The organism is Inquilinus sp. NPDC058860, assembly GCF_042743185.1.
In the GTDB taxonomy this organism is placed as follows: Bacteria; Pseudomonadota; Alphaproteobacteria; order DSM-16000; family Inquilinaceae; genus Inquilinus.
The window spans coordinates 1-42,877 of the sequence record NZ_JBHYMS010000062.1 but is presented as its reverse complement, the minus strand read 5'-3'; the positions used below and the strand labels follow the sequence as shown (position 1 = coordinate 42,877).

Annotated in this window: 34 protein-coding genes; 18 read left to right on the top strand and 16 right to left on the bottom strand. The window is 70.1% G+C overall.

The features are described from left to right. Nucleotides 1-70 precede the first annotated feature (70 nt). The 5 genes from ACFW16_RS30190 (at nucleotide 71) to ACFW16_RS30170 (ending at nucleotide 6,676) form a co-directional block, all read left to right on the top strand. Nucleotides 71-1,594: an ABC transporter substrate-binding protein gene (locus tag ACFW16_RS30190; protein WP_380312223.1), complete on the top strand. Its 1,524-nt coding sequence runs from the start codon at nucleotides 71-73 to the stop codon at nucleotides 1,592-1,594. 4 nt (nucleotides 1,595-1,598) lie between these two features. Continuing rightward, nucleotides 1,599-2,537 carry an ABC transporter permease gene (locus tag ACFW16_RS30185; protein WP_380312221.1) on the top strand — a complete coding sequence of 313 codons (939 nt, stop codon included), beginning with the start codon at nucleotides 1,599-1,601 and terminating at the stop codon, nucleotides 2,535-2,537. Continuing rightward, nucleotides 2,534-3,346: an ABC transporter permease gene (locus ACFW16_RS30180; protein WP_380312219.1), complete on the top strand. Its 813-nt coding sequence runs from the start codon at nucleotides 2,534-2,536 to the stop codon at nucleotides 3,344-3,346. The genes ACFW16_RS30185 and ACFW16_RS30180 overlap by 4 nt, the downstream gene beginning before the upstream one ends. After that, nucleotides 3,343-4,761, top strand: a complete 1,419-nt coding sequence (locus ACFW16_RS30175; protein ID WP_380312217.1) for an ABC transporter ATP-binding protein — start codon at nucleotides 3,343-3,345, stop codon at nucleotides 4,759-4,761. The genes ACFW16_RS30180 and ACFW16_RS30175 overlap by 4 nt, the downstream gene beginning before the upstream one ends. Before the next feature lie 166 nt (nucleotides 4,762-4,927). Continuing rightward, nucleotides 4,928-6,676: an autotransporter domain-containing protein gene (locus tag ACFW16_RS30170; protein ID WP_380312215.1), complete on the top strand. Its 1,749-nt coding sequence runs from the start codon at nucleotides 4,928-4,930 to the stop codon at nucleotides 6,674-6,676. A gap of 5 nt (nucleotides 6,677-6,681) precedes the next feature. Here the strand turns inward: ACFW16_RS30170 and ACFW16_RS30165 are convergent, their stop codons facing one another. Genes ACFW16_RS30165 through ACFW16_RS30155 form a run of 3 tightly spaced genes read right to left on the bottom strand, consistent with a single transcriptional unit; the run spans nucleotide 6,682 to nucleotide 11,151 of the window. Next, nucleotides 6,682-7,770, bottom strand: a complete 1,089-nt coding sequence (locus tag ACFW16_RS30165; RefSeq protein WP_380312213.1) for a DUF2218 domain-containing protein — start codon at nucleotides 7,768-7,770, stop codon at nucleotides 6,682-6,684. Nucleotides 7,771-7,798: 28 nt separating this feature from the next. Beyond that, nucleotides 7,799-8,932 (bottom strand): ABC transporter substrate-binding protein, encoded by a 1,134-nt coding sequence (locus ACFW16_RS30160; protein ID WP_380312211.1) that lies wholly within the window; start codon nucleotides 8,930-8,932, stop codon nucleotides 7,799-7,801. Beyond that, nucleotides 8,926-11,151, bottom strand: a complete 2,226-nt coding sequence (locus tag ACFW16_RS30155; protein WP_380312209.1) for a TonB-dependent siderophore receptor — start codon at nucleotides 11,149-11,151, stop codon at nucleotides 8,926-8,928. The genes ACFW16_RS30160 and ACFW16_RS30155 overlap by 7 nt, the downstream gene beginning before the upstream one ends. 192 nt (nucleotides 11,152-11,343) lie before the next feature. Between ACFW16_RS30155 and ACFW16_RS30150 the strand changes: the two genes are divergently transcribed. After that, complete coding sequence (locus ACFW16_RS30150; protein ID WP_380312207.1) at nucleotides 11,344-12,363, top strand: helix-turn-helix transcriptional regulator; 1,020 nt, start codon at nucleotides 11,344-11,346, stop codon at nucleotides 12,361-12,363. Between the two features lie 17 nt (nucleotides 12,364-12,380). On the opposite strand, the gene ACFW16_RS30145 is transcribed toward ACFW16_RS30150, so the two are convergent. The 7 genes from ACFW16_RS30145 to ACFW16_RS30115 all read right to left on the bottom strand — a co-directional run bounded on the left by ACFW16_RS30145 (nucleotide 12,381) and on the right by ACFW16_RS30115 (nucleotide 20,692). After that, nucleotides 12,381-13,013 (bottom strand): SGNH/GDSL hydrolase family protein, encoded by a 633-nt coding sequence (locus tag ACFW16_RS30145; RefSeq protein WP_380312205.1) that lies wholly within the window; start codon nucleotides 13,011-13,013, stop codon nucleotides 12,381-12,383. A gap of 81 nt (nucleotides 13,014-13,094) precedes the next feature. Continuing rightward, entirely contained in the window at nucleotides 13,095-14,750 is a 1,656-nt protein-coding gene (locus tag ACFW16_RS30140; protein ID WP_380312203.1) for a serine hydrolase domain-containing protein, read from the bottom strand. Between the two features lie 14 nt (nucleotides 14,751-14,764). After that, the gene (locus ACFW16_RS30135) at nucleotides 14,765-15,637 is read right to left on the bottom strand and encodes an ABC transporter permease (protein WP_380312201.1); all 873 of its coding nucleotides are present in this window, start codon (nucleotides 15,635-15,637) and stop codon (nucleotides 14,765-14,767) included. Next, the gene (locus tag ACFW16_RS30130) at nucleotides 15,634-16,671 is read right to left on the bottom strand and encodes an ABC transporter permease (RefSeq protein ID WP_380312199.1); all 1,038 of its coding nucleotides are present in this window, start codon (nucleotides 16,669-16,671) and stop codon (nucleotides 15,634-15,636) included. Before ACFW16_RS30130 ends, ACFW16_RS30135 begins: the two co-directional genes overlap by 4 nt. Before the next feature lie 84 nt (nucleotides 16,672-16,755). Beyond that, on the bottom strand, nucleotides 16,756-18,684 hold the full coding sequence (locus tag ACFW16_RS30125) for an ABC transporter substrate-binding protein (RefSeq protein ID WP_380312197.1): 1,929 nt from the start codon (nucleotides 18,682-18,684) through the stop codon (nucleotides 16,756-16,758). A 173-nt stretch (nucleotides 18,685-18,857) separates the two neighbouring features. Beyond that, complete coding sequence (locus tag ACFW16_RS30120) at nucleotides 18,858-19,778, bottom strand: ABC transporter ATP-binding protein (RefSeq protein WP_380312195.1); 921 nt, start codon at nucleotides 19,776-19,778, stop codon at nucleotides 18,858-18,860. Then, nucleotides 19,775-20,692, bottom strand: a complete 918-nt coding sequence (locus ACFW16_RS30115; RefSeq protein ID WP_380312192.1) for an ABC transporter ATP-binding protein — start codon at nucleotides 20,690-20,692, stop codon at nucleotides 19,775-19,777. Before ACFW16_RS30115 ends, ACFW16_RS30120 begins: the two co-directional genes overlap by 4 nt. A 106-nt stretch (nucleotides 20,693-20,798) precedes the next feature. Between ACFW16_RS30115 and ACFW16_RS30110 the strand changes: the two genes are divergently transcribed. Next, a complete protein-coding gene (locus ACFW16_RS30110; RefSeq protein WP_380312190.1) occupies nucleotides 20,799-21,626 on the top strand; it encodes a M55 family metallopeptidase in 828 nt (275 codons plus the stop codon). Nucleotides 21,627-21,846: 220 nt separating this feature from the next. Here ACFW16_RS30110 and ACFW16_RS30105 read toward each other — a convergent pair whose 3' ends face one another. After that, nucleotides 21,847-22,455 carry a helix-turn-helix domain-containing protein gene (locus tag ACFW16_RS30105; protein ID WP_380312188.1) on the bottom strand — a complete coding sequence of 203 codons (609 nt, stop codon included), beginning with the start codon at nucleotides 22,453-22,455 and terminating at the stop codon, nucleotides 21,847-21,849. 157 nt (nucleotides 22,456-22,612) lie between these two features. Here ACFW16_RS30105 and ACFW16_RS30100 point away from each other — a divergent pair, with 157 nt between their 5' ends. Genes ACFW16_RS30100 through ACFW16_RS30090 form a run of 3 tightly spaced genes read left to right on the top strand, consistent with a single transcriptional unit; the run spans nucleotide 22,613 to nucleotide 26,863 of the window. Further along, a complete protein-coding gene (locus ACFW16_RS30100; protein ID WP_380312186.1) occupies nucleotides 22,613-23,761 on the top strand; it encodes an NAD(P)/FAD-dependent oxidoreductase in 1,149 nt (382 codons plus the stop codon). Next, a complete protein-coding gene (locus ACFW16_RS30095) occupies nucleotides 23,758-25,221 on the top strand; it encodes a M81 family metallopeptidase (RefSeq protein WP_380312184.1) in 1,464 nt (487 codons plus the stop codon). Before ACFW16_RS30100 ends, ACFW16_RS30095 begins: the two co-directional genes overlap by 4 nt. Before the next feature lie 16 nt (nucleotides 25,222-25,237). Beyond that, on the top strand, nucleotides 25,238-26,863 hold the full coding sequence (locus tag ACFW16_RS30090) for a serine hydrolase domain-containing protein (protein WP_380312182.1): 1,626 nt from the start codon (nucleotides 25,238-25,240) through the stop codon (nucleotides 26,861-26,863). Nucleotides 26,864-26,870: 7 nt separating this feature from the next. Here the strand turns inward: ACFW16_RS30090 and ACFW16_RS30085 are convergent, their stop codons facing one another. Then, nucleotides 26,871-28,190 carry a mandelate racemase/muconate lactonizing enzyme family protein gene (locus tag ACFW16_RS30085; protein ID WP_380312180.1) on the bottom strand — a complete coding sequence of 440 codons (1,320 nt, stop codon included), beginning with the start codon at nucleotides 28,188-28,190 and terminating at the stop codon, nucleotides 26,871-26,873. 148 nt (nucleotides 28,191-28,338) lie between these two features. On the opposite strand from ACFW16_RS30085, the gene ACFW16_RS30080 reads away from it, so the two are divergent. From ACFW16_RS30080 to ACFW16_RS30045, 8 genes are all read left to right on the top strand, one after another. Beyond that, on the top strand, nucleotides 28,339-29,367 hold the full coding sequence (locus ACFW16_RS30080) for a LacI family DNA-binding transcriptional regulator (RefSeq protein WP_380312178.1): 1,029 nt from the start codon (nucleotides 28,339-28,341) through the stop codon (nucleotides 29,365-29,367). Nucleotides 29,368-29,550: 183 nt separating this feature from the next. Further along, nucleotides 29,551-30,747, top strand: a complete 1,197-nt coding sequence (locus ACFW16_RS30075) for a mandelate racemase/muconate lactonizing enzyme family protein (protein ID WP_380312175.1) — start codon at nucleotides 29,551-29,553, stop codon at nucleotides 30,745-30,747. Nucleotides 30,748-30,890: 143 nt separating this feature from the next. After that, nucleotides 30,891-32,396 carry an extracellular solute-binding protein gene (locus tag ACFW16_RS30070; protein WP_380312173.1) on the top strand — a complete coding sequence of 502 codons (1,506 nt, stop codon included), beginning with the start codon at nucleotides 30,891-30,893 and terminating at the stop codon, nucleotides 32,394-32,396. Between the two features lie 76 nt (nucleotides 32,397-32,472). After that, on the top strand, nucleotides 32,473-33,423 hold the full coding sequence (locus tag ACFW16_RS30065) for a carbohydrate ABC transporter permease (protein ID WP_380312226.1): 951 nt from the start codon (nucleotides 32,473-32,475) through the stop codon (nucleotides 33,421-33,423). Further along, complete coding sequence (locus ACFW16_RS30060; protein WP_380312171.1) at nucleotides 33,420-34,310, top strand: carbohydrate ABC transporter permease; 891 nt, start codon at nucleotides 33,420-33,422, stop codon at nucleotides 34,308-34,310. The genes ACFW16_RS30065 and ACFW16_RS30060 overlap by 4 nt, the downstream gene beginning before the upstream one ends. Before the next feature lie 15 nt (nucleotides 34,311-34,325). Beyond that, entirely contained in the window at nucleotides 34,326-35,417 is a 1,092-nt protein-coding gene (locus ACFW16_RS30055; RefSeq protein WP_380312169.1) for an ABC transporter ATP-binding protein, read from the top strand. A 47-nt stretch (nucleotides 35,418-35,464) separates the two neighbouring features. After that, nucleotides 35,465-36,637 (top strand): mandelate racemase/muconate lactonizing enzyme family protein, encoded by a 1,173-nt coding sequence (locus ACFW16_RS30050; RefSeq protein WP_380312167.1) that lies wholly within the window; start codon nucleotides 35,465-35,467, stop codon nucleotides 36,635-36,637. 152 nt (nucleotides 36,638-36,789) lie between these two features. After that, on the top strand, nucleotides 36,790-37,533 hold the full coding sequence (locus ACFW16_RS30045; protein ID WP_380312165.1) for a ribonuclease activity regulator RraA: 744 nt from the start codon (nucleotides 36,790-36,792) through the stop codon (nucleotides 37,531-37,533). Nucleotides 37,534-37,542: 9 nt separating this feature from the next. On the opposite strand, the gene ACFW16_RS30040 is transcribed toward ACFW16_RS30045, so the two are convergent. From ACFW16_RS30040 to ACFW16_RS30025, 4 genes are read right to left on the bottom strand one after another with little or no spacing between them, the layout of a single operon-like run. Then, nucleotides 37,543-38,700 carry an iron-containing alcohol dehydrogenase gene (locus ACFW16_RS30040; protein ID WP_380312163.1) on the bottom strand — a complete coding sequence of 386 codons (1,158 nt, stop codon included), beginning with the start codon at nucleotides 38,698-38,700 and terminating at the stop codon, nucleotides 37,543-37,545. Nucleotides 38,701-38,743: 43 nt separating this feature from the next. Next, nucleotides 38,744-40,249: an FGGY-family carbohydrate kinase gene (locus tag ACFW16_RS30035; RefSeq protein WP_380312161.1), complete on the bottom strand. Its 1,506-nt coding sequence runs from the start codon at nucleotides 40,247-40,249 to the stop codon at nucleotides 38,744-38,746. After that, nucleotides 40,246-41,094: a class I fructose-bisphosphate aldolase gene (locus ACFW16_RS30030; protein ID WP_380312158.1), complete on the bottom strand. Its 849-nt coding sequence runs from the start codon at nucleotides 41,092-41,094 to the stop codon at nucleotides 40,246-40,248. The genes ACFW16_RS30035 and ACFW16_RS30030 overlap by 4 nt, the downstream gene beginning before the upstream one ends. 10 nt (nucleotides 41,095-41,104) lie before the next feature. After that, nucleotides 41,105-42,790, bottom strand: a complete 1,686-nt coding sequence (locus tag ACFW16_RS30025) for an FAD-dependent oxidoreductase (RefSeq protein WP_380312156.1) — start codon at nucleotides 42,788-42,790, stop codon at nucleotides 41,105-41,107. Nucleotides 42,791-42,877: the final 87 nt, after the last annotated feature.

The window sequence follows — 42,877 nt, the reverse complement described above, 5'->3', positions numbered from 1 at the left end:
GCGCCATCCGGCTGTTGACCTTTTCATCCGCCCGATCCAAAACGTATGATATAACATTACGGAGATCGGGATGCAGGTCGCACATCTTGTCGCCGCGGCCGGGCTGGCGCTTGCCCTCCTGGCCGGCACCGCTTCGGCGCAGGACCGGCCGCTCAAGGTGGTCGGCCCCTGGGAGATCGCCGGGATCGACCCGGCGCAGTCGGGCTACATCTTCAGCCGCATGCAGGTGGCCGAGACGCTGGTCACGGCCGATTCCACGGGCGCTCTCGCGCCGGCCCTGGCCGAATCCTGGTCCGCCGGCGACGACGGGCTGACCTGGCGCTTCCGGATCCGCGGCGGCGCCGTCTTCCATGACGGCACCCCCGTCACCGCCGAGGCGGCGGCGGCGAGCCTGCGGCAGGCCCGGGCCGGCGCCGGCATCCTGTCCCAGGTGCCGATCGCCGATATCGGCCATGACGGCGGCGACGTCGTGATCCGGCTGGAGCGGCCCTTCGCCGCCCTGCCCGCCTTCCTGGTGAATTACGGCGCGATCATTCTCGCCCCGACCTCCTACGACGAGTCCGGCCGGGTCGCGCGGATCATCGGCTCGGGGCCCTACCGGGTGAAGGCGCTGACGCCGCCCCTGAAGCTGGAGCTCGAGGAGGCCGGCGGCTGGTGGGGTGGCCAGCCGGGAATCCGGGAGGTGAAGTATCTCGCCGTCGGCCAGGGCGAGACCCGGGCGCTGATGGCCGAAAGCGGCGAGGCCGACCTCGCCTTCTCGATGCTGCCGGTCTCGGTGGCGCGGCTGAAGCGCGATCCCGATCTCGACGTGCGCGCCGTGACCATTCCCCGGACCCGCATCTTGAAGCTGAACGCGGCTTCGCCCTTCTTCGACGACGTCCGGGAGCGCCGGGCGGTCAGCAACGCCATCGACCGGGCCGGCATCGCCAAGGCGATCCTGCGCAACCCCGACCTGGCCGCGACCCAGCTGTTCCCGCCCACCCTCGCCGGCTGGCACGGCCCCGAGCTGCCGCCGCTGCGGCGCGACCTGGAGGAGGCGCGGCGGCTGCTGGCCGAGTCCGGATGGACGCCGGGCGACGACGGCATCCTGCAGCAGGACGGCCGGCGCTTCGCCCCGACCCTCGTCACCTATGCCAGCTGGCCCGAGCTGCCGCCGATCGCCACCGCCCTGCAGGCGCAGCTCCGGGAGGTCGGCATCGAGCTGAAGGTGTCGGTCGGCAACACGTCGGAGGTGGTCAGCCGGCACCAGGACGGCACGCTGGAGATGGGCCTGGTCTCGCGCCTCTACTCCGTGGTCCCCGACCCGGTCGGCGCCCTGATGCAGGATTACGGCCCGAAGGGCGGCGACTGGGGCGCGATGGGCTGGTCCGACCCGGAGCTGCTGGGCATCGTCGACCAGCTGATGGCGACCGGCGACCCGGACCGGCAGCCGCCGCTGCGCCGCCGCGCCGCCGAGATCCTGCAGGAGCAGTTGCCCGGCATCCCGGTCACCTGGTCCGAGCTCGCGATCGTCGCCAACAAGCGCATCACCGGCGTGGAGGTCGATCCGTTCGAGGTGAACTACCGCCTCGCCTCGATCCGCTGGGCAGACTAGGCGGATGAGACGACTTCTCCTCCCCCGGCTGGCCCAGGCCGGCCTGGTGGCTCTCGTCGTCGGCGCGCTGTGCTTCGTGCTGATGCGGGTCCTGCCCGGCGACCCGGCGATGCGGATCGCGGCCGGCCGCTACGGCCCCGACGCGATGACCGCGGCCTCCGCCGAGAAGGTGCGGGCCGAGCTCGGCCTCGACCGGCCCTGGCCGGCCCAGCTCGCCGACTGGATCGCCGACCTGGCCCGGCTCGACCTCGGCCGCTCCCTGGTGACCGGGGCGCCGGTCGTCGAGGAGCTGGCGGTCCAGCTCGGCTATTCGCTCTGGCTCGCGGCCGCGGCGCTGGGGCTGTCGCTGCTGGTCGGGCCTGCGGTCGGCGTCGCCGCCGGCCTGCGGCCGCAGGGCTGGGCCGACCGGCTGGGGCTGGCCGGCTCGGTGGCGCTGCGCGCCCTGCCACCCTTCGTGCTGGGTCTGGTGCTGATGCTGGTCTTCGCCATCCGGCTCGGCTGGCTGCCGCCCGCCGGCTTCGGCACTTGGCGCGAGATCGCGCTGCCGGCGCTCACCCTCGGCCTCGGCCTTGCCGCGGTGTCGAGCCGGGTGACGCGGGACGCGGTCGCCGGCGTCGTGACGTCGCCCTGGTTCGCCTTCGCCCGCCACAAGGGGCTGTCGGAAGCGGTGGCGGTGCGCCGCCACGGCCTGCGCAACGCGGCGATCCCCGTCGTCTCCTATCTCGGCCTGCAGGCGATCTACCTGGTGGAGGGTGTCGTCGTGGTCGAATCCATCTTCGCCTATCCGGGCATCGGCCACGCCCTGGTCCACGCCATCATCGAGCGCGACGTCCCGATGGTCCAGGGCACCGCCCTGGCCATGGGCCTGATCTTCGTCGCCATCACCGCCGGGGTCGACGCCGCCACCGCCTGGCTCGATCCGCGCCCGAGGACCGCGCGATGACTCCGGCCCTCGCCTCCCCTTCCCCGCGCCTCGCCACTCCGCGCGCCCTGGGCGGCGTGCTGCTGCTGGCGCTGGCGGCCTTCGCCGTGCTCGGGCCCTGGCTGATCGAGGCCGATCCGGCCGGGCAGGATCTGGGCGCCAGCCTGGCGCCGGCCGGCGGCGACTACCTGCTCGGCGCCGACCATTACGGGCGCAGCCTGCTGGCCCGGCTGGCCCATGGCGCGCGCCTGTCCTTCGGCATGGCGTTCGTGACCATGGCGACGGCGGCCGTGCCCGGCGTCCTGCTCGGCCTTGCCGCCGCCTGGCGCGGCGGCTGGGTGGAGCGGCTGGCCGACCTCGCCTCGACCATCGTCCTGGCGCTGCCCGGGCTGATGCTGGTCCTGCTGCTGCTGGCCTTCGCGCCCGGCAATTTCGGGCCGCTCTATCTCGGGCTGGCACTGACGCTGTGGGTCGAGTTCTACCACGTCACCCGCGCCGCCGCGGCGACGGTCCTGAAGCAGCCGCATGTCGAGGCCGCAACCCTGCTCGGCTTCGGTCCGGGCTATGTGCTGCGCCGCCACGTCCTGCCCGTGATCGCCCCGCTGATCGGCACGCTCGCGGCCTTCGCCATGGCGACCGCGATCATCGCCATCTCGACCCTGAGCGCGATCAGCGTCGGCCTGCAGCCGCCGACGCCGGAGCTCGGCAGCATGATCGTCGAGCTCCTGCCCTACTACGCCGAGGCGCCGGTGCACGTGCTGCTGCCCGCCGCCCTGATCGTGCTGCTCGTCCTCGGCCTGCAGCTCGTCGCCCAGAGGAGTTCCCGATGACCGGTCTTTCCGTCTCCGGCCTCGGCGTCGCCTCGGCCGCCGGCCCCGTCGTCACGGATGTCTCCCTGTCGCTGCAGCCCGGCCGGCCGTTGACCCTGCTGGGCGAAAGCGGCTCCGGCAAGTCCCTGGTCGCCCAGGCGATCATGGGCACGCTGCCGCCGGAGCTGCGGGCGTCCGGCACGATCCGCCTCGACGGCACCAACCTGCTGGCCTTGCCGGCGGCGGAGCGGCGGAGGCTCTGGGGCCGGGCGATCTCGCTCTTGCCGCAGGAGCCCTGGCTCGCCCTCGACCCGACCATGCGCGTCGGCGCCCAGGTGGCGGAGGTGCACCGCTTCGTCCATCGCCGCCCCCGGGCGGAGAGCGAGGCGCGCGGCCGCGAGCATCTGGCGGAGGTCGGGCTCGGCGGTGCCGGCGCGCTCTACCCGTTCCAGATCTCGGGCGGCATGGGCCAGCGCGTGGCGATCGCCATCGCCCATGCCGGCGACAGCCGGTTGCTGATCGCCGACGAGCCGACCAAGGGCCTCGACGCCCAGCTGCGCGACGGCGTCGTGGCGCGGCTGAAGCGGGAGGCCGAGGCCGGCCGCCTGCTGCTCACCATCACCCATGACGTCGCGGTCGCCGAGGCGCTCGGCGGCACCGTCGGCGTCATGCTGGACGGCCGGATCGTCGAACACGGCGCGGCCGAGACCGTGCTGCGGGCCCCGGAGCACGCCTACAGCCGGGCGCTGCTCACCGCCGATCCGCGGCGCTGGCCGCAGCGGGCGCTCCAGCCCTCGGGCGGCCCGGTCCTGGTCGGCCGCGGCCTGGCCAAGGCCTTCGGCCCTCGCCGGCTGTTCACCGGCGTCGACATCGAGGTGCGGGCCGGCGAGATCGTCGCAGTCGCCGGCCCCAGCGGCTGCGGCAAGACCACGATCGGCAACATCCTGCTCGGCCTCGCCGCCCCCGATGCCGGCACGGTCGAGCGGCCCGGCGGCCAGCCGCGGCTCAGGTTCCAGAAGCTGTACCAGGACCCGCCGGCCGCCTTCGTGCCGCACCAGCCGATCCGCCGGGGCCTGCGCGACCTGGCCCGGCTGCACCGGCAGCCCTGGGACCGGGTGGCCGGGCTGATGGCCCGGCTGCGCCTTGCGGACGGCCTGCTCGACCGCCTGCCGGGCCAGGTCTCGGGCGGCGAGCTGCAGCGCTTCGCCCTGCTGCGGGCCCTGCTGCTCGACCCGATCGTCCTGTTCGCGGACGAGGCGACCTCGCGCCTCGACCCGGTGAGCCAGCAGGAGGTGGTGGAGGTCCTGCTCGGGGTCGTGTCCGAGACCGGGCTGGGGGTGCTTCTGGTCACCCACGATCTTGCCCTGGCGGGGAAGCTCGCGACGACGGTGGTCCGGCTGCCGGGCCCTCTGAAATCGACAGTTTCAGATAAATAAGATATCTATTTTATAGTATTTCTCTCAATACAACTTGACTCTCACACCGATTTTTCGTGGGCATTTCAGAAACGAATCAATTATCAGAAGAAATCGTCGATACGTCGGGTGGGGGGGGCCTGCGACAATGCTGGGTGGCGTGGGGAAACGGCGTGCCGGATGGCACGTGGTCGCGGTTCTTTCGGGCGTGCTGGGGATCGGATGCGCCGCCCCGGCCCTGGCGCAGATGCTGCCGCTCCCGCCCGGCGACGTGCTGTCCGGCCTGGTCTACCGCCGGGATGGGACCTGGCTGCCCTCGGTCAGGACCGGAGCCGACGCCAACACCTACATCTTCAGCACTCCGCCGACCGAATCCTTCGTGAGCTCGGCCCCGGCGGCGGTGGTGCGGACCACGGCCGAGACCCAGTATGTCCGCGTCTACACCGAAGGCACCACCCGGCCGGTCGGCGGCTTCATCGCCGGTTCCGACACGGTGCGCGGGATGACGGCCGCGGAGATCAAGGACAGGCTCGCCCTGCCCTATCTGCCGGATTCCCTGACCATCGTCCGCGTGCCGGCGGGAACCTGCATCCTGACCGGGACCGGCGCCCCGATCCTGGGCAACTTCCCCGCCAATCCCCCGTCGATCCCGGTCGGCGGCCCGTGGGGCGGCGGCGGCACGGCGCAATCCCTGCTGATCGGGACGTCAGACGACCCGAACTGCGCCAACCCGCAATTCCTGCCGTCCGATGCCTACGCCAACCGGCAGCTGATCGGGGACAAGGCCCTGGCCTATGCGCCGCGGGCCGGCGGCGGCAACGCCGGCGCGATCGCCGAGGCGCTCGACCGCGCCACGCCGCCGCAGCTGTTCGGCGACATGGACCATGTCTACAACAGCCTCGACCTGCTGAACTACGGCGACGACGATCCGCTGCGCTCGGCCCTGCAGCAGCTGAGCGGCGAGATCTATGCCGACCTGCCGTCGGTCGAGATCGCCGGCGCCGAGACCTTCCTGAACACTCTGCAGCAGCAGATGCGCCGGTCTCGGACCGGCGGCACCGCGGCTGCCGGCGGGCCGGCCATTGGAGGCCCGGGCGAGCCCGGCTCCACCAGCGCCTGGATCGCCGGGCTGGGCAGCTTCGGCCGGCTGTCGGGCGATGGCGACACGCATGATGTCGATTTCGACATCCTCGGCGTCGCCATCGGCTTCGACCATCGCCTGGACGACGCCCTCGCCGTCGGCGGCGCGCTGTCCCTGTCGACCAGCAGCTTCGACACCCGGACGCTCTCGGGGGACGGCAACCTCACCACATTCTCCCTCGGCCTCTACGCCAGCTATTCGCCCGCCGCCTGGTATGTCGACGGCGCGCTGGGCTACGCCCATGGCTGGGGCACGGTGAGCCGGGCGATCTCCTTCCCCGGCATCGACCGCTTCGCCGCCGCCGACACGGATTCGAACCTGTTCCTGTCCGGCATCGAGACGGGCTATCGCCTGGCGCTGGGCGACAGCACCGACCTCACCCCCTTCGCGGGCTTCCAGGCCATCGTCGTCGGGCAGGACGAGATCAGGGAGGGCGGGGCCGGCGCCGTCAATCTCGAGATCGGCGGCCGCACCGTCACCTCGGCCCAGGGCATGCTGGGCGCGGAGCTGGCCCATCGCCTCGACATCGGTCTCGCCGCACCGCTCGGCCTGTCGCTGCGGGCGGCATGGAGCCACGATGTCGGCGACACGGACCGGTCCTTCGACGGGCGGTTCGAGGGCTCGGACGCGGAGTTCACCGTGGAGGGCGCCCGCGCCCCGCGTGACCTGGCCAGGATCGGCGTCGGCGTCACCCTCGCGGCGCAGGCGGTGAACCTGTTCCTGCGCTACGACGGCAGCTTCGCCGACGATTATCGCAGCCAGGCCGCCACCGGAGGGCTGCGCGTCAGCTTCTGAAGGCCTTACGCTTCGGCGCCGACCTCGTCCCCGCCCCTGCCCAGGCGCCAGTAGGCGACCACCAGGTGCTCCTCCTTGCCCAGCCCGCGCTCCTGGCGCAGATGGCTGCGAATGGCCCGGAAGGCCTCGAATTCGCAACCGGCCCAGGCGAAGATCTTCGATCCGTCCTCGGGAAAGGGCGTGTCCCGGATCGCGTCGGCGAGCAGCCGGGTCGTCCCGGCCGCCGCGCCGTCGCGGCAGAGCCAGTCCAGCACGATGCCGGCCTTGCAGTCGATGGGCTGGATCTCGCCGGCATCCGCGACCTCGATCAGCGCCCGCCCGCGGGCGCCTTCGGGAAGCTGCTCGAGCATGCGCGCGATCGCCGGCAGCGCCGTCTCGTCGCCCGCGAAGAGATACCAGTCGGCCTCGACCAGCCCGCCGCCGCCCGGACCGACGACGCCGATCCGATCGCCCGGCCGTGCGGTCTCGGCGAAGGCCGATCCCGGCCCGGCATCGTCATGCAGCACGAAGTCGATATCGAGCGTGCCGGCCGCGAGGTCGAGCGAGCGCACCGTGTATTTGCGGAAGAACGGCCGGCGCTGCGGGTCCGGCCAGCGGATCAGGCCGTTCGCCCCGACCGTCGGCCATTGCGGCTCCGGCAGATCCGGATGCTGGACCAGGATGTTGAGATGCAGCGCGCTCAGCGTCGCGAAGCGGGCGATATCCTCGCCCGACAGAGTGATCCGGCGCATCCGGGGCGTCACGTCGCGGATGCCGGCGACCTGGAGAATCCGGAAGTTGGGCGGCCGCTGCAGGTCGCCGCCGTCCCCGGACCACTCGATGGCCGGGTTCTGCCCCCCGGCGAATTCGAGGATGTGGGACGCGACCATCATCCGCAGATAGTAGAGCTCCTCCAGGCTCGCGGCGCGGGCGTCGACGGTGGTGGAGCCGCCCTCCTGGACGAAACGGACATGTGCCCCGCCGTGCCGCACGACATGCACGCCGCCGTGCTCCTCCACCTCCGCACCGTGCTCCACCATGTGCTCGCAGAGCGGCCCGATCACGGCCTTCGGGTCGGCAAGGGCGATGTGCGCCCGCGCCACGAATTCCTTCATCAACCGGCTTTCCTCGTCGAATGCGGGGTCATTGCGGCGCGCCGCCGTCCAGGCCGATCCAGAACGTCCCCTCGATCGGAACGGCCATGAAGCGCCGGTTGATCTCGGCCAGCGTGTCGGCCGGATCGAGGTCGGCGAACAGGTCGGGATGGGTCCATCTGGCGAAGCACTCGAACACCAGGATGCTGAGCGCCGAGATCGAGAGCTGGTGCGAGACGCCGAAGGCCCGGCCCTCGCGCACCGGCGACAGGTCGCCCAGATGGTTGCGCCCGACCACCCGGCGCAGGGAGGCGCGGGCGGCCTCGGCGCCGATCCCGCCGCCGAGCGCCAGGCCGCCCTGAGCGGCCAGATGCGGAGAGCCGGTGCCGATATAGATCTCGGGGCCGGCGTCGAGCACGAATTCGGGGCTCAGCTGGCCGTCATAGCCGGGCACGATGCCGGAGGCGATGCTGTGCCCGCCGGCGAGCTCCAGATACTGCGTGATGCGATTGGCCGATCCCGGCGTGTAGCAGCACAGCGTTCCCGCATGGACGTCGACCAGCACCCTCGGCCGCCCGGCCGCTCCCGCCAGCCGTTCGGCCACCATCCGGTAGCGCCCGCGGAGGAAATCGACGAAGGCGCCGGCCTGCGCCTCCCGCCCGGTCGCCTTGCCCAGCAGCTCGATGGAGAACGCCGTGGCCTCTTCCGGTCCGCGCCCGGGATCGTTCAGCCTGTCGAGGAAGATGACCGGCGTTCCGGCGGCCTCGATCTGCCGGGCCACGCCGTCCCAGTCGGGTTCCCAGAGGCTGACCACGAACAGGTCGGGCCGCGCGCCGAGGATCGCCTCAGTGGACGCCTTGGCCGGCACCACCCCGCCGACGACCGGGATGCCGTCGATCGCCGGGAAGCGGGCACGGAAGGCGGCGTACACGCCGCGGTCGAGACGCTGCGGCGCGGCCCATCCTGCGATCCGGGCCACCGGCTGCGGATCGATCAGGGCGAGGGACAGCAGCACCAGGCTTTCATTGGTGACGATGCGCGTCGCCGGCCCGGCCAGCCGCACCTCGCGCCCGACGGCGTCGGTCAGCACGATCTCGGCCCGCGCCGGCACCGCGAGCCCGAACGCCGCGAGGCAGAGCAGCAGCAGGCCGAGCCGCCGCCGCACCGGTGGGCGCCTCACCATGCGTAGCTCAGGGTCGCGGTGACGCTGCGCCCCGCGCCGTAGTTGCAGCTGCCGCCGGTCAGGTTGAGGCAGTGCGAGACATACTCCTCATCGAACAGGTTGCTCACATTGACCCTGAGCCGGGCGCCTTCGAAGCTCTTGTCCAGCGCGCCGAAATCATACTCCGCGCCGAGATCGACCAGCGCCCGCGCCGGGATGCGCAGCTCCTTCAGATAGGTGCTGTCCGACTGGTAGGCGGACATGGCGCGCAGCCCGGCCCGCAGCGACAGTCCGGGCACGGCGGCGGGCCGGTAGTTCCCCCAGACGCTGCCCTGATGCTCCGGCAGGCGCAGCATCTCGCGGCCCTCCGCCTCCGGGTTGTTCGAGCGCAGGACCTCGGAGTCGGAATAGGCGTAGGAGGCCAGCAGGTCGATCTCGGACGTCAGCTCGACCTTGCCCTCGATCTCGATTCCACGGACCCGCTCCCGGCCGCCCTGGACGTAGGCGGTCGGCCGTGTGGGCCGGGGGTCGTTCGGATCGGGCGTCAGCGAATTCTCGGTCGTCACCTGGAACAGCGACATCGTCACCAGGCCCCAGCCGCCCGGCGGCTCGTATTTGACGCCGAGCTCGAACTGCTCGGCCGTCTGGGCCTCGAACGGCTGGCCGGACTTGTCGGTGCCGAGCAGCGGCAGGAACGAGGTCGAATAGCTGGCATAGGGCGCAAGGCCGTTGTCGAACAGATAGGTCAGGCCGACGCGCGCGGTCAGCTTCTCGTCCCGGGTGGAGACGGTCGGCGTTCCGGCGGCCATCCGGTTGGTGCTGTCGATCTCGGAGACGTCGTAGCGCAGCCCGAAGGTTCCGACCCAGCGGTCGTAGCGGACCTGGTCCTGCAGGTAGAAGCCGAACTGGGTCTGTTCCTGCCGGACCGAGCTCTGATAGGCCGGCACGGCGACGGAAAACCCGTATTTCGGATCGCGGAAGTCGAGCGGCGGCGGCACCGGATCGCCGAAGGCCGAGTTGCCGAAATTGGTATCCGAGATCGCGTTCAGATAATCGATGCCGAGCAGCACGGTATGGTCCAGCGCGCCGGTCCGCAGCTCCAGCTGGGCCTGGGTGTCGACCGCGAAGCTCGAGGTCCAGTCGTTCGAGACGGCGGCGACGCGGCTCAGCTCGTTCGAAGGCTCCCCGGCGAAGGCGAAGGCCGGATTGACCAGGGCGAGGTGCATGTCCTGGTCCGAGCGGCCGTAGCGCAGGTTCTGCCGCACGGTCAGCGCGTCGTTGAACCGATGCGAGAACTCGTAGCCCGCGGCGTAATAGTCGCGGTTGAACTCGTCCGCGTCGGGGTCGGCGAGGAACAGGTCGCGCGGGATCTGCCCGGCCGGGTTCGGCAGCAGCGTCCCGGCCGCCGGGTAGAAGCGCGGGCTGAAGGTGTCGCGGTCGCGCTGATAGTACCCGTAGACTGTCAGGGACGTGGCGGCGGACGGGGTCCAGGTGACGCTCGGCGCCAGCATGATCCTGCTGTCGCGCTCCCGGTCGATCTGGGTGCCCATGTCCCGGGCCAGCCCGGTGAAGCGGTACAGCCACTCGCCATCCGCCGTCAGCGGGCCGGTCGCGTCGAAGGCGCCCTGGATGCCGCCGAAGCCGCTGGTCTGGACCGAGACCTCGCGGTGCGGCGTCGCCTGCGGCCGCTTGCTCACGAGATTGACGAGCCCGCCAGGCACCGCGCGGCCGTACAGCACCGAGGCCGGCCCCTTGATCACCTCGATGCGCTCCAGCGCATAGGCGTCGATGCTCGGCGTGGCGTAGTTGTTCGGGTCGCCGGCGATGACCAGCCCGTCGAGCCAGGTCGTGCCGTAGGTGTTGAACCCCCGGATCCAGAGCCAGTCGTACCGCACGTCGTAGCCGTTCGCCTCGGCCTGGACTCCGGGCGTGTAGCGCAGCGCCTCCGAGACGGAGTTGGCGCCCTGGTCGTCCATCTGCGCCCGCGTGACGACGTTGATCTGCTGCGGCGTCTCCAGGATCGACGTGTCGATCTTGGTGGCGCCGGCGCTCCGGGTGGCGACGATGCCGTCGGCGGATCCGCCGGCACCCTGTACGGTGATGGGGTCGAGAACGACCGCGCCCCCGGTCGCGGCGTCGGCCGGCGCGCCGGCCTGCTGCGCCAGGACCGGCAGTGCGAACGCGCCGACGATGCCGCTCAGCGCCGTGGAGGCGAGCAGCAGCCGGCCGCGGGAGACCATTCGGCCGCGGGCGGGCGAAGAGGCGGGACGCGCCCTTCCCCGGCTAACCCTCCGCACGCTGTGCCAGTCATCCACGATCATCCCCCGCCGAAGCCGCCGCACCGTACTCGCGATTGACTTTGATAATCACTCGCATTCAATAGACGGGATCATGGCACAACGGCAGGGCCCGAGCCTTTGGGGAGCAACAAGATGCCTTTGCAGACCAGCAAATCCCGCGCCGGCGCCTCCGACACGGGCCCGGGCAAGCGTGTGCGGGTCTGCGACTTCTTGCGGCGCAAGGGGATCACCCTCGACAGCCCGGACGACAGCATCTCCCCCGAGGACACGCTGATCGCGGGCGACCTCCTGAACCAGGAGCTGCGCCACGGCCTGTTCCTGCACGGCGGCAACGTGGTCGAGGAACACGCCTTCACCGCGACGTCCCATCTGCCCGAGGGGCTGTCCTGCATCTTCTTTCTCGACGGCGAGGTCGCGGTCCGGATCGGCGGCCGCCGCTTCGAGTTCCGGGGCGACCGGCGCGGCACGATCGCGGCCGCGGCCGTCATGAGCGTGACGCCCGAGAGCTTCCTGCGGATGTCGACCGGGCGGCAGCATGTCCATCATCTGGTCGTGTCGGCCACGCCGGAGTGGCTCAATGTCGACGGCCTCGAGGAGGTGCGCGGCGACCGCCTCGCCACAAGGCTGTTCAGGGACCATCTCGCGGACCATCGCTGGACCCCGACGCCGCGCGTGTCCGAGCTGGTGCGGGGCATCTTCGCCCCGTCCGGCTTCGGGCCCGAGCTGAACGCCCTCTATCTGGAGGGCCGCGCGGTCGCGATCGTCGCGGAGACCATCGCCGCGGTGATGCATGCCGACCGCGGGGCGGAGCCCGGCGGCCTTCTCATGGCCAGGGAGCGGATCCGCCTCCAGCGGGCCAAGGACCTGATCGCCGCCGACCCGAGCCGGCCGCTGCGGGTGGAGACGATCGCGCGCGAAGCCGGCGTGAGCGCCAGCGGGCTGCAGCGGCTGTTCCGCCTGTCGGAGGGCTGCAGCGTCTTCGAGTTTGTCCGCCTCGCCCGCCTCGGGCGCGCCCGCGCCGCATTGCAGTCCGGCGAGGCCAGCGTCCAGGACGCGAGCGCCATTGCCGGCTATTCCAGCCCGGCGAACTTCGCCACCGCGTTCAAGCGCCGCTACGGCGTCACGCCGCGCGAGGCGTCACGGCAGCCCTGAAGGGTCCCTCGCCGGCGTCACGCCAGCAATGGCCGGACGAGCGGAATCAATGCGAGCCCGATCGCCCGGGTGTTCCCGGCGTCGAGATGCACGCCGTCGACCGGCGATGCGGCCGCCACGCCCGCCGCGTCGAAGAAGGCGCAGCCGCCATGCTCCGCCGCCTCGCGGTAGCGCGGCGCCAGCTTCTCCGATTCGGCGATGTTGCGCTGCCAGTCCCCGCCCGCGGCCTCCCCGAGCAGCGGCGGCGCGACGATCAGCACCTTCGGGGCGGCCACATCCTGGCCATAGGGGTAGGTCCTGGCGATCTCGACCAGACGCTCGATCCCGGCCCCCGCGCCGGCGGCGCTGCCGCAGAGATGCGGCTTCAGGTCGTTGGTGCCGAGCATGATGACCAGCAGGTCGAGGGGACAGTGGCTGCCCAGCAGCGTCGGCAGGATGCGCGCGCCGTTCCGGTCGGCCGCCCCCCCGTGATCGTCGAAGATGGTGGTCCGCCCGCCGAGGCCTTCGGCGATCACCCGGGCCGATCCGTCCAGCCCGGCCTCGAGCACGCTGGGCCAGCGGTCCTCGAAGCGATGGCGGCCGCCGCCCACGGGATCGGCGCCCCAGGTCAGGCTGTCGCCGAAGGCGAGGATGGTCTTCTTCCCTGTCACAACCGTCCCTCTGTTTGCGCCCGATCGATGGCCGGGCAGACTATGCTGGTCGCGGGGGCCATCGCAATCCGATTGGCGGCGCTACGCCCCCCTCTCCGCATGCCGCGCCAGGAACATCGGGCCGACGCGGATGCCGGTGCGGCCCTCCTCGTCCCGGGCGGCCAGCTCCAGCGCCTCGCCTTCGTACAGGATCCCGTGCATGCGCCAGCTGCCGTCCGGCAGCTTCTCGCAGTCATGGGTGCAGAAGTACTCGATCAGGCATTTCAGACGGCCATCGGCATAGAACAGGTAAGTCGGGTTGAAGTCCGGCCCGTAGACGCCGAGATGCGGCGCCAGCTCGGCCGGGGCGTCGGCGTCCACGGTGTTGCGCCGGGTCCAGGCCTTGCCCTTCCAGCCCAGCGCGCCGTCGGCGCCGAAGGTCAGGTCGAGATGCGGATAATCCGCCTCTTCCCCATAGATCCGGCCGTCGATGGTGAAGGCATCGCCGCCACGCCATTTCAGCTCCAGCGGCACGCCCTCGCCCATCAGGTACAGCCGGCCATCCTGGGCCCGCAGCTCCACGCTCTCGCTGCCGTCCGCGGCCTGGTAGAGGCCCGGCATCGCCGTCAGATGGGCCGAGGTCAGCGGCGGGTGCTTCGCCGGCGGGGCCGGGACCCGGCCCATCTTTTGGGAGGCCAGGGCCAGCCGCAGCGCCCGCCGCGCCAGCCGGGTGCCGATCTGGTTGGTGAAATCGAGGGTGTTGAAAATCAGCGCCGCCAGGCCGGCCTGGGGCAGCGCCACGAACTGGGTGGCATAGCCGTAGACCGCGCCGCCATGGCCGACCGAGGTCCAGCCGTCGAGGTCGGCGATGCCGAAGCCCAGACCATAGCCCCTGCTGCTGCTGTGGCCGGCCGGCGGCCGGCCCACCACCGTCCACATCTGCTTCAGCCCGGCGGGCGATACGACGGACTGCCCGTCCGGGGCGAAGCCGCCGCGCAGCATGCAGGACGCGAACTTCGCCATGTCGGGCGCGGTCGAGACGATGGCGCCGGCCGGCGACCCGCCGAGGTCGAACACCGGCGCCGGGAAGTCGCGGTCGACATCCCACATCCAGGCCGGGGCCAGCCGGTCCATCAGCCCGGGCGTCAGCGCCGCGCTGCTCTCGGCCATGCCCAGCGGCTCGAAGATGTGGCGGGCGACGTAGTCGGCATAGCCCATGCCGCTGACCCGCTCCAGCACCGCGCCCACCACGGCGATGGCGGCGTTGGAGTAGTGCACGATCCCGGCGCTGGGATCCTCCTTCAGCACCGAATTCTTCAGCCCCTCGACCGTCACCGCGAGCCCCGGCCGCCGGTCGTCCAGGTAGTGGCCGTCCTTCGGCTCGCGCACCAGGCCGGAGGTGTGGCTCATCAGCTTGCGCAGCGACACCTGGGCGCCGTAAGGGCCGCTCTCGCGCCCGGCAAACGGGTTCACGGGGCGGAAGTCCGGGATGTAGTCGGACACGTCGGCGTCGATGTCCACGAGCCCCTTCTCGGCCAGCTGCATGATGCCGATCGCCGTGAACATCTTGGTCAGCGACCCGATCCGGAACAGCGAATGCCCGTCCAGCCGGTGGCCAAGATCGGGCCGCACCACATGGCCGGTGGCCAGGAGGCCGTCGCGGTCGACCAAGGCGTAGGAGATCGACGGAAGGGCCTTGTCCCCGACCTCATGCGCGATGGCGTCCTCCAGGCCGGCGGCCAGGGCACGGGTGTCCATTTCGGTGTCTCCTCTCAGGTCCGGAGGCGGGGGTCCAGGATGTCGCGCAGGGCGTCGCCCAGCAGGCTCCAGGACAGCACGAACAGGAAGATCGCGGCGCCAGGGAAGGCCAGCGTGTACCAGTAGCGGAACGGGCTGTCGCCGCGGCCGACGATCCAGTTGCGGGAATAGCTGATCAGCTGGCCCCAGTCGGCGTAGCCCGGCTCGACCCCGACGCCGAGGAAGCTGAGGGCCGAGGCGGTCAGCACCATCGACCCCGTCATCATCGTGGCCAGCACCAGCACCGGGAAGAAGGCGTTCGGCAGGATGTGGCGCAGCAGCAGCCGGGCGTCGCGCGTGCCGTAGGACCGCGCCGCCTTGACGTAGTCCAGCTCCTTCACCCGCAGGATCTCGCTGCGGATGACCCGGGCGTAGTTCATCCAGCCGAACGTGGTCAGCGCGATCGTCATCGGCCCGATGCCCTTGCCCAGGAGCGTGGTCAGCACCATCGCCGCGATCAGGAGCGGCATGGCCAGGAAGACGTCGACGATGCGCATCAGCACCTCGTCGACCATGCCGCCGTAGAAGGCGGACACCGCCCCCACGATGACGCCGATCAGGGTCGAGATCAGGACCACGCCGAGGCCGATCTTGAAGGCCGTGCGGGTGCCCCAGACCAGGCCGTAATAGATGTCGAACTGCCCCTCGGTGGTGCCCAGCAGCGCGCGGGCCGAAGGCGGCTGCGGGGTGGCGCGGAAGCCGCTGCGCGGGATCTCGTAGGGCGAGGTCTGGTACGGCTCCGGCGGCGCGATCGCCGGGGCCAGCGCGGCGACGGCGACGAAGCCGGCCAGCACCAGGATGCCCAGCAGCGACAGCGGGTTGCGCAGCAGATATCCGACGATCCTCATGCCAGCCTCACCCGCGGGTCGAACAGGGGGTACAGCAGGTCCACCACTAGGTTGAGGACCACCAGCACCAGCGCGAAATAGAGGGCGAAGCCCAGCACGGCCGGGAAATCCAGGTTCGAGGCCGCATTCGCCGCGAACTGGCCGATGCCGTGATAGTCGAAGATGGTCTCGGTGATGACGACGCCGCCCAGCATCGTCGCCACCTCCATCCCCGCCAGCGTGACGACCGGCAGCAGGGCATTGCGCCGGGCATGCCGGTTCTGCACCACCCGCTCGCTCATGCCCTTGGCCCGGGCGGTGCGGACATAGTCCTGGCGCAGCGCCTCCAGCATCGAAGTGCGCATGATCCGGGTCATCGACGCCAGGTTGACATAGGTCAACGACACCACCGGCAGCACCAGGTGGCGCAGGGAATCCAGGAAGATCGCGAGATTGCCGTTCAGGAGCGCGTCGACCGTGTTCAGCCCGGTCCAGCGCCGGAAGCCGTCGCCCCCGACCTCGACCAGCGCCCATTGGCTCAGCCGCCCCGGCGGGAACCAGCCGAGCGAGCCGTAGAACACCATCAGCACCAGCAGGCCGAAGACGAAGACCGGGAACGACCAGCCGAGCACGGTGAACAGGCGGATGCCGTGGTCGATCGGCTTGTTCAGGTGCACGCCGGCCCGGCTGCCCAGCCAGATCGCGCCCAGGATGCCGGGCACGAAGGCGAAGATCACCAGCTCCAGCGTCGCCGGGAACAGCGAGACCAGCGCCTCGGCCACCGGCATCCGCGCGGTCTCGGACCAGCCGAGATTGCCCTGCAGGATGTTGCCGATCCAGCGGCCGTACTGCAGGTAGAACGGGTCGTTCAGGCCGTATTTCTCGATCAGCGCCGCGACCTGTGCCGCGCCGCCCTTCAGCGCGTCCGGGCCGGGCACATAGGTCAGCATGCGCTGGGTGGGCGTCAGCATCATCTGCATCGCGAAGATCATCAGCGTCAGCGCGAAGAAGACGATCGGAATGAAGGACAGGCGTCGGATCGTGTAGGCGAGCATGGAGCATCCCGGACCGGGAAAGGGGAGGATCGGCCGGCGCCGGGCCAGGGACGCCGGCGCGGCGCCCCTGCCCGGCCGCCGCGCCTATTTCTCGGTCTTGGTGATGGGATAGAAGTCCCAGGCACCATACTCGATCATGTTGTGGACATAGCCGTCGACCCAGTCGCGGGTGACGATGAAGCCGTACTCCTCCCACAGGAACTGGGTGGTGGCGTATTCGTGGCTCATGTCCTGCAGCTTGGCGTAGATCTTCTCACGCTCCGCCGGGTCCACGGTGGTCCAGGCCTGCTTCAGGAGGGGGTCGAACTTCTCCCGCATCAGCTCCTGGTATCCCTTGCCGGTCATCCCCGCCACCAGGCCGGTGCTGGCCAGGTAGTAGGTGGCGGCGCCCAGCGGCCCGCCCGGATCGGAATAGTCCGGCCCCCAGCCCATGATCGCCATCGGCGCGCTGGGATCGGCCCCGCCATAGACCTTGTCGGCGAAGGTGGCGGCCTGCAGCTGCTGGATCTTCAGCCTGAACTTCGGATTGATGCGGGCGAGGTTCTGCTGCAGGACCGACAGCGCCGAATGATACGCGGTGTTGCCTTCGCTCATATAAGCGGTCAGTTCGAAGCCGTTTTCCCACACCTGGCCGCCCCAGGCCTTCTTGAAGTGCTCCGCCGCCTTCTCGGGGTCGTATGAATAGACCGGGCTGTCCGGCCGGTAGCCCATGATGCCGCGCACGGTGGGGCCGCGCAGCTGCACGGTCTTGCCCAGCAGGACGTCGTCCAGCAGCAGCTGGTAGTCCTGGGCGTAGTTGAAGCCCTGGCGCACGTCGATATCGGAGAAGAAGTCGGGCGGGATGCCCTTGCCGTCCAGCTTGCCGCTGCCGATCGCCGGGTTGTCCACCGCGCTGACCGGCCAGACGTAGAAAATCGACCGGCCGAACACCTGGGGCAGGCCCTCGGTCACCTTGATGCCGGGCTTCGCCCCCACCTCGTCCAGGAACTCCACCGGCGTCGTCACCACATCGGCGTCGCCGGCCTCGAGCTGCAGCAGGCGCGTGGTCCATTCCGGCACCGAGCGCAGCACCACGCGCTCCAGCTGGGCCGGGCCCTGCCAGTAACCGTTGAACCGCTTCATGGTGATCTTCTTCTGCGACCGGTCCCAATCCTCGACCATGAAGGGGCCGCTGCCGTTCTCGACCGCGAACAGCTTGTCCTCGCCAAGCTCGGGCTTGTGGAACTGCTTCCAGGTGCCGGCGGTGCCGTCCCAGTCGCCCTGGTCGCGGGTCCATTCCTCATCAAGGATCGAAGTGGCGAAAGGCAGCGCCATGATGCCCAGGGTGGCCGGGAACGGCGCGTCCAGCACGATCGTCACCCGGTCGCCGTCGACCTTGATCTTCTCCGACAGCGCGTCGTGCACCTTGGCCAGGCCGGCGGCATCGACCTCGTCGAAGGTCTTCACCCCGGCCAGGTCCATGGCCCAGGCCTCGATGTTCGGGTATTTGCCGGCGGTGATCATCTCGGTCACCGCATTGGCCATCCAGCTGTCGCCCTGCAGGATGGCGCGCATCAGCGAATACTTGACGTCCTGGGCCGTCAGCTCGCCATAGCCGGGGACGATCGCCGCCTTCTCCTGGTCGGTCAGCTCATCGTAGAGCTTCCAGGCGATGGTGCCGTCCGCGCCCTTCACCCCGACCTTGTGGGTGTGGACGCCCTTGCGGATCGGAAAGGTGTAGCTGATCGACCCGTTCTCGCCCGGCTTGATCAGCCCGTTCTCCAGCGACGGCACCTCGGTCGACAGGGCCGGCATGAACTCCGAGATCTCACTGCCCTTGTAGTTCAAGAGCCGCATATGGGTGTTGATCGAGACAAAGGTGTTGGGGGTGTCGGCCATATAGGCCGGGTCCAGCGTGCGGATGTCGCTGGTCCACAGATACACGAGCGTGTTGGGGTTCTTCAGCTCGGCCTGCGCCGCGCCGGACAGGGCCAGCAAGGCGATGCCAAGGCTGGGGCCGATCCAACTCTTCATCGAGAAGCCTCCTGTTTTGGACGGGCGTTTCGCCCTTATGGAGTCGCCCGGAAACGGCGATCTGTCCGGCAGTGTGTCTTACGCCTGACGATAAAACCATACCGAATACGCCCAATTTTCCGTCTTTCGGAAAACCTTTAGCGTATTGGAATATGACCCCAGCTCATGGCCGCTCAGGCTTCCGCGCGCACGAAATGGCGGTCGGACACCCGCTGCATCGGCAGGAACACCGGCTCGAAATCGGGCGGACGCACCGCGCTCGGGATCTCGTCCGCCATCAGCAGGCGGTTCTCCGGCCGCTCCCGCGGATCGGCGACGGGGACGGAGGACAGGAGCTTGCGGGTGTAGCTGTGCCGCGGGTTGCCGAAGACCTCGCGCCGGCTGCCGATCTCGACGATCTGGCCGAGATACATCACCGCCACGCGATGGGCCATCCGCTCCACCACCGCCATGTCGTGCGAGATGAACAGGACGGAGATCCCGGTCTCCGCCTGCAGGTCCATCAGCAGGTTGATGACCTGGGCCTGGATGGTGACGTCGAGCGACGCCACCGCCTCGTCCGCGATCACCAGCTTCGGCCGGGTGCTCAGCGCCCGGGCGATGCAGATGCGCTGGCGCTGGCCGCCGGAGAAGGCGTGCGGATGGCGCCGCGCATGCTCGGGCGACAGCCCCACCCGCTGCAGCAGCCCGGCGACGCGCGCCTGGACCTCGGCCCGCGACAGGCCGCCATGGACCAGCATCGGGTCGGCGATCGCCTGCCCCACGGTCATGCGCGGGTTCAGCGAGCTGAAGGGGTCCTGGAACACCATCTGCACCCGGCGGCGCAGCGCCTGGATCTCGCGCGCCGGCTGCCCCAGCGTCTCGCGGCCCTCGAACCGGATCGAGCCGGACACCGGCCGGTCCAGCTGCAGGATGCTGCGGCCGATGGTGGACTTGCCGCAGCCGCTTTCCCCGACCAGGGCCAGGGTCTCGCCCGGGAAGATCTCGAACGACACGTTCTCGACCGCATGGACGCGGCCCGTCACCTTGCCGAAGACGCCGGACCGCAGGTCGAAGCGGGTCGTCAGCTTCTCGACCGCCAGCAGCGGGGTCATGCCGGCACCCCCTCGACGCCCCGGGCGGCGCGCGTTTCGGCCACAGCATCGCCCGTCTCGACGAGCGGGAATCGCTCCGGCTCGTCCTTGTCGGCCATGCTGCCCAGGCGCGGCACCGCGGCCAGCAGCGCGCGGGTGTAGGCGTTCAGCGGCGTCTCGAACACCTCGTAGACCGTTCCGGTCTCCACGATCTCCCCCTTCAGCATGACGCAGATGCGGTCCGCCATCTCGGCCACCACGCCCATGTCGTGGGTGATGAACAACACCGACATTCCGATCTCGCGCTGCAGCGCCCGCACCAGGTCCAGGATCTGGGCCTGGATGGTGACGTCCAGCGCCGTGGTCGGCTCGTCCAGGATCATCAGCGACGGGCGGCAGCACAGCGCCATGGCGATCATCACCCGCTGGCGCATGCCGCCGGACAGGTGGTGCGGATACTGGTCCAGCCGCTTCTCCGCCTCCGGCACCCGCACCAGCTTCAGCGCGTTCAGCGCGATCGCGCGCGCCTCCGCCGCGCTCTTGCCCTGGTGCCGCATGATCGCCTCGCCGATCTGGAACCCGATGCTGAACACCGGGTTCAGGCTGGCCATCGGGTCCTGGAACACCATCGAGATGTCGGATCCCCGCACATTCTGCATCCGCTTCTGCGGCAGCCGGGCCAGGTCGACCACCTCGCCCCCCGCAAGGCGCATGCGGATCGACCCGCCCACCAGCCTGGCGCCGTCATATTCGGCCAGCCGCATGATGGTCATCGCGGTGACCGACTTGCCGCTGCCCGATTCCCCGACCAGGGCCAGCGTCTCGCCCCGCTTGATGTGGAACGAGACGCCCTTCACCGCGCGCAGGGTCTCGCCCTGGCCGAGAGAGAACGACACCTGGAGATTCTCGACCTCGAGCACGCGATCGTCGTTCATGGCGGCTCCGATGCTGGGCAAGAAGAAATTTCCTATACGCTAAAAAGTACCGTATGCAACAATCGGCTTTCGTCGCAAGCCCCAATGAACGAGCCGGGAGGAAGCCATGCGTCTCTACATCTCCGCCGACATCGAAGGCATCGTCGGCGTCGTCAGCCGCGACCATACGAGTCCCGAGGGCTTCGAATACGAGCGGGCGCGCGACTGGATGACCGACACGGTGGTCGCCGCCTGCGAGGCCGCGCAGGAGGCCGGGGCGACCGAGATCGTGGTCAGCGATTCCCACGGCAACGGCGAGAGCATCAAGATCGAGAAGCTGCCGGAGAGCGTGCAGCTGGTGCGCAGCTGGCCGCGGCCGCTGTGCATGATGCAGGGGATCGAGGTCGGAGATTTCGCCGGCGCCCTGCTGATCGGCTACCACTCCGGCGCCAGCAATCCCGCCGGCGTGCTGGCGCACACGCTGAGCGGCAGCGCCTTCCAGGAGGTGCGCGTCAACGGCCAGGTGCTGAACGAGGCCGGGCTGAACGCCGCCATCGCCGGCCATTACGGCGTGCCGGTGATCTACGCCTCGGGCGACGACGTGGCCACCGCCGAGATCCGCGACATCCTCGGCGACATCGAGACGACGACGGTGAAATGGGCGCACAGCACGCGCTCCGCCCGCACCCTGACGCCGGCGGCGGCCCACAAGGCGGTGCGCGAAGGCGTGAAGCGCGCGATCGCCCGCATCGGCGAGGCCAGGCCGTTCCGGCTGAAGCCGCCCTTCGCCCTGGAGGTCCGGTTCCGCCACCGCCTGCCGGTCGAGCACCTGGCCTATCTGCGCTTCGTCACCCAGGTCGACACCTACACCATCCGCTACGAGGCGGAGGATGCGGTCGACATGTCGAAGTTCCTGATGTTCCTGTTCGGCTACAGCGTCACCGCGACGATGTAGACTTGGCCTGCCGTCCCGGCCCGCGGCCTGAGCCCGGTTAGGCGACGCCCGAGAATTAATGGTCCAGAGAAGAGGACGCCCTTCTTTTATTGTCATTGCCGGGCTTGACCCGGCAATCCAGAAGATGTCGACATTCTCTGGATGCCCGGGTCAAGCCCGGGCATGACAGTTTGGATGGAAGTCCGATCATCAGCCGGTTCGCTTATTCTCGGGCGAGACCTCAGACCGTAAACAGCGAGCGCAGCGTCCCCTCGAGGTCGGGGTCGGGGCTGGAGCAGACGGCCAGCACCGTGGCGTCGCCTTCGCCCACCGAGATGTAGGCATGGCCCATGGTGCTGTCGATGTAGATGCTGCCGCCCTTCTCCAGCCGCACCGGGGCGTAGTGGTCGGTGTGCACCTCGATCGCCCCTTCCAGGACGTAGATGAACTCCTCCCCCGAATGGCGGATCAGCGGGCCGAACTCCTCGATGGTGCGGGTCTTCACCCGGCCGACCTCCGGCACCATCCGCTTCCGCTGCAGCTCGGTGCAGAGATACAGGTAGTCGTAGTTCTGGGTGACCTGCAGCAGCCCCTCCCCCGGCCGGCTGATCGACCGCCGGGCCAGCGCCGCCCCCGATCCCGTCGGCGGCGCCAGCAGCTCGGCCAGGTTGATGCCCAGCCCTTCGCTGATCTGCAGCAGCTTGTCGTAGGTCAGCGACATCTGGTCGTTCTCGACCTTCGACAGGGTCGAAACCGCCACCCCGGTCCGCCGGTTGACGTCCTGCAGCGTCCAGCCGTGCCGGCGCCGCAGCGCCTTCAGGCATTCCCCGAGCTTGGGCTGATTGGACATGCGCGGACCCGGCCGATGGTTGGTCGAAACAATGGTTGGTCGGTCACCCTATGTCGAGTGCAGGCCTTATCGCAAGAACCACGAATTTTCCGATACGATAAACTATTTGACATAACCGCTATCGCTTCGCAGTCTTCGGCCAAAGGAGAGCTGCCGGATGGATGTCGTCGACATCGCCGTGATCGGGGGAGGCATCGCCGGCGCGTCGCTGGCCCGGGCCGCCGCGGATAACTGCCGGGTGCTGCTGCTGGAGCGCGAGAGCCAGCCCGGCACCCACGCCAGCGGCCGGTCCGCCGCCCTGTTCTCCGAGACCTACGGCAACGCCGTGGTCCGCGCCCTGTCGACCGGCAGCCGCGACGTCCTGCAGGCCCCGCCGGAGGATTTCGCCGGCTTCGTCCTGACCCGTCCGCGCGGCGCCATGCATGTTGGCCGGCCGGGCCAGGAGGATGCGATCCGCAGCCGGGCGGAGGCGCTGGCGGCCCTGGTGCCCAGCGTGCGCGAACTCGGCGCCGCCGAGACCACGGCCCGGTTCCCGGTGCTGCACCGCGTCGCCGGCGCGGTGTTCGAGCCGGAGGCGCTGGACCTCGACACCAACGGGATGCTGCAAGGGTCGCTGCGCGGCCTGCGCCGGCGCGGCGGCGAGGTCCGCACCGAGGCCGAGGTCACGGCGCTGGCGCGGCTGCCCGGCGGCGGCTGGCGGATCGAGACCGCTTCCGGCCCGGTCGAGGCCGGCATCGTGGTCAACGCCGCCGGGGCCTGGGCCGACGCGATCGCCGCGCTGGCCGGGGTCGCGCCGGTCGGGCTGGTGCCGAAGCGGCGCACCGCCTTCCTGTTCGACGCGCCGGGCCATGCCGTCGACGGCTGGCCGATGGTGGTCGACCTGGACGAGACCTTCTACATCAAGCCGGACGCCGGCAAGCTGCTGGGCTCCCCCGCCGACGAGACGCCGAGCCCGCCCTGCGACGCCCAGCCGGAGGAGATCGACATCGCCGTCGCGGTCGACCGGATCGAGCGCGCGACCACGCTGCGGATCCGGCGCCTGACCCATCGCTGGGCCGGGCTGCGCAGCTTCGTCGCCGACAAGACGCCGGTGCTGGGCTTCGACCCGGAGGCGCCGGGCTTCTTCTGGTGCGCCGGCCAGGGCGGCTATGGTTTCCAGACGGCGCCGGCCATGGCCCGGCTGGGGGCGGCGCTGCTGCGCGGCGGCCCGGTCCCCAAGGATCTCGCCCGGCTGGGCATCACCGCCGCCGCCCTCTCTCCCGGCCGGTTCCGCGCCGGCCCTGCATCGACGGAGCCGCATCCGTGAAGATCTTCATCGCCGCCCTGGTCACCGAGACCAACACCTTCTCGCCGCTGCCGACCGGCGCCGCCAGCTTCTATGCGCCGGAGACCTACCGGCGGCGCGACGCCAGCCTGGACGGCACGGCGGCCGAGACGATCTGCCAGAAGACCTGGCGCCGGCTGGCGGAGCGCGACGGGCATGAGGTGGTCGAGAGCGTCACCGCCATCGCCCAGCCGGCCGGGCGCACCATCCGGTCTCTCTACGAGAGCCTGCGCGACGACATCCTCGAGGATCTGCGGCGGGCCGGGCCGGTCGACATCGTGCTGCTGCTGATGCATGGCGCGATGGTGGCGGACGGCACTGACGACTGCGAGGGCGACACGGCCGAACGGGTGCGCGCGATCGTCGGCCCGAATGTGCCGGTCGGGATGGAGCTGGACCTGCACTGCCACCTGACCGACCGGATGGTCGAGGCCTGCACCGCGATCATCGGCTTCAAGGAATACCCGCACACCGACATGGCGCCGCGGGCCGTCGAGCTGTACGAGCTGTGCCTGCGCGCCCGCCGCGGCGAGATCCGGCCGGTGATGGCGCTGCACGACTGCCGCATGATCGGCATGTGGCGCACGCCCATAGAGCCGATGCGCGGTTTCGTCGACCGCATGCAGGCGCTGGAGGGCCGCGACGGCATCCTGTCCGTCACCTTCGGCCACGGCTTCCCCTGGGGCGATGTCGAGGATGTCGGCGCCCGGATGCTGGTGGTGGCCGACGGCGACCGCGACCGGGCCCGCCGCGTGGCCGAGGATCTGGGCCGGGAGATCTGGGACCTGCGCCATGCCACCGCGACGCCGCACGACACGGTGGACGAGGCGCTGGACCATGCCTTGGCGGCGCCGCGCGGCCCGGTGGTGCTGGCCGACGTGGCCGACAACGCCGGCGGCGGCGCGCCCGGCGACAGCACCTTCATCCTGCGCCGGATCATCGACCGCGGCATCGGCAGCGTGGTCAGCGGCTGCTACTGGGACCCGCAGGCGGTGGCGCTGTGCGAGGAGGCCGGCGAAGGGGCGAGCTTCGACCTGCGCATCGGCGGCAAATGCGGCCCGGCCTCGGGCGACCCGGTCGATCTGCGCATCACGGTCAAGCGGGTGCTGCCGGAGCTGCACCAGACCGGGCTGAGCGAGGATTGGGCGCCGCTGGGCCGCGGCGTCTGGGTGCAGGCGGCCAACGACGTCGACCTGGTGCTGGTGACGCTGCGCAGCCAGACCTTCGCCCCCGACGCATTCACCGCCTTCGGCATCGACCCGTCGCGCAAGGCGGTCGTGGTGGTAAAGTCGACCCAGCACTTCCACGCCGGCTTCGCCCCGATCGCGGCCGAGATCCGCTACGTCACCACGCCGGGGGCGATCCCGCCCGACTATGCCGGCATCGGCTACACCAAGCGCCGCCTGCCGTTCTGGCCGCGCGTGGAGAACCCCTTCGCCTGATACCCGGGAGGACACCATGAGCCAAGACAGCCCCCTGCCCCCGGACCTGAATGCCCGCATCGACGCGCTGTTCGCGCGCTGGGCCCGGCCGGATTCGCCCGGCGCCGCGGTCAGCATCACCCGGCACGGGCGCGAGATCCATCGCGGCTGCTACGGCATGGCCGACCTGGCCCAGGCCGTGCCGATCGACGGGCGCACGGTGATCCGCATCGGGTCGCAGACCAAGCAGTTCACCGTGCTGCTGGCGCTGATGCTGGAGGCCGAGGGCAGGCTGTCGCTGGAGGACGACGTCCGCCGCCACCTGCCCTGGCTGCCGGAATATCCGCAGACGGTGACGCTGCGCCACCTGGCCGCCAATGTCGGGGGCCTGCGCGATTTCCTGGAGATCATGATGCTGGGCGGGCTGGACATCGGCGCGCCGTCCACCCGGGCCGGAGCGCGGCGGATCATCGCCGGCCACAGGGGAGTGAACTTCCGGCCCGGCACCGACCTGATCTACTGCAACACCGGCTTCTTCCTGCTGTCGGAGATCGTCGAGCAGGTCTCCGGCAAGAGCTTCAACGACCTGCTGGAGGAGCGGATCACCGGGCCGCTGGGCATGCGCGACACCCGGCTGATGCGCTGGGATTCGGAGATCCTGCCGCGGCTGGCGGACCACCACACCCGCGGCCCGGACGATGGCTGGCACAAGGCGCAATGGGGCGTGGTGCTGGGCGGCGAAGGCGGCATGGTCTCGACGCTCGAGGACATGGGGCTGTGGCTGGCCAATCTCGACGCGCCGAAGGTCGGCACGCCGGAGATGGTCGCCCGGATGTCGGCGCCCGGCGCCGTGATCGACGGCATCCCGTCGCCCTATGGCCTCGGCCTCGTCACCTGCCGCTACCGTGGCCTGGCCAGCATCGGCCATGGCGGCGGCGTCGCCGGTGGCCGCTCGGAATCGGTGCGCTTCCCGGAAGCCGGGATCGGCGTCGTCATCCTCGGCAACACCGACGACATGGGCCCGTTCTCCCTGGCCCGCCGGATCCTCGACTTGGTGCGGGGCCATGAGCCCGGCCCGCCGCGCACCGCGGCGGCGACCGAGCGGCTGAAACGGGCCGTCGGCCTGTACCGGGCCGAGGACGGCGACGACGTGTTCGGCATCGCGGTGAAGGACGGGCAGCCCGTCTTCGTCAGCAACATGAACGGCGGCATGCCGATCGAGCAGGTCGGCGACGGCGCCTTCATGCCGGAGCGGGGCATCGTGCCGCTGCAGTTCACGCCGCGCGACGACGGCGGCATGGACACCAGCTGGTTCGGCCGCCCACGGCGCTTCCGGCGCCTGGCCGATGCCGCCCTGCCCGCCACGCCCGGCCTGGCCGGACGCTATTCCGACGCCGCCACCGGCTTCGATGCCGAGATCGGCGCGGAGGAGGGCGAGACCGTGCTGCGGCTGCGCACCCCCTATGGCGTGTGGCAGACCGCGCTGGAGGCCCGGGCACCGGACCTCCATCTGGCCGTACCGTGGAGGGCCATCTCGGACACGCCGCCGAAGCCCGGCGCGGTCGAGGCGGGCGGCTGGCTGTTCACCGTCCGCCTCGTGGCCGACGGCATCGTGCTGAACGACGACCGCACCAAGCATCTCCGCTTGGCCCGAACGGCCTGACGCGCTCTCAGCCGCGCGACCGGCGCTCGAAGCCGATGCGGATCCGGTTCCACTCCTCGGTCGGCTGGAACAGGGCGCCGGGATGGCGCAGCTGCGCCGCCACCGCCTCCTCGTTCAGCTCGATGCCCAGGCCGGGCGCATCCGGCACGGTGACGTAGCCGCCCTCGAGATAATCGGGGTCGATCCCGGTCACCAGGTCGCCCCAATGCGGAATGTCGAGGCCGTGGTGCTCCACCGCCACCAGGCCGGAGATCGCGGCACCGCAATGGACATTGGCCATCAGGCCGATCGGGGTGCAGCAGGCGTGCAGCGCGGTCGCCAGGCCGAAGCGCTCGCCGTAATCGGCGATGCGCTTGGTCTCCAGCATGCCGCCGGAGGTCAGCAGGTCGGGGTGCAGGATGTCGAAGGCGCGGGTCTCGATCGGCTCGCGGAAGCCGTCCCAGAGATACAACTCCTCGCCCGCCGCGACCGGGGTCAGCAGCGCGTCGGCCACCTTCTTGTGGCCGGCGAAATCGTGCCAGGGCAGCGGGTCCTCGACCCAGGCGAGGTCGAACGGCTCCAGCGCGTGGCCGAGGCGGATCGCCTCGTCGGCGGTCACGAAGCCCTCGCCGAAATGGTCGATGCACAGCGAGATCTCGGCGCCAACCGCCTCGCGCACCGCCCGGACCACGTCGACCGCGGCGGCGATGCCCTTCTGGCTGAGCTTGATGCCCCGCCCGGCCCCCGGCGCGCGCCAGGCCTTGGCCAGCTCGTATTCGTGCTTCGTCGCCTGCCCGACCAGGGCGCCGTCGACCGCGTTGAAGAAGCGCGGCGGCAGGTCGAACTTGATGAAGGTCAGGCCCAAGGCCTTGCGGCGCAGCACCGCCTCGACATAGCCCTCCGGCGTCGGCTGGGCCGGGGCCGGCGTGTCGCCGTAGATCCGCACCCGGTCGCGGTGCTTGCCGCCGAGGAACTGGTGGCAAGGCACGCCATAGGCCTTGCCGACCAGGTCCCACAGCGCGATCTCAATGCCGGAGACGCCGCCCCCTTCCCGCCCCCAATTGCCGTAGCGGCGCAGGGCCGAGAAGATCATGTCGACATTGCAGGGATTCTGCCCCAGCAGCATGTGCTTGAACTGCAGGGCGTATTCGGCATGGCCGCCGTCCCGCACCTCGCCGAGGCCGGAGATGCCCTGGTTGGTGTCGATGCGGATGATCGGGTGGTAGCCGCTGCCGACCACCACCGCAACCCGCAGGTCGGTGATCCTGAGCTCGCTCGGCCGGGAATGGGTCGACGCGGCATTCTCGACCCTGCCCATGGCAGCGTCATCCAGGCGTCCTGTGGCCATGATGCCCTCCCGCAGTTTGCTGTTCGTTAGGTAATTTGCTACCATTACCAAACAAGTTGCGCAAGGCAGGCTGGCCGCATGTGACGATGTTGACGGCAGAACCGGCGCTGCGGCAGAAGGTGCGGCCCAAACAGGAGCGCAACCCCGCATGAGCTCAGGCCGCGTCACCATCCAGGACATCGCCGACCGGCTCGGGATCTCGAAGTTCTCGGTGTCCCGCGCCCTGTCCGGCAAGTCCGGCGTCGGCGAGGCCACCCGCAGCCGGGTGCTGCGCGCCGCCCACGCCCTCGGATACCGCCGCAGCCAGGAGCTGCCGGCCGCCAACGGCCAGATCCTGTTCATCCGGCAGGAGATCGACCCGGTCGCCAGCGAGCTGTGGCTGAACATGCTGCACGGCGCCGAGCGCGAGGGCGAGCGGCTGGGCTTCTCGATCGTGCCGCGCCAGGCCCGTCACCTGGCCGAGGGCGGCCCGCTGGACAGCGCCGTGGCCGGGCTGATCCTGGCGGTGCCGCGGCCGCAGGAGATCTCCGCCCTCGCCGCGCGCACCGGCCTGCCGGTGGTCTGCGCCACCTATGTCGGCGCGATGGAGCGGATCGACCAGGTGGTCGGCGCCGACTGGGAGGCCGGGGTCGGCGTGGCCCGGCTGCTGCTCGGCCTCGGCCACAAGGCCGTCGCCTTCGTCCATGGCAGCACCCTGCCGCTCGGCCGGGCCGAACGCTATCGCGGCTTCCGCGACGGCATGCTGGAGGCGCCGGGCACGACGGCCGAGGACATCGTCTTCGACGAGACGGAGGGATTCCGCGACGCCTTCCTCGCCCATCTCCGGCGCGGCGGCGCGCCGACGGCGCTGTTCTGCGCCCATGACGGCATCGCCGTGAACGTGGTCTCGGACCTGTTGCGCCTGGGCATCCGCGTGCCCGAGGACATCTCGGTGGTCGGGTTCAACGACTTCGCCGCGGCGTCGCAGGTATCGCCGCGGCTGACCACGGTGCGGACGCCGCAGGTCGAGATCGGCGCCGCCATGGTCCGCTGCATCGCCGACCGGCTGGGCGATGCCGAGGCCGCCTCCCGGCCGCCGGTGCGCCTGGCGCTGGTGGCCGAGATCGTCACCCGCGGCTCGACCGGCCCGGCGGCGCCCACGGCCTGGCTGGCGCCGGTGCTGAAGCGGGCGAAGTAACCCCGTCCCTCCTCGCAATGACGGTTTTTGAGTATTCTCGCGAGCCAGGGGCACCTAACAAGTTGCAATGACCCTTGCCTGTGTTAGGCTCGGCCATCGACTGCCTAGATCGGACATAAAAAGGGCAGCGGAGAGGAAACACCGGGTGGGCGGCAGTGCCCGTCCCCCACCAAGCGGGCCGCCATGAAGATCGTCGATCTGAAATGCGCCGTGATCGGCAAGAACCCGATCGTGCGCATCGTCACCGACCAGGGCCTCAGCGGCTATGGCGAGGTCGAATCCTACAAGCCGTATCTGAAGCCGCACATCCTGCATTTCCGCGACGCCCTGATCGGCGAGGACCCGACGCTGGTCGAACGGACCATGACGCGGATCCGCCAGCGCGGCGCCTTCAAGCCCTGGGGGGCCGCGGTCAGCGCCATCGAGATGGCGCTGTGGGACGTCGCCGGCAAGGCGGCGGGGCTGCCGGTGCACAGGCTGCTGGGCGGCAAGGTGCGCGACCATGTGCGGGTCTACAACGGCTCGCTGCGCGTGCCGATGGCCGGCTACGAGCCGGAGCACTACGCCGCCGACGCCAAGCGGCAGATGGCCCTGCCCGAGGGCTTCACCATGATCAAGCAGGGCATCGGCTTCCACAGCCCGATGAAGCGGGAGGTGCCGGGCTTCTACTACGGCAATCCGGGCCAGAGCGTGTTCCACGGCGCCATGGATTCCGGGCTGATCACCGAGCGCGGCCTGAAGCACATGGTCGACTGCGTCGCGGCGATGAAGGAGGTGCTGGGCGACAGGGTCGCGCTGGCGCTGGACTGCGGCCCGGGCTGGACCGTGCCGGACGCGATCCGCTTCGCCCGCGCGGTCGAGCCGTACAATCTGCTTTGGCTCGAGGACCTGATCACCGGCGACTACGTGCCCTATGTCAACGCCGACGTGTACCGCGAGGTGACCCGCGCCACCTCGACCCCGATCCACACCGGCGAGCAGATCTATCTGCGCCAGAACTTCAAGGCGTTGATCGAGGGCCACGCGGTCAACGTGGTCGGCCCCGATCCCTGCGATGTCGGCGGCATCGCCGAGCTGAAATGGATCGCCGAATACGCCCATCTGCACGGCATCCTGATGGCGCCGCACGGCACCGGCAACGGCCTCTTGGGCCTGGCCGCGCTGGTCCAGGTCTCGGCCACGCTGCCGAACAACTTCATCGCCTTCGAGTATCCGAGCGGCAACCCTTCCTGGTGGTACGACATCGTCGACGGCCTGCCGGACCCGATCGTCCGCGACGGGCTGATCGAGGTGTGGGACCGGCCCGGCATGGGCGTCGAAATCGACCCCGAGCGCGCCCGGCCGTACCTGACCGACGAGGACAGGGCATTCTTCGATTGAACGGTCGGTCGGGGAATGCCGCTGACTAACAACATAACAAAAACCGCAACTTGTTGCGCATCTTCCTTGACGCGTTTTGCCCCCGAAGCCTAGGCTGACCCGGAACTCGCAGACGACAAGCGAGGCCATTGGGAGGACCGCTCATGACCAAGCCTCATGCTGGTGACCTCTTTCCCCATGCCGTCGACCGCCGCCGCTTCCTCGGCTATGCCGCCGGGGCCGGGGCACTGGCCGCCGGGCTCGGCCCGCTCCGCGCCCTGGCGCAGGACACGGGCATCGACATCGCCAACTGGACGCCCGACTACATCAGCAGCATCGCCGGCACGCTCGAGGTCGACACCGCGGCGGAATGCGCCAAGGTGGTGCCGCTCGACTACAAGGGCCGGCTGACCTACTGGTATGTCGGGCCGAACGAGGCGTCGCCCCGGATCGACCACGAGATCGACACCCAGTTCTGGGACACCTTCGCCAAGACCTACCCGAACATCGCGGTCGAGAAGCAGAACCTCGACTACAACCAGATGCTGAACAAGCTGCGCGCCGCGGCGCTCGGCAACGCCGCGCCGATGGCGGCGAAGCTGCCGATCCTGTGGGGCGTGGAGTTCGCGGCCAAGGGCCAGCTCAGCGAACTGTCGCCCGAGCAGGTCGGGTATCGCACCGCCGATTTCTGGCCCGGCGCGATGAAGTCGGTGACCTGGAAGGGCAAGACCTACGGGGTGCCGACCAACAACGAGACCATGGCGCTGATCTGGAACGCCGGGATCTTCAAGGAGGCCGGCCTCGACCCCGAGAGCCCGCCGGCGACCTGGGACGACCTCGTCGCCTATTCCAAGCAGATCAAGGACAAGACCGGCAAGAACGGCTACGGCCTGGTGGCCCGCCCGAATGCCGGCAACACGCCGTTCCGCTACATGCCGCAATGCTGGGCCTACGGCGGCGGCGCGCTGGACGAGGCCGAGCCGAGCCCGGCCTACCAGGACGTCTACATCAACAACGACGGCTCCAAGGCCGCGCTGCAGGCCTCCTACGACATGTATGTCCGGGACAAGTCGGTGCCGACCTCGGCCCTGACCAACACCCAGACCGAGAACCAGGACCCGTTCATCTCGGGCCAGCTGGCGATGATGATCAGCCACCCGCTGGAATACGCCACGATGCTGGACCGCGCCAAGAAGGCGACCGGCGCCGACAAGGCGGTGGCGGACGCGGTGGTGGCGAACATGCGCTATGGGCTGATCCCGAAGGGGCCGGCGCGGCGCGCCGTGGTGTTCGGCGGCTCCAACGCCCACATCTTCAACCCGGATGTGGTCGATGGCGGGCTGGACAAGGACGCCGCCCGGGCCTTCATCGCCTTCGCCACCGGGCCGGAATGGTCGACCAAGGTGGCCTGGGTCGGCTCCAACCCCGGCAACACCCGCGGCTTCCGAACCAAGTGGATGAAGCAGCGGCTGGACGAGATCAAGTTCCTGAACGTCACCACCTCGATGCTGCCGAGCGGGATCCCGTTCCCGGTGATCCCGGAATCGGCGGAGATCATGAACATCATCGTCCCGAACATGATGCAGAACGCGCTGACCGGGAAGATGACCGTGGCCGAGGCGGCGGACGACGCCGCCAGCAAGATCAAGGACCTGCTGTCGGGCCTCTAGGCCCCGTCCCGCACCCGGCCGGTGCCTGAGGCGCCGGCCGCCCCTTTCCCCCGCAGAGGAGAGCTCGGGCGTGACCATGGCTGCCGCGCAGGACGATGCGCCCCGGGCACGGGCGGCACCCCGCCGCCCTGGCCTGATGCGACGCATCGCCCGCCACTGGGCCGACTACCTCTACATCCTGCCGGCCTTCGCGGTGATGCTGCTGGTGATCGGCTACCCGATCTACGACACGGTCTACCTGTCGTTCTTCAACACACCGCCCAGCCTGGCGATGGCCGACAAGACCTATGTCGGCCTCGACAACTACAGCCGCATCCTGGGTAGCGACAGCTTCCGCGAAGTCACGATCAACACCCTGATCTGGACGGTGTACTCGACTTTCTTCGCCTTCATCCTGGGCCTCGGCGCCGCCCTGTCGCTGAACAGCGCCTTCATCGGCCGGGGCATGCTGCGCGGGCTGTTCCTGATCCCCTATGTGATCAGCGCCGTCGCCGCCTCCTATGTCTGGCGCTGGCTGTACCACAGCGATTTCGGCGTGATCGGGGCGCTGTCGGTGGCCTTCGGCATCACCGAGATGCCGATCAACTTCCTGGACAACGTCCACACCTCGCTGCCGTCGCTGATCGTGGTCAATGTCTGGAAGGAGTTCCCCTTCGCCATGATCATGCTGCTGGCCGGGCTGCAGACCGTGCCGGACGAGCTGCACCGCGCCGCCAAGGTCGACGGCGCCGGTGTCTGGCAGCGCTTCTGGCATATCACCATGCCGCATCTGAAGGGGGTGACGATGGTGACCGTGCTGCTGCTGCTGGTCACCAACCTGAACGGCTTCACCATCCCCTGGATCATGACCGGCGGCGGCCCGGCCGGGTCGTCCGACATCTGGATCACCCAGATCTACCAGCTGGCCTTCGGCCGCATCCGCTTCGGCATCGCCTCGGCCTATTCGGTGATCCTGTTCGTGGTGATGATGGCGCTGGGCTGGTTCTACGTCCGGGCGCTGACCCAGGGCGAGAGGAAGCCGGAATGAGCGCCGTCACGCTTGAACAGCGGCCCGCCCCGAAGCGCCGCCGCGGCAAGGCCGGCCCCTGGGGCGTGGCCCGCATCGTCTACCTGGTCCTGCTCGGCATCTTCACCGTGCTGCCGATGGCGTGGATGCTGCTGACCTCGGTGAAGACGCAGTTCGCTGCCCTGCAATACCCGCCGGAATGGATCCCGTCGGAGCCGACGCTGGAGCAGTACACGCGCCTCCTGTCCCCCGCCAACGAGGTCGGGCAGGAGTTCCTGCATTACCTGCTGAACAGCATCATGGTGTCGACCGCGACCACGATCCTCGGCGTCGCCATCGCGGTGCCGGCGGCCTACGCCTTCTCGCGCTTCCGCTTCCCCGGCCGCAAGCTGCTGTTCTACGCGGTGCTGGTCCGGAACATGTTCCCGGCCGTGGTCTTCCTGATGCCGCTGTTCATCATGATGAAGTGGATGGGGCTGGTGAACACGGCCTGGTCGCTGATCCTGACCTACCTGACCTTCGGCCTGCCGCTGTCGATCTGGCTGCTGAAAGGCTTCTACGACAACATCCCGCCGCAGCTGGAGCAAGCCGCGCGGATCGACGGCGCGACGCGGTTCCAGGCCTTCCTGTTCGTGGTCATGCCGCTGTCCACGCCCGGCATCATCGCCACCGCGATCTATTCCTTCGTCCTGGCGTGGAACGAATACGTCTATGCCCTGACCTTCATCAACGACAAGAGCAAGCTGACCCTGCCGGTCGGGCTGGAACGCTTCTTCACCGAATACGCGACCAACTGGCCGGGGCTGATGGCGGCGTCGTTCATCATGAGCGTGCCGGTCGTCGTGCTGTTCCTGGTCCTGCAGAAATACTTCGTCCGCGCCCTGACCGAGGGCGCGGTCAAGTCCTGACGAGAAGGGGAGCCCATGGCGGAGGTGGTCCTGCGGGACGTGGTCAAGCGGTACGGCGACCTGACCGTCGTCGACCATGTCTCGCTGACGGTCGGCGACGGCGAGTTCGTGGCCCTGGTCGGCCCGTCCGGCTGCGGCAAGACGACGACGCTGAACCTGGTGGCCGGGCTGATCGAGCTGAGCGACGGCGACATCCAGATCGGCGACCGGCTGGTCAACGACCTGGATCCCAAGGACCGCGACATCGCCATGGTGTTCCAGAACTACGCCCTGTACCCGAACAAGACGATCTTCAAGAACCTGGCCTTCCCGCTGAAGATGCGGAAGCTGCCGGCCGCCGAGATCGAGACCAAGGTCCGGGCCGCCGCCAAGCTGCTGGACATCGAGCATCTGCTGGAGCGGCGGCCGCGCGAGCTGTCGGGCGGGCAGCAGCAGCGCGTGGCGCTGGGCCGGGCCCTGGTGCGCGACCCGCGCGTGTTCCTGATGGACGAGCCGCTGTCGAACCTGGACGCCAAGCTGCGCACCCAGATGCGGGCCGAGCTGAAGCGCTTCCACCAGGATCTGGGGGCGACGGTGATCTACGTCACCCACGACCAGATGGAAGCCGTCACCATGGCCGACAAGATGGCGGTGATGAGCGGCGGCGTGCTGCAGCAATACGACACGCCGGAGCAGGTGTTCGAGCACCCGGTCAACACCTTCGTCGCCGGCTTCGTCGGCAGCCCGGCGATGAACCTGGTGCGGGCCCGGGTGGCCGGCAACGGCGCCGAGATCGAGAGCCCGGACGGCTGGCGCTGCGCCCTGTCCGACGCCAATGCCCGCAAGGCCCGGGCGGCGACCGACGGCGAGATCGTGCTGGGCGCCCGGCACAGCACCATCCGGCTGCACCGCGAGGAAACGCCCGGCGCGGTCGCCGGCCGGGTCTACACGGTCGAGCCGACCGGCGACATCACCTACGCCCATGTGCATCTGGGCTCGGTCCCGCTGGTGGTCAGCGTCACGCCCGACGTCAAGCTCGGGATCGACCAGCCGGTCTGGCTCGAATTCGACCAGCAGAAGCTGCACCTGTTCGACGGCAGGACCGGCCAGGCGCTGCCGGCCGCCTGACGCATCAATCGGCCCGATCAAGCGGGCCGGCTCTCGGAGGGAAGCACGTGAAGATCACCAATCTGCGCACCGCCGTCATCGCGGGGAACTTCCCCTGGGTGCTGGTGAAGGTGGAGACCGATGCCGGCATCACCGGCCTGGGCGAGGCCTATTGGGGCGCCGGCGTCGCCGAGCTGGTGCACAAGGCCAAGCCGGTCATCATCGGCGAGGACCCGGTCAATATCGGCAAGATCGTCGAGATCCTGATCCGCTGCCTGTCCGGCGAGGGCTCGCAGGCCGGCGCCACCGTGACAGCGATCAGCGGCATCGAGATCGCGCTGTGGGACCTGCTGGGCCGCGCGCTGCAGACCCCGATCTCGACCTTCTTCGGCGGCCGCTTCCGCGACAGGATCCGGATCTATGCCGACTGCCATGCCGGCGACACGCCGGAGCCGTCCTCCTACGCCGCCAAGGCGCGCGAGGTGGTGGCGGACGGGTTCAGCGCCATCAAGTTCGACCTCGACACCCGCAACCCCTACACGATCGACATCTCGGACGACCCGAACCCGCGCCGGCAGTGGTTCGAGCCGTTCAACCGCACCATCGGGTCGCGCGAGATGGCCTGGATGGTCGATGTCGTCCGCGCCGTGCGCGAGGCGGTCGGGCCCGAGATCATGGTGGCGATGGACGCGCATTGGAAATTCGGGGTCAACGACGCCATCAAGCTGGCCCAGGCGCTGGAGCCGTTCGACCTGCTGTGGCTGGAGGACCCGGTGCCGCCGGAGAACATCGAGGCGCAGCGCCACGTCACCCATTCGACGAAGACCCCAATCTGCACCGGCGAGAACCTGTACCGCAAGCACGGCTACCGCGAGCTGATCGAGAAGCAGGCGGCGCGGATCATCGCCCCGGACATCCCGAAGATGGGCGGGCTGGCCGAGGCCAAGAAGGTCGCCGACCATGCCGACCTCTATTACATCCCGATCGCGCCGCACAACGTGGCCAGCCCGATCGGCACCGTCGCCGGCGCCCATGTCTGCGCCGCCATGAACAACTTCCTGGTGATGGAATTCCACGCCCATGATGTGCCGTGGTGGAGCGACCTGGTCGATGGCGGCCCGCCGATCGTCGACGGCTTCATCCACCTGAACGACCGGCCGGGTCATGGGCTGACGCTGAACGAGGACGTGGCCAAGGCGCATCTGCAGCCGGGAACCAAGTACTTCGGCGACGAGCCTTAGCCGCCGCCGTCCCCTCCCCTGTCATTGCCGGGCTTGACCCGGCAATCCAGAAGATCTCGACGCTCTCTGGATGCCCGGGTCAAGCCCGGGCATGACAGAAAGGGGGAATCCAGACAGAAACCATTGATTTTCAAAGAGAAAGCGAACCCAGAATGATCGAGACCCACGACATCAAGCGGCCGCCGGCGGAATGGTCGGCGGCGCTGCAGGCGATCGGCGCCGCCACGGCCAGCAGCACCCTCGCCCATATGGGCATCCGCAACACCCATATCTGCGGCCCTGTGGCCTGGACCAAGGGCAAGGCGATCGCCGGCCCGGCGCTGACGCTGCAGTTCATGCCGAAGCGCGAGGACCTGTACGGCGAGGACGAATACGCCGAGCCGGAGAAGCAGCTGCACCGGCACGTGCTGTATCACGCCCAGAAGGGCGACATCGTCGTCGTCGACGCTCGCGGCGACATGAAGAGCGGCGTCTTCGGCGACATGATGCTGACCTATTTCAAGGGCCGGGGCGGCCTGGGCGTGGTGATCGACGGCTGCATCCGCGACTATCCGAACACCGGCCGGCTGGACCTCGGCTTCTGGCTGCGCGGCGTGACCCCGAACTTCCACACCCAGACCGACCTGATGCCCTTCGGCGTCAACATCCCGATCGCCTGCGGCGGCGTGCTGGTGATGCCGGGCGACATCATCGTCGCCGACGACGACGGCGCCGTGGTGGTGCCGGTGGCGCTGGCGCCGGAGGTGATCGAGAAGGCGACCCAGCACCATGAGTGGGAGGAGTTCTCGCGCGAGCGCCTGTCCCAGGGCGGCGACCTGCGGCGCTACTACCCGCTGAGCGACGCGGCGCGACCGGAATACGAGGAGTGGCTGCGGAGCAAGGGCCGGACGCCATAGGCCCGGAGGTCACCCCCAGGCGCGGCGATACAGATCCTGGATCGTCGAGGTGTCGGGGACCCGCGGGTTGTTCGCCGGCGAGCCCGAGGCCAGGGCCTGCTCCGCCATCAGCGGCAGCAGATCGTCCCATCGCCGCGCATCGAGGCCGTAGGCCCGCGGCGTCGGCACGTCGAGCTCGGCGTTGATCCAGTGCAGGGCTTCGACCAGCCGGCCGGCCGCGGCCTCGTCGCCCTCCCCCGCCTCCGCCAGCCCCATCGTCACGGCGCAGGCGGCGTAGCGCGGCAGCGCCGCCGGCGCCGACCATTCCGTCACCACCGGCAGCAGCATGGCGTTGGACAGGCCGTGGGCGACATGGAAATGCGCGCCGATCGGCCGGCTCATGCCGTGCACCAGAGCCACCGAGGCGTTGGAGAAGGCGATGCCGGCCTGCAGCGAGCCCAGCATCATCCCCTCGCGCGCCGCCCGGTTGCCGGGGTCGTCGCAGGCGGTGCGCAGATGCGCCCAGATCGACCGCATGGCGGCCAGCGCCATCGCGTCGGTGAAGGGCGAGGCGCGGCGCGAGACATAGGCCTCGATCGCATGGGTCAGGGCGTCGATGCCGGTGTCGGCCGTCAGCCGGCGCGGCTTGCCCAGGGTCAGCTCGTAATCGACGATGGCGATGCTGGGCAGATAGGCCAGGCCGGCGCAGAGCATCTTCTCGTCCGTCGCCTCGTCGGTGACGATGGTGAAGCGCGTGGCCTCCGACCCCGTGCCGGCGGTGGTCGGGATGGCGACGATCGGCAGGCCCGGCGCATCCTCCTGGTGCGGCGCCTTCAGCGCCCGCATGGCGCCGCCGCGGACGCCGAGCACCGCGGCCGCCTTGGCGGTGTCGATCGGGCTGCCGCCGCCGAAGCCGATGACGCAGTCATGATCGCCCTCGCGGATGAAGGCCACGGCGGCGTCGACCACGGCCGAGGTCGGATCGGGAATGGTGTCGGTGAAGGCGCGTGCTGGGATGCCGGCTTCGGCCAGCACGGCGCGGAGGCGGTCGAGGGCGCCGTTGCCGGCCAGGAACCGGTCGGTGACGATCGCCGGCCGCCGCAGCCCTAGCTGGGCCAGCGCCGGGGGAAGCTCGTCGAGGGCGCCGGCGCCGATCCGCATCAGGCGCGGCAAGGCGATCGCGGACATGGGGTCTCCTGGTCGGAAAAATGCAGAGGCCGAGCCTCGGGGCTTATGCCTGGCCGATGTCCCGCAGCGCCGCCCAATGCGGCGCGAGGCTGCGGCCGACCGCCTGCCACAGGGCGAAGCGGCGCTGATAGAAGCCGGCCAGGCAGGGGTCGGGCACGATCTCGCGCGACGGCGCCACCATCGCGGCGGCGGCCTCGTCCAGGCTGGCGAAGCGGCCGCCCCCCACCGCGGCGGCCATGGCGGCGCCGAGCGCCCCCGTCTCCGCCTGCGCCGCGACCTTGACCGGGAGCCGCAGCACATCGGCGATCATCTGCGGCCAGACCGGGCTGCGGGCGCCGCCGCCGGAGACGGTGATGCCGCGCAGCCGGGCGCCGGCGGCGAGCAGCTTCTCGACATGGGCGAGATGGGCGAAGGCGACGCCTTCGAACACCGCCCGCACCATGTCGCCGCCGTCGTGCCAGCCGGCCAGGCCGAAGAACCCCGCGCGGGCGGACGGATCGCCGGCGGCGCCGTAGAGATAGGGGTGGTACATCGGCCCGTCGGCCTTGGGCGGCGCCGCGGCGGCCAGGGCGTCGGCCAGGGCGAAGGCGCTGCCCCCCGCGCGCCGGGAATCCTGCGCCAGGAGGTGATGCGCGAGCCATTCCAGATTGGTCGCCGAGGTGGCCGAGTTCTCCATCGACAGGAAGCGGCCGGGCGCCATGCCGGTCGACATGAACACCCCGTCCAGCGGCGCGTCGACCACCACCTGGTTGATGCTCCAGGTGCCGAGGATGATCGAGGCCTGGCCCGGGCGGGTGACGCCGGCGCCGACGGCACTGGCCACCACGTCGAAGAAGCCGGCGACCACCGGCGTGCCCTCGGCCAGGCCGGTGCGCGAAGCGGCCTCCGCCGACACCGTGCCGATCCGGTCGGTCGGCCAGTGCAGCGGCGGCAGCTTGGCGGCGACGCCGCCGAGGCCGTAGATCTCGAGCAGCGTGTCATCGTAGCGGTTCTCGGGCAGGCGCAGCAGCCCGGCCCCGGCCATGTCGGTGACGTCGGTCGCCACCCGCCCGGTCAGGGCGTGGACCACCAGGTCCTTGCACATCAGCACATGGGCGGCGCGGGCCAGCACCTGCGGCCGGTGGCGCGCCATCCAGGCCAGCAGCGCCGGCGTCTGCGACGGCCAGGGCCGCTGCAGGCAGATCGCCGCCGCTTCCTCCCCCACCCCGCCGGCCGCCCACTCCTCGACCAGCCCGGCGGTGCGGGAGTCGAGCGACTGGATCGCCGCCAGCGGCCCGCCCTCGGCGTCGAGCAGATACAGGCCGTTGCCATGGCCCGAGGTGCCGATGCCGGCGATGTCGCGGCCGTGCAGGCCGCTCTTGTCCAGCAGCTCGCGGACGAGATCGGCGAGGTCGGTCCGCAGGCGGCCGATGTCGCGCTCGACCATCCCGGGCTCCGGGCTGTGGCCGCCGGTGTCGCGATGGGCGCAGGCCAGCTCGCGCCCCGCATCGTCGAACAGCAGCGCCTTGACGCCGGTGTTGCCGGCGTCGATGCCCAGCCAGGCGCTCATCGGCCGCCACCGTTGCGGTAGATCGCCCAGGCGGCGTCGGCGTCGGCGCCGTCATGGATCATCGCCATCAGTGCCGCCACCACGGCGCCGGGGTTGTCGTGCTGGTAGATGTTGCGGCCATAGACCATGCCGTGCGCGCCCTGGGCCATCAGCGCGGCCGAGGTGTCGAACACCCGCCGCAGGTCCGCCTTGCCGCCGCCGCGCACCAGCACCGGGCAGCGCGCCGCCTGGACCACGTGGCGGAAGTCGGCGGGATCGTCGGTCGGATCGGCCTTGACGATGTCGGCGCCCAGCTCGCGCGCCAGGCGGACCAGGGTGACGATCTTCTCGGCGTCGCCGTCGACCAGGTAGCCGCCGCGCTCGTTCGGCTGCATCACCAGCGGCTCGACCATCAGCGGCATGCCGTATCTCTCGCAGTCGTTGCCGAGCCGGCTGATGTTCTGCACGCATTGCCGGAACAGGCCCGGCTCGTCCGGCAGCATGAACAGGTTCACCACCACGCAGGCCGCGTCAAGGCGCAGCGCCGGCAGGATCGGGTCGGTCTCGTTCTGCAGCAGCGCCCACATCTCGCGATGGCGCTGGCGGTTGTAGGGGTTGCCCATGTCGACGCGCATCACCAGCGCCGGGCGGTTCTGCCCGGGCATCGACTGCAGCAGGTCGGCCTGGCCGTAATTCATCTGGATCGCGTCCGGCCCGGCCGCGGCCAGCATGCTGACCACGCCCGCCATGTCCTCCAGCCCCGCCATGAAGGACGGCTCGTTGCAGACGCCGTGGTCGATCGCGACATCGAGGCAGCGGCCGTTCCGCATCAGCCGGTTCAGGCGGACCTTCTTGGTCAGATACATCGGAAACCCCTCAGTGTTGCGCGGCCTGCACGCGGTGGCGGCGGGCCATGATGTCGTCGAAGCGGGCGGCGGCGGCCGTGGTCTCGGCCTCGGTCCAGCCCAGGCTGGACGCGACCAGCGCCCCCGCCTCCGCCACCAGGGCCGGCGTGATCCGGCCTTCCATCCCCAGCAGGGTGCGGCGCAGCAGCAGGTCGCCGATGTCGCGCACCCGTTCGGTCTCGATCAGGTATTGCAGCTCGCGCCGCGAATAGTCGGGGGCGGCGGCGACCGGCGCGTCCGGTCCCTGGCCGAGGAAGCGGGCGATAGCGACGGCGCGGCTGCCGTAGCGCTCGCTCAGCGCCTGGAAGCGCGCCAGCGGCAGGCCAGCGGCGGCGGCCTGGTCCCGCTGCCAGCGCGACCGGGCCTCGGCGTCGCGCGGGAAATCCCGGCCGCCGCCGATCGCCAGGTCGTGGGTGCCGACCCGGCGCGGCCGGCCGAGCTGGGCCAGGGCCAGGTCGGCGACCTCCTCGCCGAAGGCGCGGAAGGTGGTCCATTTGCCGCCGATCAGGGTCAGGACGGCGAAGGGCAGCGCGCCCGCCGGGTCGACCTCGACCGCATGGTCGCGGCTGATCCGCCCGGTCGCCTCGTCCTCGCTGACCGGCAGCGGCCGGACGCCGGTGAAGACATGGACGATCTCGTCCTCGCGCACCTTCAGATCCGGGAAGATGCCGCCGAGCGCTTCCAGCATGTAGCGCTTCTCGTCGTCCAGGCAGACCGCGTCGTCCGGGTCGTCGATCCGGATGTCGGTCGACCCGACCATGGCGGCGCCGGCATGGTTGAAGGCGATGCAGATGCGGCCGTCGGCATTCTCGAAATAGATCATCCGGTCGCCCAGCGCCTCCTGCAGCGCCCGGTTGCGGATCATCAGATGCGACCCCTTGGTGCCCTGGACCCGGCGGCGGTTGGTGGCCGGACCGATGGCGCCGCCGACGAGGTCGACCCAGGCGCCGGTGGCGTTCACCACCACGCGCGGCGCGATCCGCCCGCTGGCGCCGGTCAACCGGTCGCGCCAGGCCAGGCCGTCGCCGTCGCGGCCGGTGATCTCGGTGTAGGAGAAGGCGCGGGCGCCGGTCTCGGCCTCGGTGTCGAGCAAGAGCTCGATGCCCAGCCGCTCCGGCTGGGTGACGCGGGCGTCGTAGTACAGCACCCCCGCCACCGCCCGTCGGGTGATGCCCTTGGCCAGGCGCTGCAGCTTCGCCCGGCCGATGCCGCGGTGCCGCGGCATGGTCCGGCTGCGCCAGGACAAGAGGTCGTAGAGCGCGAGGCCGGCCCGGATCATCAGGCCGGGCCGCGCCTGCGGCCGGTCGGCGATGCCGAGGAAGGCCCCGATCGTCGCCAGCGTGCCGCGGACCCGCGCCGTGACCGGCACCAGGGTCGGCAGGGGCGAGACGTAATGCGAGGCGTTGCGCAGCAGCCGGTCGCGCTCCTGCAGCGACTGGCGGACCAGCCGGAACTCCCCGTTCTCCAGATAGCGCAGGCCGCCATGCACCATGCGGGACAAAGCGGCGCTGGCGCCGGAGCAGAAATCGTCGCGCTCGACCAGCACCACGTCGATGCCCTGCAGCGCCAGCTCGCGGAAGGTGCTGATGCCGTTGATGCCGCCGCCGATCACCAGGACCTCGGCCCGCTCGGGGATGGACGAGCCATTGCCGGTCATCGTGTCGTGTCCTGCAGGAAGGCCGGAAACGACATCGGCCGAAGCAAAAACGAGTCCCCCCTCCCCTCGCGGGAGGGGGCTAGGGGG

Excerpts from the sequence above, each read along its gene's own strand:
- ACFW16_RS30100 (WP_380312186.1), top strand. The coding sequence starts at position 22,613 with ATGGATGTCGTCGACATCGCCGTGATCGGGGGAGGCATCGCCGGCGCG.
- ACFW16_RS30155 (WP_380312209.1), bottom strand. The coding sequence starts at position 11,151 with ATGGTCTCCCGCGGCCGGCTGCTGCTCGCCTCCACGGCGCTGAGCGGC.
- ACFW16_RS30030 (WP_380312158.1), bottom strand. The coding sequence starts at position 41,094 with ATGTATCTGACCAAGAAGGTCCGCCTGAACCGGCTGATGCGGAACGGC.
- ACFW16_RS30035 (WP_380312161.1), bottom strand. The coding sequence starts at position 40,249 with ATGAGCGCCTGGCTGGGCATCGACGCCGGCAACACCGGCGTCAAGGCG.
- ACFW16_RS30105 (WP_380312188.1), bottom strand. The coding sequence starts at position 22,455 with ATGTCCAATCAGCCCAAGCTCGGGGAATGCCTGAAGGCGCTGCGGCGC.
- ACFW16_RS30060 (WP_380312171.1), top strand. The coding sequence starts at position 33,420 with ATGAGCGCCGTCACGCTTGAACAGCGGCCCGCCCCGAAGCGCCGCCGC.
- ACFW16_RS30070 (WP_380312173.1), top strand. The coding sequence starts at position 30,891 with ATGACCAAGCCTCATGCTGGTGACCTCTTTCCCCATGCCGTCGACCGC.
- ACFW16_RS30130 (WP_380312199.1), bottom strand. The coding sequence starts at position 16,671 with ATGCTCGCCTACACGATCCGACGCCTGTCCTTCATTCCGATCGTCTTC.
- ACFW16_RS30115 (WP_380312192.1), bottom strand. The coding sequence starts at position 20,692 with ATGAACGACGATCGCGTGCTCGAGGTCGAGAATCTCCAGGTGTCGTTC.
- ACFW16_RS30055 (WP_380312169.1), top strand. The coding sequence starts at position 34,326 with ATGGCGGAGGTGGTCCTGCGGGACGTGGTCAAGCGGTACGGCGACCTG.
- ACFW16_RS30135 (WP_380312201.1), bottom strand. The coding sequence starts at position 15,637 with ATGAGGATCGTCGGATATCTGCTGCGCAACCCGCTGTCGCTGCTGGGC.
- ACFW16_RS30085 (WP_380312180.1), bottom strand. The coding sequence starts at position 28,190 with ATGGCCACAGGACGCCTGGATGACGCTGCCATGGGCAGGGTCGAGAAT.
- ACFW16_RS30180 (WP_380312219.1), top strand. The coding sequence starts at position 2,534 with ATGACTCCGGCCCTCGCCTCCCCTTCCCCGCGCCTCGCCACTCCGCGC.
- ACFW16_RS30175 (WP_380312217.1), top strand. The coding sequence starts at position 3,343 with ATGACCGGTCTTTCCGTCTCCGGCCTCGGCGTCGCCTCGGCCGCCGGC.
- ACFW16_RS30125 (WP_380312197.1), bottom strand. The coding sequence starts at position 18,684 with ATGAAGAGTTGGATCGGCCCCAGCCTTGGCATCGCCTTGCTGGCCCTG.
- ACFW16_RS30120 (WP_380312195.1), bottom strand. The coding sequence starts at position 19,778 with ATGACCCCGCTGCTGGCGGTCGAGAAGCTGACGACCCGCTTCGACCTG.
- ACFW16_RS30090 (WP_380312182.1), top strand. The coding sequence starts at position 25,238 with ATGAGCCAAGACAGCCCCCTGCCCCCGGACCTGAATGCCCGCATCGAC.
- ACFW16_RS30080 (WP_380312178.1), top strand. The coding sequence starts at position 28,339 with ATGAGCTCAGGCCGCGTCACCATCCAGGACATCGCCGACCGGCTCGGG.
- ACFW16_RS30165 (WP_380312213.1), bottom strand. The coding sequence starts at position 7,770 with ATGAAGGAATTCGTGGCGCGGGCGCACATCGCCCTTGCCGACCCGAAG.
- ACFW16_RS30150 (WP_380312207.1), top strand. The coding sequence starts at position 11,344 with ATGCCTTTGCAGACCAGCAAATCCCGCGCCGGCGCCTCCGACACGGGC.
- ACFW16_RS30190 (WP_380312223.1), top strand. The coding sequence starts at position 71 with ATGCAGGTCGCACATCTTGTCGCCGCGGCCGGGCTGGCGCTTGCCCTC.
- ACFW16_RS30045 (WP_380312165.1), top strand. The coding sequence starts at position 36,790 with ATGATCGAGACCCACGACATCAAGCGGCCGCCGGCGGAATGGTCGGCG.
- ACFW16_RS30110 (WP_380312190.1), top strand. The coding sequence starts at position 20,799 with ATGCGTCTCTACATCTCCGCCGACATCGAAGGCATCGTCGGCGTCGTC.
- ACFW16_RS30040 (WP_380312163.1), bottom strand. The coding sequence starts at position 38,700 with ATGTCCGCGATCGCCTTGCCGCGCCTGATGCGGATCGGCGCCGGCGCC.
- ACFW16_RS30025 (WP_380312156.1), bottom strand. The coding sequence starts at position 42,790 with ATGACCGGCAATGGCTCGTCCATCCCCGAGCGGGCCGAGGTCCTGGTG.
- ACFW16_RS30160 (WP_380312211.1), bottom strand. The coding sequence starts at position 8,932 with ATGGTGAGGCGCCCACCGGTGCGGCGGCGGCTCGGCCTGCTGCTGCTC.
- ACFW16_RS30185 (WP_380312221.1), top strand. The coding sequence starts at position 1,599 with ATGAGACGACTTCTCCTCCCCCGGCTGGCCCAGGCCGGCCTGGTGGCT.
- ACFW16_RS30140 (WP_380312203.1), bottom strand. The coding sequence starts at position 14,750 with ATGGACACCCGTGCCCTGGCCGCCGGCCTGGAGGACGCCATCGCGCAT.
- ACFW16_RS30065 (WP_380312226.1), top strand. The coding sequence starts at position 32,473 with ATGGCTGCCGCGCAGGACGATGCGCCCCGGGCACGGGCGGCACCCCGC.
- ACFW16_RS30075 (WP_380312175.1), top strand. The coding sequence starts at position 29,551 with ATGAAGATCGTCGATCTGAAATGCGCCGTGATCGGCAAGAACCCGATC.